General features: G+C 70.0%; 51 protein-coding genes (2 of these 51 cut by a window edge). 36 read left to right on the top strand and 15 right to left on the bottom strand.

What is annotated here, in order from left to right; all coding sequences use genetic code 11:
* The 3 genes in view from ACFY3V_RS02025 to thiE are tightly spaced (at most 50 nt apart) and all read left to right on the top strand, a layout consistent with a single transcriptional unit that may run on beyond the window.
* Positions 1–282: the final stretch of an FAD-dependent oxidoreductase gene (locus ACFY3V_RS02025; protein WP_350948024.1), read on the top strand. 897 nt of this gene lie to the left of the window's left edge; only the last 282 of its 1,179 coding nucleotides appear in the window; the start codon falls outside the window, past its left edge; its stop codon occupies positions 280–282.
* A gap of 50 nt (positions 283–332) precedes the next feature.
* Entirely contained in the window at positions 333–707 is a 375-nt protein-coding gene (locus tag ACFY3V_RS02020; protein WP_350948025.1) for an Rv2175c family DNA-binding protein, read from the top strand.
* Positions 685–1,326 carry a thiamine phosphate synthase gene (thiE, locus tag ACFY3V_RS02015; protein WP_362895577.1) on the top strand — a complete coding sequence of 214 codons (642 nt, stop codon included), beginning with the start codon at positions 685–687 and terminating at the stop codon, positions 1,324–1,326. The genes ACFY3V_RS02020 and thiE overlap by 23 nt, the downstream gene beginning before the upstream one ends.
* A 185-nt stretch (positions 1,327–1,511) precedes the next feature.
* Here thiE and ACFY3V_RS02010 read toward each other — a convergent pair whose 3' ends face one another.
* On the bottom strand, positions 1,512–2,579 hold the full coding sequence (locus tag ACFY3V_RS02010) for a polyprenyl synthetase family protein (protein ID WP_350948027.1): 1,068 nt from the start codon (positions 2,577–2,579) through the stop codon (positions 1,512–1,514).
* Positions 2,580–2,994: 415 nt separating this feature from the next.
* Between ACFY3V_RS02010 and metF the strand changes: the two genes are divergently transcribed.
* Positions 2,995–3,927 (top strand): methylenetetrahydrofolate reductase [NAD(P)H], encoded by a 933-nt coding sequence (gene metF / locus ACFY3V_RS02005; protein WP_350948028.1) that lies wholly within the window; start codon positions 2,995–2,997, stop codon positions 3,925–3,927.
* 23 nt (positions 3,928–3,950) lie between these two features.
* Here metF and ACFY3V_RS02000 read toward each other — a convergent pair whose 3' ends face one another.
* Together ACFY3V_RS02000 and ACFY3V_RS01995 are read right to left on the bottom strand one after the other, a co-directional pair.
* Entirely contained in the window at positions 3,951–4,499 is a 549-nt protein-coding gene (locus ACFY3V_RS02000) for a GNAT family N-acetyltransferase (RefSeq protein ID WP_362895575.1), read from the bottom strand.
* Positions 4,500–4,833: 334 nt separating this feature from the next.
* Positions 4,834–5,310 (bottom strand): YbaK/EbsC family protein, encoded by a 477-nt coding sequence (locus ACFY3V_RS01995; protein WP_350948030.1) that lies wholly within the window; start codon positions 5,308–5,310, stop codon positions 4,834–4,836.
* Positions 5,311–5,429: 119 nt separating this feature from the next.
* Here ACFY3V_RS01995 and ACFY3V_RS01990 point away from each other — a divergent pair, with 119 nt between their 5' ends.
* On the top strand, positions 5,430–6,239 hold the full coding sequence (locus tag ACFY3V_RS01990; RefSeq protein ID WP_362895573.1) for a L,D-transpeptidase family protein: 810 nt from the start codon (positions 5,430–5,432) through the stop codon (positions 6,237–6,239).
* Between the two features lie 376 nt (positions 6,240–6,615).
* Positions 6,616–7,062, top strand: a complete 447-nt coding sequence (locus ACFY3V_RS01985; protein WP_350948032.1) for an SAV_6107 family HEPN domain-containing protein — start codon at positions 6,616–6,618, stop codon at positions 7,060–7,062.
* A gap of 236 nt (positions 7,063–7,298) precedes the next feature.
* Here the strand turns inward: ACFY3V_RS01985 and ACFY3V_RS01980 are convergent, their stop codons facing one another.
* From ACFY3V_RS01980 to ACFY3V_RS01970, 3 genes are all read right to left on the bottom strand, one after another.
* Positions 7,299–8,492 (bottom strand): PP2C family protein-serine/threonine phosphatase, encoded by a 1,194-nt coding sequence (locus ACFY3V_RS01980; protein WP_362895571.1) that lies wholly within the window; start codon positions 8,490–8,492, stop codon positions 7,299–7,301.
* A 150-nt stretch (positions 8,493–8,642) separates the two neighbouring features.
* Complete coding sequence (locus ACFY3V_RS01975; protein ID WP_350948034.1) at positions 8,643–9,137, bottom strand: transcriptional regulator; 495 nt, start codon at positions 9,135–9,137, stop codon at positions 8,643–8,645.
* 491 nt (positions 9,138–9,628) lie between these two features.
* Positions 9,629–10,873 (bottom strand): arginine deiminase, encoded by a 1,245-nt coding sequence (locus tag ACFY3V_RS01970; protein ID WP_350948035.1) that lies wholly within the window; start codon positions 10,871–10,873, stop codon positions 9,629–9,631.
* Positions 10,874–11,173: 300 nt separating this feature from the next.
* On the opposite strand from ACFY3V_RS01970, the gene pyrR reads away from it, so the two are divergent.
* The 16 genes from pyrR to ACFY3V_RS01890 all read left to right on the top strand — a co-directional run bounded on the left by pyrR (position 11,174) and on the right by ACFY3V_RS01890 (position 27,386).
* Positions 11,174–11,755, top strand: a complete 582-nt coding sequence (gene pyrR / locus ACFY3V_RS01965) for a bifunctional pyr operon transcriptional regulator/uracil phosphoribosyltransferase PyrR (RefSeq protein WP_362895569.1) — start codon at positions 11,174–11,176, stop codon at positions 11,753–11,755.
* A complete protein-coding gene (locus tag ACFY3V_RS01960; RefSeq protein ID WP_350948037.1) occupies positions 11,752–12,681 on the top strand; it encodes an aspartate carbamoyltransferase catalytic subunit in 930 nt (309 codons plus the stop codon). Before pyrR ends, ACFY3V_RS01960 begins: the two co-directional genes overlap by 4 nt.
* The gene (locus ACFY3V_RS01955; RefSeq protein ID WP_389769031.1) at positions 12,681–14,000 is read left to right on the top strand and encodes a dihydroorotase; all 1,320 of its coding nucleotides are present in this window, start codon (positions 12,681–12,683) and stop codon (positions 13,998–14,000) included. The genes ACFY3V_RS01960 and ACFY3V_RS01955 overlap by 1 nt, the downstream gene beginning before the upstream one ends.
* Positions 14,001–14,187: 187 nt before the next feature.
* On the top strand, positions 14,188–15,444 hold the full coding sequence (gene carA / locus ACFY3V_RS01950) for a glutamine-hydrolyzing carbamoyl-phosphate synthase small subunit (protein ID WP_362922283.1): 1,257 nt from the start codon (positions 14,188–14,190) through the stop codon (positions 15,442–15,444).
* On the top strand, positions 15,437–18,733 hold the full coding sequence (carB, locus tag ACFY3V_RS01945; RefSeq protein WP_350948040.1) for a carbamoyl-phosphate synthase large subunit: 3,297 nt from the start codon (positions 15,437–15,439) through the stop codon (positions 18,731–18,733). Before carA ends, carB begins: the two co-directional genes overlap by 8 nt.
* Positions 18,734–18,758: 25 nt before the next feature.
* Positions 18,759–19,634 (top strand): dihydroorotate dehydrogenase electron transfer subunit, encoded by an 876-nt coding sequence (locus tag ACFY3V_RS01940; RefSeq protein WP_389769027.1) that lies wholly within the window; start codon positions 18,759–18,761, stop codon positions 19,632–19,634.
* Entirely contained in the window at positions 19,624–20,598 is a 975-nt protein-coding gene (locus ACFY3V_RS01935) for a dihydroorotate dehydrogenase (protein ID WP_350948042.1), read from the top strand. The genes ACFY3V_RS01940 and ACFY3V_RS01935 overlap by 11 nt, the downstream gene beginning before the upstream one ends.
* The gene (pyrF, locus tag ACFY3V_RS01930) at positions 20,595–21,308 is read left to right on the top strand and encodes an orotidine-5'-phosphate decarboxylase (RefSeq protein WP_350948043.1); all 714 of its coding nucleotides are present in this window, start codon (positions 20,595–20,597) and stop codon (positions 21,306–21,308) included. The genes ACFY3V_RS01935 and pyrF overlap by 4 nt, the downstream gene beginning before the upstream one ends.
* A 611-nt stretch (positions 21,309–21,919) precedes the next feature.
* Positions 21,920–22,243: an integration host factor, actinobacterial type gene (gene mihF / locus ACFY3V_RS01925; RefSeq protein WP_350948044.1), complete on the top strand. Its 324-nt coding sequence runs from the start codon at positions 21,920–21,922 to the stop codon at positions 22,241–22,243.
* Positions 22,244–22,437: 194 nt separating this feature from the next.
* Entirely contained in the window at positions 22,438–23,010 is a 573-nt protein-coding gene (gene gmk, locus ACFY3V_RS01920) for a guanylate kinase (RefSeq protein ID WP_350948144.1), read from the top strand.
* Positions 23,011–23,022: 12 nt separating this feature from the next.
* On the top strand, positions 23,023–23,286 hold the full coding sequence (gene rpoZ, locus ACFY3V_RS01915) for a DNA-directed RNA polymerase subunit omega (RefSeq protein ID WP_030909981.1): 264 nt from the start codon (positions 23,023–23,025) through the stop codon (positions 23,284–23,286).
* Positions 23,287–23,296: 10 nt separating this feature from the next.
* Entirely contained in the window at positions 23,297–24,529 is a 1,233-nt protein-coding gene (gene coaBC / locus ACFY3V_RS01910; RefSeq protein WP_362895562.1) for a bifunctional phosphopantothenoylcysteine decarboxylase/phosphopantothenate--cysteine ligase CoaBC, read from the top strand.
* A 113-nt stretch (positions 24,530–24,642) separates the two neighbouring features.
* The gene (locus ACFY3V_RS01905) at positions 24,643–25,038 is read left to right on the top strand and encodes a hypothetical protein (protein ID WP_362895560.1); all 396 of its coding nucleotides are present in this window, start codon (positions 24,643–24,645) and stop codon (positions 25,036–25,038) included.
* Positions 25,039–25,296: 258 nt separating this feature from the next.
* Positions 25,297–26,484, top strand: a complete 1,188-nt coding sequence (gene metK, locus ACFY3V_RS01900) for a methionine adenosyltransferase (protein ID WP_350948047.1) — start codon at positions 25,297–25,299, stop codon at positions 26,482–26,484.
* Between the two features lie 160 nt (positions 26,485–26,644).
* The gene (locus ACFY3V_RS01895; protein ID WP_350948048.1) at positions 26,645–26,935 is read left to right on the top strand and encodes a hypothetical protein; all 291 of its coding nucleotides are present in this window, start codon (positions 26,645–26,647) and stop codon (positions 26,933–26,935) included.
* Positions 26,936–26,939: 4 nt separating this feature from the next.
* Positions 26,940–27,386, top strand: coding sequence for a type II toxin-antitoxin system VapC family toxin (locus ACFY3V_RS01890; protein WP_362895556.1), 447 nt, complete (start codon positions 26,940–26,942; stop codon positions 27,384–27,386).
* Positions 27,387–27,536: 150 nt separating this feature from the next.
* On the opposite strand, the gene ACFY3V_RS01885 is transcribed toward ACFY3V_RS01890, so the two are convergent.
* Positions 27,537–28,469: a LysR family transcriptional regulator gene (locus tag ACFY3V_RS01885; protein ID WP_362895554.1), complete on the bottom strand. Its 933-nt coding sequence runs from the start codon at positions 28,467–28,469 to the stop codon at positions 27,537–27,539.
* Between the two features lie 114 nt (positions 28,470–28,583).
* Here ACFY3V_RS01885 and ACFY3V_RS01880 point away from each other — a divergent pair, with 114 nt between their 5' ends.
* Both ACFY3V_RS01880 and ACFY3V_RS01875 read left to right on the top strand, forming a co-directional pair.
* Positions 28,584–29,468: an SDR family oxidoreductase gene (locus ACFY3V_RS01880; RefSeq protein WP_389769018.1), complete on the top strand. Its 885-nt coding sequence runs from the start codon at positions 28,584–28,586 to the stop codon at positions 29,466–29,468.
* 412 nt (positions 29,469–29,880) lie between these two features.
* Complete coding sequence (locus tag ACFY3V_RS01875; protein WP_362895550.1) at positions 29,881–30,798, top strand: TIGR03619 family F420-dependent LLM class oxidoreductase; 918 nt, start codon at positions 29,881–29,883, stop codon at positions 30,796–30,798.
* A 46-nt stretch (positions 30,799–30,844) separates the two neighbouring features.
* Here ACFY3V_RS01875 and ACFY3V_RS01870 read toward each other — a convergent pair whose 3' ends face one another.
* Positions 30,845–31,321, bottom strand: a complete 477-nt coding sequence (locus ACFY3V_RS01870; protein ID WP_389769015.1) for an ATP-binding protein — start codon at positions 31,319–31,321, stop codon at positions 30,845–30,847.
* 230 nt (positions 31,322–31,551) lie between these two features.
* Between ACFY3V_RS01870 and ACFY3V_RS01865 the strand changes: the two genes are divergently transcribed.
* Positions 31,552–33,123, top strand: a complete 1,572-nt coding sequence (locus ACFY3V_RS01865; protein WP_389769012.1) for a hypothetical protein — start codon at positions 31,552–31,554, stop codon at positions 33,121–33,123.
* A gap of 115 nt (positions 33,124–33,238) precedes the next feature.
* Positions 33,239–33,661, top strand: coding sequence for a hypothetical protein (locus tag ACFY3V_RS01860; RefSeq protein WP_350948055.1), 423 nt, complete (start codon positions 33,239–33,241; stop codon positions 33,659–33,661).
* An 8-nt stretch (positions 33,662–33,669) separates the two neighbouring features.
* On the opposite strand, the gene ACFY3V_RS01855 is transcribed toward ACFY3V_RS01860, so the two are convergent.
* Together ACFY3V_RS01855 and ACFY3V_RS01850 are read right to left on the bottom strand one after the other, a co-directional pair.
* A complete protein-coding gene (locus ACFY3V_RS01855) occupies positions 33,670–35,664 on the bottom strand; it encodes a hypothetical protein (RefSeq protein WP_350948056.1) in 1,995 nt (664 codons plus the stop codon).
* Between the two features lie 199 nt (positions 35,665–35,863).
* Positions 35,864–36,343: a MarR family winged helix-turn-helix transcriptional regulator gene (locus tag ACFY3V_RS01850; protein WP_389769008.1), complete on the bottom strand. Its 480-nt coding sequence runs from the start codon at positions 36,341–36,343 to the stop codon at positions 35,864–35,866.
* Positions 36,344–36,427: 84 nt separating this feature from the next.
* On the opposite strand from ACFY3V_RS01850, the gene ACFY3V_RS01845 reads away from it, so the two are divergent.
* The 9 genes from ACFY3V_RS01845 (at position 36,428) to asnB (ending at position 49,862) form a co-directional block, all read left to right on the top strand.
* On the top strand, positions 36,428–37,315 hold the full coding sequence (locus ACFY3V_RS01845; RefSeq protein ID WP_389769005.1) for an alpha/beta fold hydrolase: 888 nt from the start codon (positions 36,428–36,430) through the stop codon (positions 37,313–37,315).
* A gap of 213 nt (positions 37,316–37,528) precedes the next feature.
* Positions 37,529–39,025: an amidohydrolase gene (locus tag ACFY3V_RS01840; protein ID WP_389769002.1), complete on the top strand. Its 1,497-nt coding sequence runs from the start codon at positions 37,529–37,531 to the stop codon at positions 39,023–39,025.
* 236 nt (positions 39,026–39,261) lie between these two features.
* Positions 39,262–41,613, top strand: a complete 2,352-nt coding sequence (locus ACFY3V_RS01835) for a primosomal protein N' (protein WP_389768999.1) — start codon at positions 39,262–39,264, stop codon at positions 41,611–41,613.
* Between the two features lie 64 nt (positions 41,614–41,677).
* The gene (locus ACFY3V_RS01830; protein WP_362922302.1) at positions 41,678–43,321 is read left to right on the top strand and encodes a hypothetical protein; all 1,644 of its coding nucleotides are present in this window, start codon (positions 41,678–41,680) and stop codon (positions 43,319–43,321) included.
* A gap of 40 nt (positions 43,322–43,361) precedes the next feature.
* Entirely contained in the window at positions 43,362–44,738 is a 1,377-nt protein-coding gene (locus tag ACFY3V_RS01825; protein WP_362895536.1) for a hypothetical protein, read from the top strand.
* 201 nt (positions 44,739–44,939) lie between these two features.
* A complete protein-coding gene (def, locus tag ACFY3V_RS01820; RefSeq protein ID WP_350948063.1) occupies positions 44,940–45,488 on the top strand; it encodes a peptide deformylase in 549 nt (182 codons plus the stop codon).
* Positions 45,489–45,493: 5 nt separating this feature from the next.
* Complete coding sequence (gene fmt / locus ACFY3V_RS01815; RefSeq protein WP_362895534.1) at positions 45,494–46,423, top strand: methionyl-tRNA formyltransferase; 930 nt, start codon at positions 45,494–45,496, stop codon at positions 46,421–46,423.
* 5 nt (positions 46,424–46,428) lie between these two features.
* Positions 46,429–47,871, top strand: coding sequence for an RsmB/NOP family class I SAM-dependent RNA methyltransferase (locus ACFY3V_RS01810; RefSeq protein WP_389768994.1), 1,443 nt, complete (start codon positions 46,429–46,431; stop codon positions 47,869–47,871).
* A 122-nt stretch (positions 47,872–47,993) separates the two neighbouring features.
* Complete coding sequence (asnB, locus tag ACFY3V_RS01805; RefSeq protein ID WP_389768991.1) at positions 47,994–49,862, top strand: asparagine synthase (glutamine-hydrolyzing); 1,869 nt, start codon at positions 47,994–47,996, stop codon at positions 49,860–49,862.
* Positions 49,863–49,880: 18 nt separating this feature from the next.
* On the opposite strand, the gene ACFY3V_RS01800 is transcribed toward asnB, so the two are convergent.
* From ACFY3V_RS01800 to ACFY3V_RS01790, 3 genes are read right to left on the bottom strand one after another with little or no spacing between them, the layout of a single operon-like run.
* Positions 49,881–52,403 (bottom strand): PQQ-binding-like beta-propeller repeat protein, encoded by a 2,523-nt coding sequence (locus ACFY3V_RS01800; protein ID WP_389768988.1) that lies wholly within the window; start codon positions 52,401–52,403, stop codon positions 49,881–49,883.
* Entirely contained in the window at positions 52,397–53,191 is a 795-nt protein-coding gene (locus ACFY3V_RS01795) for a hypothetical protein (protein ID WP_389768985.1), read from the bottom strand. Before ACFY3V_RS01795 ends, ACFY3V_RS01800 begins: the two co-directional genes overlap by 7 nt.
* Positions 53,188–54,780 (bottom strand): PQQ-binding-like beta-propeller repeat protein, encoded by a 1,593-nt coding sequence (locus ACFY3V_RS01790; protein WP_389768982.1) that lies wholly within the window; start codon positions 54,778–54,780, stop codon positions 53,188–53,190. Before ACFY3V_RS01790 ends, ACFY3V_RS01795 begins: the two co-directional genes overlap by 4 nt.
* A 324-nt stretch (positions 54,781–55,104) precedes the next feature.
* Here ACFY3V_RS01790 and rpe point away from each other — a divergent pair, with 324 nt between their 5' ends.
* Positions 55,105–55,767, top strand: coding sequence for a ribulose-phosphate 3-epimerase (gene rpe, locus ACFY3V_RS01785; protein WP_350948067.1), 663 nt, complete (start codon positions 55,105–55,107; stop codon positions 55,765–55,767).
* Positions 55,768–56,016: 249 nt separating this feature from the next.
* On the opposite strand, the gene ACFY3V_RS01780 is transcribed toward rpe, so the two are convergent.
* Positions 56,017–57,000 (bottom strand): oligopeptide/dipeptide ABC transporter ATP-binding protein, encoded by a 984-nt coding sequence (locus tag ACFY3V_RS01780; RefSeq protein WP_362895835.1) that lies wholly within the window; start codon positions 56,998–57,000, stop codon positions 56,017–56,019.
* A 71-nt stretch (positions 57,001–57,071) separates the two neighbouring features.
* Positions 57,072–57,671: the 3' portion of an ABC transporter ATP-binding protein gene (locus ACFY3V_RS01775; protein ID WP_350948068.1), read on the bottom strand. Its footprint extends 402 nt past the window's final position; 600 of the gene's 1,002 nt are visible here — the last part of the coding sequence; its start codon lies beyond the right edge, outside the window; it ends in the stop codon at positions 57,072–57,074.

The following is a 57,671-nucleotide window of genomic DNA, read 5'->3' as shown; positions in this document are numbered from 1 at the left end:
CCGGTCCCCTATTTCTGGTCCGAGCAGTTCGGCCACATGGTCCAGTACGCCGGCCACCACGACGGTGCCCGGCTCGTCCTGCGCGGCGACCCTGCGGCCGAGGGAAAGCCCAGGTGGGCGATCTGCTGGGTGACCGAGGACGACCGGCTCACCGCGGTGCTCTCGGTCAACCGCCCCCGCGATCTGGTCCAGGGGCGCCGCCTCATCGAGGGCGGCCAGCGCCTCGACGTCGATCGCCTCACCGACCCTGCGATAGCGTTGCGCGATTGTACGGTGGCGTAACCTCGCCGCCGGGTGTTTGGCGAAGGGCTCGATGTGGTAGTGGTGGATTCGTGACGCTTTCTGTTGCGCAGATCGACCGGGAAACCGACCAGCTGGTGGGCGAGTGGCTCACCCTGACCGAGGTGGCCAGAAGGCTCAACCTGAGCGCCGGTCGCGCCAAGCAACTTCTCAAGGACCGTAAGCTCATCGGAGTGCGCAGGGGCGGTGGAGAGCCACAGGTTCCCGCCGTGTTCCTCGTCGACGGAGAAGTGATCAAGGGCCTTCCCGGGACCCTCACGGTGCTCCTGGACGCCGGATACGACGACGTCGAATCCCTTCGCTGGCTTTTCACCCCCGACGACACGCTGCCGGGCTCACCGGTGGACGCGATCGTGGCGGGCCGCCACACCGAGGTGAAGAGACGTGCCCAAGCCCTCGGTTTCTGACGCCCGCCTGTATCTCTGCACGGACGGGCGCCGGGACCGGGGAGACCTCGCGGACTTCCTCGACGCCGCCCTCGCGGGCGGGGTCGACATCGTGCAGCTGCGCGAGAAGGGCCTTGAGGCGCGCGAGGAGCTCGACCTCCTCGCCGTCTTCCGCGAGGCCTGCGACCGGCACGGCGCCCTCCTGGCGGTGAACGACAGGGCCGACATCGCGTACGCGATCCGTCCCGACGTGCTCCACCTCGGCCAGGATGATCTGCCGGTGCGGGTCGCGCGCGACATGCTCGGCGACGACATCCTCATCGGGCGTTCCACTCACGCCCCCGAGGAGGCGTCCGCCGCGGCCGTCGAGCCCGGAGTCGACTACTTCTGCTGCGGCCCGATCTGGCCGACCCCCACCAAACCGGGAAGGTCCGCCCCGGGCCCCGGCCTGCTCAGGCACGCCGCGGCCCTGGAGACCGACCGGCCATGGTTCGGCATCGGCGGCATCGACCTCGCCAACCTGGAGGAGGTCATGTCGTACGGCGTGCGCAGGGTCGTGGTCGTCCGGGCGATCACCGAGGCCGACGACCCCAAGGCGGCGGCGGCGGAGTTCAGGCGGAGGCTGGACGCCCCCACCTGAGGTTTCCGCCGCCCCGGTGGCTCGCCCGGCGGGCCCGTGCCCACGGCCGGGCGGATCGCCTTGATCGTCGGCCCGGTCCTGTTCGCCGCCCGTCGGGAGCCGCCTCTGCCGGAAGTCGCTCCGTCGTGGGCGACCACGCCGCGGGCCGTCCCGTCGTGAGCCGTTCCGCCATGTGCCGGGTACGGTCAGGTCCGCCGGGAGGTGGCGGCCACCGCGAGGTCGGCCAGGGCCGCGCGGGCCTCGGGGAGGATCGGTGCGCCTTCCAGCGAACCGAGGGCGTTCTCCAGATACCCCTTGATCAGGTCCTCGCACGCCACGAGAGCCCCCGTCTCCTCGATGATCTGGCGCAGCCGGTCGATCCCCGTCTCGTCCAGGCCCGGGTCGCCGAGCGTGGTGCGCACCACCTGGGCCTGGGACTCCGAGGCCACGGCGAGCGTGCGGGCGATGAGCATCGTCCGCTTGCCCTCGCGAAGATCGTCGCCGGCCGGTTTGCCGGTCTCGTCCGGGTCGCCGAACACGCCGAGGATGTCGTCGCGCAGCTGGAAGGCGATGCCCACCGACTGCCCGTACTCCTCGCAGAGCCGGTCGATCCAGGGCTCCCTGCCCCGGGCCGCCAGCACCAGACCGAGCCTGAGCGGCTGCTCCACGGAATACTTGCCGCTCTTGAAGAGGGCGACCCGCAGCGCGCTTTCGAAGGTGCCCTCGCCGTGCGCCTGCTCCAGCAGGTCGAAGTACTGACCGCACATCAGCTCGGTGCGCATGTCGTCGTGGACCTTCTGCGCCGCCGCGAGAGAGGCGGCCGGCAGGCCGCTGTTGCGCCACATCTCACCGGACCAGATGAGCATCAGGTTGCCCAGCAGGATGGCGGCCCCCTCGCCGAACTGCTCGGCCGAACCGTGCCAGCGGGCCTTCCTGTGCAGGTCCTCGAACCTGCGGTGCGCCGAGGGCATGCCCCGGCGCAGATCGCTGGCGTCCATCACGTCGTCGTGCACCAGAGCGCTGGCCTGGAGCAGCTCAAGCGAGGCCGCGGCGGAGAAGATGGCGGGCTCCTCGCCCCCGCCCGCACCGTGCCAGCCCCAGTAGCAGAAGGCGGGGCGCAGCCGCTTGCCGCCCGCGAGGAAATCCTCGGCCGCCGAGATGAGCGGCGCCAGCTCCGGAGCGCTGACCTGTGGGCGCTGTTGTTCGACGAATCGCCGAAGAGAACGATCCACCTCGGACCGGATCATGTCCAACGCGGCTGCAGAAGTGATCATCGAATACCTCCAGTGTGGAGACCCTGGGCTTCAGCTCTGGGGGGAAAACGCGGTACGGCGCCGTGCATCCCGGCGTCGTGACCGGCGGTGATGACACCCCGACCACCGTACGCATGATGGACAAGATCCTCTCCGCCGGTCCGGCGGAGAGGTGGAACGCCTGTGGAGCCGGTGTGGGGCACGACACCTCCGGGTTCCTTGCGACTGAGGATGAGGCAGGGAACCCAATCTATGAAAATTGGAATCCCCCGGCTTTGACGGCGTGAGGAGGTCAGGTAATGAGATTAACGGTCCAAGGGGACATTTCGATCTAGAGGGGTGGTGGTTTACGTGCTAATTGTGACAAGTTCGCGCCATGTCCGGCGGAGATGATCTGATCGGGCGGCCGAGCGGCCGGGCAAGTATCCTTGACCCCATGGCTCTGGGTCGCGCGTCTGTCCTTCCTGATCGTGTCGCCACCGTCCGCGAACTCCTCGCTGCCGGTGCCCGCTCGTTCTCCTTCGAGTTCTCCCCCCCGAAGACCGACGAGGGGGAGCGTCAGCTCTGGCGCGCCGTCCGTGAGCTGGAGTCGCTGCACCCCACCTTCGTGTCCGTCACCTACGGCGCCGGCGGCAGCACCCGAGACCGCACGGTCGACATCGTCGAGCGGATCGCCCACGAGACCACGCTCACCCCGGTCGCCCACTTCACCGCCGTCAACCACTCCGTCCGCGAGCTGCGCCATCTGATCGGCCGCTTCGCGGGAGCGGGCGTGCGCAACATCCTCGCCGTGCGGGGCGACCCGCCCGGCGACGTGACGGGCGAATGGGTGCGCCACCCCGAGGGCGTCCTGTACGCCGAGGAGCTGGTCCGGCTCATCCGGCAGTCCGGCGACTTCTGCGTGGGCGTGGCCGCCTTCCCGTACAAGCACCCCAGGTCGGCCTCGATCGAGTCCGACACCGACTACTTCGTGCGCAAGTGCCGTGCGGGCGCCGACTACGCGATCACTCAGATGTTCTTTCGTGCCGAGGACTACCTGCGGTTGCGTGACCGGGTGGCCGCCGCCGGCTGTGACACGCCGATCATCCCCGGCATCATGCCCGTCACGCAGATGAGCACCATCGCCAGGTCCGAGCAGCTCTCCGGCGCGCCGTTCCCGCCGGAGGTGGCCGAGAGGTTCGCGGCCGTCGCCGACGACCCGGCCGCGGTGCGCAGCCTCGGCATCGAACACGCCGCCGAGCTCTGCCAGACCCTGCTCGACGAGGGCGCGCCGGGCATCCACTTCATCACCTTCAACCGCTCGAGCGCGACCCGGGAGGTCTTCCAGGCGCTCGACCACACGCCGGAGATCGCCCCGCTGCCGACCTGAGACCGCGGATCCTTCGGGACGGCTCAGCCGCCCAGCGGCAGGGGAGTCCCGAGGATCGCGTAGCGCTCGTGCCCACCGGGGAAGACGAACTGCGTGAGCAGGTCCACGAAGCCGATACTGCGATAGAGGTGGCGTGCCGCGGTGGGCCGGTCGCGGGTCGACAGCACGGCGGTGCGCTCCAGGCGGCCCGCGCACATCCCCGTGATCATCGCCCGGCCGATGCCCTTGCCCTGGTAGTCGGGGTGGACGTGGATCTCGGCGAGCTCCAGCGCGTCGCCCAGCCAGTCGTGGGCGCCGCCCTCTCCGTACTCGTCCGCGAGGGCTCGCCTGACCACGTCGTGCCACCACTGCCCGGGAACCCCGTGGAAGCCGTAGGCGATGCCCACAGGAGTGCCGTCGGGGAGCTCGGCGAACAGGCAGGTGAAGGCGGGATGGGTGGCGTGGTTTCCCATGATGAGCCTGCGGCCGGCGATCTGGTCGGCCGGAGGGTTCATCGCCTCGGTGTAGACGCCGAGGACCGCGTCCAGCCGGAGCGTGAACTCGTCGGGGCCGATCCGTCGCAGTCCGATCACGCGTCGCACCCTAGCAGGGTGGCCGTGGCACGGGTCACCGTGTGGCGAGGGAGGGTCATCCGGCGCTCACCAGGGAGTTTCCCGGCCTTTCCCACCCGCCTGTCGGCCCGGTCACGAAGGGCCTGACCGGCTTCTCGCGACCGCGCCCGGAGCCGTGCGGCTCCCGGGCGCGGTCGCGAGCGTCGTGCGCACGAAGCGCCGGCGTGCTCGCCCGCGGTCCGTTCGGTGTGGGACCGGTCGTGTCGCGCGTACGAGCCCGCCGGGTCGCGGGCGCGCAGGCCCGGCGGTGGGCACGGAGCCCGTGGGCACCGAGTTCGAAAGCCGCGCGAAGCCGTTATTCGACCTCGACGGGCACCCCGCCGGTGATGCGGACGAGCTCGTCGAAGGAGGTCGGGAAGACGGTGTGCGGGTGGCCGGCCGCGGCCCAGACGACCTCGTGCTTGGCCAGCCAGGTGTCGACCAGGGTTCTGACCGGGGCGGGGTGGCCGATCGGGGCGACGCCGCCGATGACCTGGCCGGTGGCCGCCCGCACGAAGGCGGGGGCGGCGCGCTTCACCTTCGCCGCTCCGGCCGTCCTGGCGATCAGGTCGGTGTCGACGCGGTGGGCGCCGCTGGTCAGCACCAGGAGCGGCTCACCGTCGGCGTCGAATATCAGGCTGTTGGCGATGGCGCCGACCTCGCAGCCCAGCTGCGCGGCCGCGGTGGCGGCGGTGGGGGTGGCCTCCGCGAAGATGACGATCTCGCCGGGGACGCCGTGCTCGCGCAGGACGGCGGCGACCTTCTCGATGTTCGGATGCAACTTTTCTGGCACGCGGCCACTCTAAACAGATTGACCGTTGATTGCCGTTTCATGACCGGCTGTCTGCACAGGGAAACCGTGCGCTATGGTCCCTTGACCCGATCCATAGTGATATGAGGAGTTGATCGAAAGTGGGGGTTGGACTGCGGCCGGGAGTGGCCGCGCTGATGACGGCGGGGGCCGTGCTCCTCTCTTCCGTGTCTTTCGTGGGCGTCGCCCTTCCCGCCGGCGCCGCGGCGGCGGGGACGTCGGGTTCCCCGGCCGTCACGGCGGGGGTGACGGGCGTGTCCTCGTTCGTCGCGCCCGGCAAAACGCTCAAGCTCGGTGCGAAGGGCGCCGCGGTGAAGGTGCTCCAGACCCGGCTGGCCGAGCTCGGCTACGCCCCGGGCAGGATCGACGGCCGCTACGGCGGGGCGACCCTGACGGCGATCTGGGCCTTCCAGAAGGTGAACGGCATCTCGCCGACCAGCACCGTGGCACGCAGGACCTGGGACGCTCTGGAGGCACCCCAGGCGCCGAAGGTGCTCGTCCCCAACGGCAAGCCGACCCGGGTGGAGGTCAACCTCGCCAAGCAGGTGATGGTCCTCTACGTGAACGGCACGGTGAAGCTGATCAGCCACACCTCCTCCGGCAGCGGGATCGCCTACTGCGAGACGGCCACCTGGGAGGGCAGGACCCAGCGGTTCTGCGGCGACGCGCGCACGCCGACCGGCGACTACAAGACCACCTGGCGCAGGGACGGCTGGCACAAGTCCTACCTGGGCCAGCTCTACAACCCGATCTTCTTCAACGGGGGCATCGCCTTCCACGGCGCGCTGTCGGTGCCGCTGGCGCCCGCCTCCCACGGTTGCGTACGACTGCCGATGCACGTGGCGGAGGTCCTTCCCGGGCTGCTCGGTACGGGAGTGCCGGTGCACGTCCGAGGCAGGTTCGTCCGCTAGGGGCGAGCCGGCGGAACGCGAGCCGCCGGTCGCGCCCGCGCCGGTCGAGAGCAGGGGCCCCGGGAGACGGTGATCTCCCGGGGCCCTTTCGCGTGCTCCAGAGACCCGAAGATCGAACCTTTGTTCGTCGTTTTACTTGACAGTATTAGTGATCGAATTTATGTTCGATGTGATGACACGGGGCTCGCGGCTCGTGTTCCAAGAGCGGCCGATCGGGTCCATGTCGTCGGCGGAGACGATCGGACCAGGTCAGGGCGGACGGGGAGAGGGGAAGCTCCTCGTCCGGCCGTCCGGCGGATTTGTCGGTGGGGTCTGCGAATGTGATACCACCGGCGAAAACGCCGGAGCCGCTTGCGACCAAGGAGGCTGAAGCGCTATGACCCCTCGGCTCGGCGATTCCGGTGGGCCCCGGCTGTCCCCCACGGTGCGGGCACACCTCTCAGACGCGCGCGACTGCCTCGAAGAGGCCGCCGCCGCCCGGACCTCCGCCGCGCGTTACGTCGCGGCCCATCTCGCCGCGCTCAGGGCGGCAGCCGCCGTCCTGGCGGCCCGTCCCCGTCCGATGCAGGGGCGCAGGCGCAGGCTGCGCAGCGCCTGGGAGCTGCTGCCCGAGGCCGAGCCCCGCCTGGCCGAGTGGGCACCCTATTTCGAGACGAGCGCGGCCAAGCGGGCCGCCGCCGAGGCGGGCCTGACCCGCACGGTGTCCTCGCGAGACGCCGAGGAGCTCATCTCCGAGGCTGAGCGGTTCGTCAGCACCGTGGAGAAGCTGCTCGGTGTCCCGAGCCAGCCCATGCTCCCGGGCCGGATCCCGCTAGCCGGTTAGAGCGGGAGCGGCCCTCCACCCGGAGCGGGCCGCCCGAGCTCATCGGCGCCGTCCCCGTGCGTCTCGCCTCCGCCGGTCCCGCCGGCGGGCGCAGGGCGTACGGGGACGTTCTCGTGCCGTCGTCCCCTCGCGCCTCGTTGTTCTCCCAGGCTTTTCTCGCGCCGGTGTTCTCTCACGCCGCCGTGAAGCCGGTTTCGCGCAGCCGTTCCCGCTCGGGGTCCTGCCGGCGCTCTTTCTCACGCCGCCGTGGAGTTCTGGCGGGCGGCGCGCTGGCGCAGCAGGAGCATCGCGGCGTCGTCGCTCAGCGGCCTGCCCACGTGGCCGAGCAGGTCGGCGCGCAGGGCGTCCAGCGAGCCCTGGGGGTCGTCGCCCTCCAGCAGGTGCGCCCGCTCCAGCAGCGGATAGAACTCGCCCGCGTCGTCGCGTGCCTCGATGACCCCGTCGGTGTAGAAGAGGACCTGGTCGCCGGGCTCGAAGGGGATGTGGTGCGGCCGCGGCTCGACGGCCTTGAGAGCGCTCATGCCCAGCGGGAGCGCCTCGTCCGGGGGGTCGGCGAACCAGATCCCGCCGTCGGCGTCGAGCACCAGGGGCGCCGGGTGGCCGCAGTTGATGACGGTGATGGTGGAGTCGCCGCTGATCTCGGCCAGCACGGCGGTCACGAACTGCTCGCCGGACAGCTCGCGGGTCAGGGCGTTCTCCAGGCGGCCCACGACGCCCTGGAGCGTCCTCTCGTCGTGGGCCGCCTCACGGAAGGCCCCGAGCGCGACCGCGGCCGTCTCCACGGCCTCCAGGCCCTTGCCCTGGACGTCTCCCACGATGATCCGCACCCCGTGCGGGGTGGTGACGACCTCGTACAGGTCGCCGCCGATCCTGGCCTCCGCCGTGGCGGAGGTGTACGAGACGGCCACGCCGATGCCCGGTCCCGCGCGGCGGGGCACCGGGCGCAGCAACACCCGCTGGGCGGCCTCGGCCACCGAGCGCACGTCGGCGAGCTGGCGTTCGTGGCGCAGCCGTCCGGCGCTGGCCAGCACACTGGCCACGGTGACGCCGAGGATGGCGATGAGGGTGATGTTGATGCGGGACGAGAGGATGTCGTTGTAGAGGCCGAGCGCGAAGCACAGCGCCAGGGCGACGACGCCGACCACCGTGGTGCGGGTCAGGTCGCAGGCCACGCTGGCGAAGGCCGGGCCGAGGGCGAGCAGCGGCAGCAGGCCGGACGTGGGGCCGGTGCCGAAGTCGATCGCGGCCACCACGGCCATCACGACGAACGGCAGCAGCTTCAGGGTGCTCTGGGTGCGGTTGGTGCCGATCGAGCTCAGCAGCCGCGGAAAGGCACGCCTCCTGGTCGATCGCGGCTGCGCCGGGGCGGTGCGGAGACGGGTCTCGGAGGTCGATCGAGAGTGATCGATCCGATCATCTCCCCTGGCCATGTCCACCACACCTCGCTAAATGCGTGTCTGCCTTTTCCTACCACAACGGCTGTAGCCCGGGGCGGAACTAAGGACAGGTTCTGCTGAGAACGAGGAGCTCTGCGGGGTGGGTACGCCGGTTGCGGCGCACCCACGACCGGTCAGGGGTCGTCAGAAGGCTTCGACGGCTCGGCGGGCCTCCGGGTCCAGGACACCCCAGCCGATGAGCTCCTCGGTGAGCTCACTGGGGGACTTGTCATAGATCACGGCGAGGGAGCGGAGATCCTCCTGGCGGATGGACAGCACCTTGCCGTTGTAGTCGCCACGCTGGCTCTGGATGGTGGCCGCGTAACGGGCGAGCGCGCCCGCCTTCTCCTTGGGGAGCTGGGCGAGACGCTCAAGGTCGATCACAAGCTTCGGTGTCGGGCCAAGAGGGCTCGGAGCCGAACCCCCCGGCAGCAACTCCGAGACCGGCACCCCGTAGAAATCAGCCAGTTCGGCAAGCTTCTGCACGGTGACGGCACGGTCGCCACGCTCGTAGGAGCCCACGACGACCGCCTTCCAGCGTCCCCGGGACTTCTCTTCGACTCCGTGCAGGGACAGGCCCTGCTGGGTGCGAATGGCACGGAGTCTTGCACCCAGTGACTTGGCGTACTCAGACGGCATGGTGTGGCCCCCCGGCTCTGTTATGTAGTGCTCTCAACTTGATTGTGCTACCTCGCAACTTATGCCCCGTTCACCGGGTTGGCGCCTGAGGCTGGCACCTTCGGTGACCGGTGCGTCAGGGTTCACCCGATAACGCCACGAGGTGTGGTTACGGACAGTGACGGTAAAGCTGTGGGCGCCTAAGGTCAAGCTGATTGGAAAAAAGATGTCGAATCCGATCCGGTGGGGTCCGCGTCAAACGCCGCACTTGTCCTACCCGACATGACGGAAACTTCGACTTTTTCGGTACTTTCGCTTGATTCCCGCGTCTTCTGGATGGCTTGCGGCAGCGGCGTCGCGAGGGGCGGCGACGGGCGTATGATCTTGAACGACGCTCCCTCCGGGGAATACCCGGTGCGACGGTCCCGTCCGCCGGAGACGGCGGCCCGTGGCGTGCCCGCGTGCCGGTCGCGGGCCCGCGAGCGCCGTCCCGGCTTCCCACGAGGGAGGGTTCAGATGCCCTCGCGTTCGAGCGGGCAGCTCATGCAGCGCGGGCCGCCCCGGCCCCGGCCGAGCTCGCTGCCCCGGATCGTGATGACCTCGATCCCGTTCTCGCGCAGGTGGTTGTTGGTGGTGGTGTTGCGCTCGTAGGCCACCACCACGCCGGGACGCAGGGCGAGCACGTTGCAGCCGTCGTCCCACTGCTCCCGCTCGGAGGAGTACACGTCCTGCGTCGCGCTGAGGACCTTGATGTCGTCCAGCCCGATCGCCCGGGCGATGGCCCGGTGCATGTCCTCGGGGGGATGATCGGTGATCTTGAGTTCCTTCTCGTTGTCGCCGGGTTCGACCGTGTAGGAGGGCAGCATGCCCAGTCCCGCGAACTTGGTGAAGACGCCGACGTCCACGTTGGTCATGACCGTGTCCAGGTGCATGAAGGCCCGTGCCTTCGGCATGTCCAGCGCGACGATTCTCGTCGCGGCACCTCGCCTGAACAGGCTTCGCGCGAGCATCTCGACCGCCTGGGGCTGCGTACGCTCGCTGATCCCCACCAGCACCGCGCCCCGGCCGATGACGAGCACGTCGCCGCCCTCGATGGTGGCGGGAGCCGCGGGGGTACCCGGCATCCAGACGTTGTAGCCGCCCTCCTCCGGACGGTCGTAGCCGGACGCGAAGGCCGGGTGGTAGCGGTAGATCGCCTCCATGTTGAGGGTCTCGCGGCGGCGTGCCTTCTTCCTCATCGCGTTGATCGAGACGCCGTCGTAGATCCAGCAGGAGGTGTCGCGGGTGAACAGGTGATTGGGCAGCGGGGGCAGGACGAAGTCGTCCGGCCTGAGCGTGTGGAAGGCGAGGCTCTTGGGGTCGGTGCCCAGCTCCACCAGCTCGCGCTTGGTGATGCCCCCGGTGAGATAGCGCTTGAGCGTGACGGAGTCCATCGAGTCGAGCGCGTTGCGGATGGCGTCGACGGCCATCGGGCCGAAGTAACGCTCGTCGGCGATGCCGTCCAGGATGTGCTTGCGCGCCTCGGGGATCTCGACCGTCTCGTGGAGCAGGTCGGAGAGCATGTGGACGGTGACGCCCTGGTCGACCAGAAGCCTCTGCCACTCCTCGTGCTCCTCCACGGCGCGCTGCACCCACAGCACGTCGTCGAAGAGGAAGTCGTCCTTGTTCGACGGCGTGAGCCGTTTCAGGGCGAGTTCCGGCCTGTGCAGCAGGACCTGGTGGAGCCGGCCGACCTCGGAGTCGACGTGAAAGGTCATTTCTCTTCCTTAGCGGCTGGTTGACGGGAGTGGCCGGGGGCGGGCACGCCGGGACGGCCGCGTCAGGGAGGTGGCCGTCATGCTTCGCCTTGGTGCGGATGTAAAGCGCATACCCGGAAGACCAAGGGGAAGTCAGCGAAGATCGTGATATTTATTCACTTTTGAGAAGATTGTCGAGCCGGACCCGAGCTGTTCGCGAAGCGGACCCCTGTTCGGGCGAACCGTCACCGAGCTGGTACCTTGAGGTCGTTGACTTCCTTTAAGACCCGTCCCGTGAGGCGGGAAAGGTGGTGTTCCTCCTTGGCAGAGGCCATTTCGCGTGCGCTGTCGCACGCACAGGGCGGTGCCCGCGCCGTCCTCGAACAGCCCGACATCAACCGGGCCCTCATCCGCATCTCCCACGAGATCCTTGAGCGGACCAAGGGCGGTGAGAACGTCGTCCTGCTGGGCATTCCCACCCGCGGCGTCCACCTGGCCCGCCGGCTGGCCGCCCACATCAAGCAGTTCGAGGGCCGCTCGGTCCCGGTGGGCTCCCTCGACGTCACGATGTACCGCGACGACCTCCGGCTGCGGCCCGCCCGCGCGCTCGGCCGCACCGAGCTGCCCGCCGACGGCATCGACGGCAGGGTGGTCGTCCTCGTCGACGACGTCCTCTACTCGGGCCGCACCGTCCGCGCCGCACTCGACGCGCTCAACGACCTGGGCCGCCCGCAGGCCGTGCAACTCGCCGCCCTGGTCGACCGGGGTCATCGCGAGCTGCCCATCCGCCCCGACTACGTGGGCAAGAACCTGCCGACGTCGAAGTCCGAGATCGTCAAGGTCTACCTGGAGGAGAACGACGGCAGCGACGCGGTCCTGCTGCTGAAGGGGGACGAGCGATGAAACGCCACCTGATCTCCGCGGCCGACCTGACCCGCGACGACGCCCTGCTCATCCTGGACACCGCCGACGAGCTGGCGAAGATCTCGGAACGTTCCATCAAGAAGCTCCCCACCCTGCGGGGACGCACGGTGGTGAACCTCTTCTTCGAGGACTCCACCCGGACCAGGATCTCCTTCGAGGCCGCTGCCAAGCGACTGTCGGCCGACGTCATCAACTTCTCCGCCAAGGGCTCCAGCGTCTCCAAGGGCGAGTCGCTCAAGGACACCGCGCTCACCCTGGAGGCGATGGGCGCCGACGCCGTGGTCATCCGCCACGGCGCCTCGGGCGCGCCGCACCGGCTGGCCGGCTGGGTGCGCGGCAGCGTCGTCAACGCCGGAGACGGCACCCACGAGCACCCCACCCAGGCCCTGCTCGACGCCTTCACCATGCGCCGCCGCCTGGGCCCGCTGGACGGCAGGAGGGTCACCATCGTCGGCGACGTGCTGCACAGCAGGGTGGCCCGCTCCAACGTGCTGCTGCTGGCCACGCTCGGCGCCGAGGTGACCCTGGTCGCACCGCCGACCCTGTTCCCGGTCCAGGTCGGCTCCTGGCCGTGCGAGGTCTCCTACGACCTCGACGCGGTGCTGCCCAAGTCCGACGTGGTGATGATGCTGCGCGTGCAGCGCGAGCGCATGAACGCGGCGTTCTTCCCCACCGAGCGGGAGTACAGCCGCCGCTACGGGCTCGACCGCGACCGCGTCGCCAAGATGCCCGAACACGCCATCGTGATGCACCCCGGCCCGATGAACCGGGGCATGGAGATCGCGGCCGAGGTGGCCGACTCGCCGCGCTCGACGATCGTCGAGCAGGTCGCCAACGGTGTGACCGCACGCATGGCCGTCCTGTACCTGCTGCTTGGCGGCGCCGACCTCCGAGGAGAGATCTGATGAACGACCGCATCGGGGCCACGCGTGACGGCATCGTCATCAGGGGCGCCAGGATCCTCGGCGGTGAGCCGGTCGACATCCTGGTCCGCGACGGCCTGCTGGTGGAGATCGGCCGGGGACTGTCCGGCGGCGAGGTCGTGGAGGCCGAAGGGCTGATCGCCCTGCCCGGCCTGGTCGACCTGCACACCCACCTGCGCGAGCCGGGCCGCGAGGACGCGGAGACCGTCGACACCGGCACCCGCGCAGCCGCCCTCGGCGGCTACACCGCCGTACACGCCATGGCCAACACCGAGCCGGTCGCCGACACGGCCGGCGTCGTCGAGCAGGTCTGGCGCCTGGGCCAGGAGGCGGGCCACTGCGACGTGCACCCCGTCGGCGCCGTCACCGTCGGCCTGGGCGGCGAGCGCCTCGCCGAGCTCGGCGCGATGGCCGACTCCACCGCGCGGGTCAGGGTCTTCTCCGACGACGGCAAGTGCGTCTCCGACGCGGTGCTCATGCGCCGCGCCCTGGAGTACGTCAAGGCGTTCGACGGCGTCGTCGCCCAGCACGCCCAGGAGCCGCGCCTGACCGCGGGCGCGCAGATGAACGAGGGCGCGGTCTCGGGGCGGCTCGGCCTCACCGGGTGGCCCGCGGTCGCCGAGGAGGCGATCATCGCCCGCGACTGCCTGCTCGCCGCCCATGTCGGCTCGCGCCTGCACATCTGCCACGTCTCCACGGCCGGTTCCGTGGAGATCATCCGCTGGGCCAAGTCCAAGGGCTGGGACGTCACCGCCGAGGTGACCCCGCACCACCTGCTGCTCACCGACGACCTCGTCGAGGACTCCCCGGTCGGTTCCTACAACCCGATCTACAAGGTGAACCCGCCGCTGCGTACGCGCGAGGACGTCGAGGCGCTGCGCGAGGCCCTGGCCGACGGCACGATCGACTGCGTGGCCACCGACCACGCCCCGCACCCGGTCGAGGACAAGGAGACCGAGTGGGCCGCCGCGGCGATGGGCATGATCGGCCTGGAGACGGCGCTGGCGGTGGTTCAGGAGGCGATGGTGGACACGGGGCTGCTCGACTGGGCGGGTGTCGCCGAGCGCATGTCCGTCGCCCCCGCCAGGATCGGCAGGCTCCAGGGCCAGGGGCGGCCGATCGAGGTCGGGGCCCCGGCCAACATCACCCTCTACGACCCGTCGGTGCGCGCCGCGGTCGACCCCGGGGGCTACGCTTCAAAAAGTCGTAACACGCCCTACGAGGGCCTCACCCTGCCGGGCCGTGTCGTGGCGACCCTCCTGCGCGGCAGGCCGACCGTCCTGGACGGAAAGCTCACGTGAGGGGCCTCGTCCGCCGAGCCCGGACCGTCGCGGGCGCCGCCCCCGACGGCTTCTCCTCTCCCTCGCCGAGGCGTGGGGGTTCCTCCCGAGGACACGAGGGTGTCCCGTCCGGCGGCGGGGCGGCGACCCAACGTGCCGGATATTTCATACTTTGCGGAGCTGTAACCGAGATGATCGGGGTGTGTGAGTGACCGCAGTGCTAGTCCTGGAAGACGGGCGCGTCTTCCACGGGACCCCCTACGGCGCCGAGGGCGAGACCTTCGGCGAGATGGTCTTCAACACGGGGATGACCGGCTACCAGGAGACGCTGACCGACCCGTCGTACCACCGCCAGATCGTCGCGATGACCGCGCCCCACATCGGGAACACCGGGGTCAACGACGAGGACCCGGAGTCGTCGAGGGTGTGGGTGGCCGGATACGTGGTCCGCGAGCCCGCCCGGGTGGCCTCCAACTGGCGCTCCAACCGTTCCCTGGACGACTACCTCAAGGAGCAGGGCGTCGTCGGCATCGCCATCACCGGCACCCGCGCCCTCACCCGCCACCTGCGGGAGCGGGGGGCGATGCGGGCCGGGGTCTTCTCCGGCAAGGCCCTGGCGCCGGTCGAGGAGCTGCTGGAGCGGGTGCTGGGCAGCCCCGCGATGGAGGGCGCCGACCTGGCGGGCGAGGTCTCCACCCCGAAGCCGTACGTCGTGCCCGCGATCGGTCCCAAGCGGTTCACCGTGGCCGCCGTCGACCTCGGCATCAAGGCGATGACGCCGCACCGGATGGCCGAGCGCGGCTGCGAGGTGCACGTGCTGCCCGCCTCCGTCACCGCCGAGGAGATCCTCGCGATCGGCCCCGACGGGGTGTTCTTCTCCAACGGTCCCGGCGACCCCGCCACCGCCGACGGCCAGGTCGAGGCGCTTCGCGGCGTCCTCGACGCGGGCGTGCCGTTCTTCGGCATCTGCTTCGGCAACCAGCTCTTCGGACGGGCGCTCGGGCTGGGCACCTACAAGCTGCGCTACGGCCACCGGGGCGTCAACCAGCCGGTGCAGCACCGGGGCACCGGCAAGGTCGAGATCTCCGCGCACAACCACGGCTTCGCGGTACGCGCACCGCTGGAGGGCGTGTTCGACACGCCGTACGGGCCGGCGGAGGTCAGCCACGTCAACCTCAACGACGACTGCGTCGAGGGGCTGCGGCTGCTCGACCGCCCGGCGTTCAGCGTCCAGTACCACCCCGAGGCGGCGGCGGGCCCGCACGACTCGGCCGGCCTGTTCGACGACTTCTGCGCGTTGATGGCGGGCGGACGGCGAACGGCCGGCGAGGAGCCGAGCGCGACCATGAGTGCGGAGCGGTCGAGGGGACGAGCGGGCGGAGTGGCCGGCGAGGGACGAGGCGTCCGCGGAGCCGGCGAGGAGCCGAGCGCGACCATGAGTACGGAGGGAAGCAAGGGTGCCTAAGCGTACGGACATCCAGTCGATCATGGTGATCGGCTCAGGGCCGATCGTGATCGGCCAGGCCTGCGAGTTCGACTATTCGGGCACCCAGGCCTGCCGAGTGCTGCGCGCCGAGGGCTTCCGCGTGATCCTCGTCAACAGCAACCCGGCGACGATCATGACCGACCCCGAGTTCGCCGACGCCACCTACGTCGAGCCCATCACCCCCGACATCGTCGAGAAGATCATCGCGAAGGAGCGGCCCGACGCGCTGCTGCCCACTCTGGGCGGGCAGACCGCGCTGAACGCCGCGATCTCCCTGTACGAGGCCGGGATCCTGGACCGCTACGACGTCGAGCTGATCGGGGCCGACGTCGACGCCATCCAGGCGGGCGAGAACCGCGAGCTCTTCAAGGGCATCGTGGCCAAGGTCGCCGCCGAGCGCGGCCTCAACGCCGAGTCGGCGCGCTCGTTCGTCTGCCACACCATGAACGAGTGCCTGGCCGCCGCGCACGAGCTGGGCTACCCGCTGGTGGTGCGGCCCTCCTTCACCATGGGCGGGGTGGGTTCCGGCTTCGCCCACGACGAGGAGGAGCTGCGCCGCATCGCCGGGGCGGGCCTCGACGCCTCGCCGACCACCGAGGTGCTCCTTGAGGAGTCCATCCTCGGCTGGAAGGAGTACGAGCTGGAGGTCATGCGCGACCGGGCCGACAACGTGGTGATCGTCTGCTCGATCGAGAACATCGATCCGATGGGCGTGCACACCGGTGACAGCGTCACCGTCGCCCCCGCGCTCACGCTGACCGACCGCGAGTACCAGAACATGCGCGACGTGGCCATCGCGGTCATCCGCGAGGTCGGCGTCGACACCGGCGGCTGCAACATCCAGTTCGCCGTCGACCCGCGCACCGGCCGCATGGTCGTCATCGAGATGAACCCCCGCGTCTCGCGCTCCTCGGCGCTGGCGTCCAAGGCCACCGGCTTCCCGATCGCGAAGATCGCCGCCAAGCTCGCCATCGGCTACACCCTGGACGAGATCCCCAACGACATCACGAAGGAGACCCCCGCGTCGTTCGAGCCCTCGCTCGACTACGTCGTGGTCAAGGTGCCGAGGTTCGCGTTCGAGAAGTTCACCGGCGCAGACCGGACCCTCACCACCCACATGAAGTCGGTGGGCGAGGCGATGGCGATCGGCAGGTCCTTCCCCGAGGCCCTGCAGAAGGCGCTGCGCTCGCTGGAGAAGAAGGGCGCCTCCTTCACCTGGGCGGGGGAGCCCGGCCCCAAGGACGAGCTCCTGGCCGCCTGCCGCGTCCCGCACGACGGGCGCCTGTTCACCATGCAGCAGGCCATCCGCGCCGGGGCCACGATCGAGGAGCTGTCGGAGGCGACCTCCGTCGACCCCTGGTTCCTGGACCAGCTCTTCGCGATCGACGCGATGGCCGCCGAGTTGCGCGAGGCGCCACAGCTCACCGCCGAGGTGCTGACCGGGGCCAAGCGGTACGGGTTCAGCGACGTGCAGATCGCCGAGCTGTGCGACATGACCGAGCCGCGGGTGCGCGACCTGCGCCACGCGCTCGGCGTCCGCCCGGTCTACAACACCGTCGACACCTGCGCCGCCGAGTTCGCCGCCCAGACCCCCTACCTGTACTCCACCTACGACGAGGAGACCGAGGTCCCCTACGGGGAGCGTCCCAAGGTCCTCATCCTCGGCTCTGGACCCAACAGGATCGGCCAGGGCATCGAGTTCGACTACGCGTGCGTGCACGCCTCCTTCGAGCTGTCGTCGGCCGGATACGAGACCGTCATGGTCAACTGCAACCCCGAGACGGTCTCCACCGACTACGACACCTCCGACCGCCTCTACTTCGAGCCGCTCACCCTGGAGGACGTCCTGGAGGTCGTCCACGCCGAGCAGCAGACCGGTCCGGTGGTGGGCGTCATCGTCCAGCTCGGCGGCCAGACCCCGCTCGGCCTGGCCCAGGCGCTCAAGGACGCCGGGGTCCCGATCGTCGGCACCTCGCCCGAGTCGATCCACCTCGCCGAGGAGCGCGGCGCGTTCGGCAGGGTGCTGGCCGAGGCGGGCCTGCCCGCGCCCAAGCACGGCGTCGCGGTGACGGAGGAGGAGGCGCTGGCCATCGCCGCGGAGATCGGCTACCCGGTGCTGGTGCGGCCCTCCTACGTGCTGGGCGGCGCCGGTATGGCCATCGTCTACGACGACGACACCCTGACCTCCTACATGGCCAAGGCCGGCGCGGCGAGCGACCATCCGGTGCTGGTGGACAAGTTCCTCGACGAGGCCGTGGAGATCGACGTCGACGCCCTGTTCGACGGCGAGGAGCTCTACCTCGGCGGCGTGATGGAGCACATCGAGGAGGCGGGCATCCACTCCGGCGACTCGGCGTGCTCGCTGCCGCCGATGACGCTGGGCGGCTACGACATCAAGCGCATCCGCGCCGCCACCGAGGCGATCGCCCGGGGAGTGGGCGTGCGCGGCCTGCTCAACGTGCAGTACGCCATGTCCGCCAACATCCTGTACGTGCTGGAGGCGAACCCCCGCGCGAGCCGCACCGTCCCGTTCGTCTCCAAGGCCACGGCGGTGCCGCTGGCCAAGGCGGCGGCCAGGGTGATGATGGGCGCCACGGTGGCCGAGCTGCGCGCCGAGGGCCTGCTGCCCGCGACCGGCGACGGCGGCACCATGCCGCTGGACGCGCCCATCGCGGTCAAGGAGGCCGTGCTGCCGTTCAACCGCTTCCGCGGCGTGGACATCGTGCTCAGCCCCGAGATGCGCTCCACCGGCGAGGTGATGGGCATCGACGAGTTCTTCGGCACCGCCTACGCCAAGTCGCAGGCCGCCGCGTACGGCTCGCTGCCCACCAAGGGACGGGCGTTCGTCTCGGTGGCCAACCGCGACAAACGCGCCATGATCTTCCCGGTCAAGGCGCTCGCCGACCTCGGGTTCGAGATCCTCGCCACCGAGGGCACCGCCGAAGTGCTGCGCCGCAACGGTGTCCATGCCAAGATCGTGCGCAAGCACAGCGAGGGGACGGGCCCCGAAGGCGAGCAGACGATCGTCCGGCGCATCCTGGACGGGGAGGTGGACCTCATCGTCAACACCCCCTTCGGCAGTCCCGGCCAGGCGGGGCCGCGCCTGGACGGCTACGAGATCCGCACCGCCGCGGTGCTGCGCGCCATCCCCTGCATCACCACCGTCCAGGGGCTCGCCGCGGCCGTACAGGGCATCCAGGCGATCGTCCGTGGCGACATCGGCGTACGGTCACTCCAGGAGCACGCGAAGCGTTTGCGGAGCGGCTGAGGAGCGGGCCGGTGCCTTAGCGGAGGTGAGGGAGACGCCTGTTACCCCGGTACAGGTGACCGGCACGGTGCTGACGACGCGCCGCGTCGACGCCTACCATGCGCTGACCGTGGTGGCGCCCGGCATCGCCGAGCGCTTCCGGCCCGGCCACTTCGTCGGGGTGGCCGTCGGCGGTGCCCGGACGTCGATGCTGACGCGCCGCGCCTTCTTCGTCCACGACGTCAAGCCCGACTACGGGGGTACGGTCGAGTTCGTCTTCTCCGTGCGCGGCCCCGGCACGGCCTGGCTCGCCGAGCGCCGTGCCCGCGACACCCTCGACCTGGTGGGCCCGCTCGGCCGCCCGTTCCCGCTCCCCAGGGACCCGGTGACCTGCGTCCTGGTCGGTGCCGAGCACGGTGCGGCGACGCTGTTCACCGTGGCCGACGCCCTCCAGGGGCGCGGCTGCCGCGTCGACTTCGTCCTCGGCGCGGTCTCCGCCGACCGGGTCTTCGGCGCCCTGCGAGCCAGGAGGATGGGGGAGACCACCACGCTCACCACCGAGGACGGCTCCCTGGGCATGCGCGGCCGGGTGACCGACGTGCTGCCGGGGGTGATCGCCGACGTGCGGGCCGACGCCGTCTACGCCTGCGGCCCGATGCCGGTGCTGCGCGGCGTCACCGCGGTGGCGGTCGAGTTCGACATCCCCGTCCAGGTGGCCGTCGAGGAGGGTATGGCGTGCGGGATCGGCGTGTGCATGACGTGCGTGCTGCCGGTGATCGGGGACGACGGGGTAACCCGGATGGTGCGCTCGTGCGTCGAAGGACCGGTCTTCAGGGGCGAGCGCGTCCGCTTCGACGACGTCGGCACGATCCCGTTCGACGCGCTGGGAGCACCCGGTGGGGGAACGCGGCATGCCGGTTGACATGCGGACGTACCTGGGGCACGTGGAGCTGGTCAACCCCGTCACCACGGCCGCCGGGTGCGCGGCGTCCGGCTCCGAGCTCGCCCAGTTCTTCGACCTGGCCAGGATCGGCGCGCTGACCACCCGGTCGATCACGATGGCCCCCAGGGCGGGCCGCCCGACCCCGAGGATGGCCGAGACGCCCTCGGGCATGCTCAACGCCGTCGGGCTCCAGGGACCGGGCGTGGACGCCTTCCTGGAGCGTGAGCTGCCCTGGCTGTCGCAGCGGGGCGTACGGACCGTGGTGTCCATCGGCGGCGGCACCGTGGCCGAGTACACCGCGCTGGCCCGCAGGCTCACCGACGCGCCCGGCGTCACCGCCGTGGAGGTCAACCTGTCGTGCCCCAACATCGAGGACCGCGGCCGGGTCTTCGCCCGCGACGGCGCCGCCTCCGCCGAGGTGATCGCCTCGGTGCGCTCGGTGATGCGGTACGACGTGCCCGTGGTGGCCAAGCTCTCCCCGGACGTCATGGACATCGTGAGCGTCGCTCGCGCGTGCGTGGACGGCGGGGCCGACGCGCTCTCGATGATCAACAACCCGCTCGGCATGAGCATCGACACCGAGGCGATGCGCCCCACGCTCGCGGCGGTCACCGGTGGTCTGTCGGGACCGGCCATCCGTCCGCTGGCCGTACGCTGCGTGTGGCAGGTCCACGCGGCCCTGCCCAGCGTGCCCATCATCGGCATGGGTGGCGTGCTCACCGGCAGGGACGCCTTCGAGCTCATCCTCGCCGGCGCCTGTGTCGTCGCCGTGGGGACGGCGCTGTTCCACGACCCCTACGCCTGCCTGCGCATCCTCCGCGAGCTGGAGGAGCTTCTGGCGGCCCGGGGGTTCCACCGGCTGGCCGACGCGGTCGGGCTGGCCCACCGCCCGCCGGGGGCGTCCACCCGGCACCGAATTGATCTTGAGGAGAGTTCCCTGTGACGCCCGCACCCATCGCCGTCGCCCTGGACGCGCCAGATCTCGAGACCGCGGCCCACTGGGCGAGCATGGTGACCCCGCACGTCACCACCGTCAAGGTCGGTCTGGAACTCTATCTCCGCTACGGCCCCGACGTGATCGCCTCCGTCCGTGGGGCGAGCGGAGTGCGGGTCTTCCTCGACCTGAAGCTCCACGACATCCCCAACACCGTCGCGGGCGCCGCGAGGGCCGTCGCCAGGCTCAAGCCCGCCATCCTGACCGTCCACGCCGCCGGCGGCCCCGCGATGATCCGGGCGGCTGTGGAGGCGATGCCCCACACCCAGATCGCGGCGGTGACGCTGCTCACCTCGCTCTCGGAGGCCGACCTGGACCTGATGGGTGTCAGGGGCCCCTCAGAGGACGCGGTGCGCCGCCTGTCGGCGCTGGCCGTCGCCGCGGGCGCCCAGGCCCTCGTCTGCTCGCCGCGCGAGGTCGCCGCGGTGCGCGCCGAGGTCGGACCCGACATCACCCTCATCACCCCCGGCGTCCGCCCCGCGGGCGCCGCGAGCCAGGACCAGGCGAGAGTGGCCACTCCCGAGCAGGCTCTGGCAGACGGGGCCGACCTCCTCGTGATCGGCCGCCCGATCACCGGCTCCGCCGACCCGGGCGCGACGGCCGCGGGCATCGCCGCCGCCCTGCGGCGGGTTTCGGCCGCCACGGGGCAGCGCGCCTGAGGACGGCCGGGATACGGCCGGGATTCCGTCGGGCGCTCGTGGGTCTCGTGGGTCTCGTGGGTGAGGACGGCCCGGGATCCGTCGGGCGTTCGCGGCTGGGGGGCGGCCCGGATTCCGTCGGGCGTTCGCGGCTGGGGGGCGGCTCGGGATCCGTCGGGCGTTCGGGGGTGAGGTGGTTCGGAAGGCCGGCCGGGGTCGCGGTCGGGTTCGAGGAGCGCCGGGCGTCGCGGATGAAGGTTTGGAAGCCGTCGGGTGTCGCGGGTGGTTTTTGAGACCGCCGGGCGTCGCGGACGGGGGTCCGCGGACCCCGGGCGTCGCGGGTGGGGTAACGCCGGAAACCACCCGGCTCCGCGCGCGAGGCGATGCGGGAAACCAGCCGGTTTCGCGTGTCGGGAGGCGTGGGAGACCGTCGGGCGTCGCGGGTGAGACAACCCCTGAAAACTCGGCGATGAGAGCAGTTTTGTCGACGGAAAGCGACATGGCGCGCACACAAAGTCACGAAGTAGATTTTCTAGGGGGATAAAGTGGCCTTGACGTTGCTTGAAGCGCCATGACCAGCTAGTTTCCCATCCCGTCCGAGTACATCGACAGGAAATTCGAGGTGACCCGGCGTGGCTCTTCCTCCCCTTACCCCTGAGCAGCGCGCCGCAGCCCTAGAGAAGGCTGCCAAGGCCCGCCGAGAGCGTGCCGAGGTGAAGAACCGCCTGAAGCACGGTGCGGTCTCTCTGGCTGAGGTGCTCAAAGACGGGCAGGCCGACGACGTCATCGGCAAGATGAAGGTTTCGGCTCTTCTGGAGTCGCTTCCCGGCGTGGGCAAGGTCCGCGCCAAGCAGCTCATGGAAAAGCTCGGCATCGCAGAGTCCCGCCGTGTGCGGGGTCTGGGTACGAACCAGCGAGCTTCGCTCGAGCGTGAGTTCGGCGGGGCCGAGAGCTAATCTCGGTTCATACGACCACGCTCGCCCCGCATGGGGGACGGCATCACGGGGGGTTTGGAGTGACCGCAACGTCGTGGTCCGACGAGAGTCGGACTCCGGAGGCAACCGCCGAGGGCGGGGCCGGTCGCTCCACATCCCCGGCCGTAGGTCCGGAGAGGGCGCGAGCCTTCCCCGGGCTCCCGGCAGGTAAGCGCCTGACGGTCCTGTCCGGGCCGTCGGGCGTCGGCAAGTCCACGGTCGTCGCCGAGCTTCGGCGGGCACACCCACAGGTGTGGCTGTCGGTCTCGGTGACCACCAGGAAGCCCCGTCCGGGGGAGACCCACGGCGTCGAATACTTCTTCGCCGACGACGAGGAGTTCGACCGCCTCGCCGCCTCGGGCGAGCTGCTGGAATGGGCCGAGTTCGCCGGTAACCGGTACGGAACCCCGCGCGGCCCCGTGATCGAGAAGCTTGAGGCCGGGGTGCCCACGCTGCTGGAGATCGACCTCCAGGGCGCCAGGCAGGTCCGCGCGACCATGCCCGAGGCCCTGCTCGTCTTCCTGGCCCCCCCGACGTGGGGCGAGCTGGAGAAGCGCCTGCGTGGCAGGGGCACCGAGCCCGAGGACGTCATCGCCCGCCGCCTGGCGGCCGGCCGGATCGAGATGGCCGCGGAGCAGGAATTCGACCTGACACTCGTCAACACGTCCGTCCAGGACGTATGCCATCGGCTGATAGCCTTGTTGGCTGATGCTCCCGAGGATTCGCACCTCGGACGTTCACCTAGCTAGGGGAAATCACACGTGGCAACCAGCGCCGCCTACTCCGAAGGCATCACCAACCCGTCGATCGACGCCCTGCTCGACATCGTCGACAGCAAGTACAGTCTCGTGATCTTCGGCTCCAAGCGGGCGCGTCAGATCAACGCCTACTACTCACAGCTCGGCGAGGGCCTGCTCGAGTACGTCGGCCCGCTCGTCGAGACCCACGCGCAGGAGAAGCCGCTGTCCATCGCGCTGCGCGAGGTCAGCGAGGGCCTGCTCACCTCCGAGCCGATCGAGGGCTGAAGCCACCTCGATGCGGACCCCCGAAGAAGCCGGGTCTCCTGACAGGCCCAGGGTCGTCCTCGGCGTGAGCGCGGGCATCGCCGCCTACAAGGCGTGTGAGCTGCTGCGCCTGTTCACCGAGTCGGGCCACGACGTGCGTGTCGTCCCGACCAGGGAGGCTCTCCGCTTCGTCGGCGAGCCGACCTGGGCCGCGCTGTCCGGCAACCCGGTCACGACCGATGTCTGGGAGTCCGTGCACGAGGTTCCGCACGTCCGCATCGGGCAGGGCGCCGACCTGGTGGTCGTCGCGCCGGCCACCGCCGACGTGCTCGCCAAGGCCGCCCACGGGCTGGCCGGCGACCTGCTGACCAACACCCTGCTCACCGCGCGCTGCCCGGTGGTGTTCGCCCCCGCGATGCACACCGAGATGTGGGAGCACCCCGCGACCCGCGCCAACGTGGCCACGCTTCGCGAGCGCGGCTCGATCGTCGTCGATCCCGCCGTGGGTCGCCTGACCGGCGCCGACACCGGCCCCGGCCGGCTGCCGGACCCGAAGGAGATCTTCGAGGTCTGCCGCCGCGTCATCGCCGGGCGTCCGGCCGACCTCGCCGGTCGCCGTCTGGTGATCTCCGCCGGGGGCACCCGCGAGGCGATCGACCCGGTCCGTTTCATCGGCAACCGCTCCTCGGGCCTGCAGGGTTACGCGCTGGCCCGCACGGCCGTCGCCCGGGGGGCCGAGGTCACCCTGGTGGCCGCCAACGTCGCCCTGCCCGATCCGGCGGGAGCCAGGGTCGTCCGGGTCGAGTCGGCCCTGGAGTTGCGTGACGCCGTGCTGGAGGCGGTGGAGGGAGCCGACGCCGTGGTGATGGCCGCCGCCGTCGCCGACTTCCGGCCTTCGGCGCGGAGCGGATCGAAGATCAAGAAGACCGCCGACGAGCCTGATGCCATCCATCTCGTGAAAAATCCGGACATCCTGGCGGAGCTGGGGGAGCGGCGCCGCGAGGGTCTCAAGCCGTACCCGCAGGTGATCGTGGGATTCGCGGCCGAGACCGACGACGTCCTCGCCAACGGGCGGGCCAAGCTCGCCCGTAAGGGCTGCGATCTCCTCGTCGTCAACCAGGTCGGCGACGGCCTCGCCTTCGGCACGCCCGACAACGCGGCCGTGGTCCTGGCCGCGGACGGGGGGCGGGTCGACATCCCGCGCGGGCCCAAGGAGTCCCTCGCCGACACGGTCTGGGATCTCGTCGCCGCACGCCTGGCCTGATCCGCGCCTCGGACGCGGACCGAGACCGGGCGGGCATCTTGTCACCGCGCGCCTGGCCTGACCCCTTGCCGTAGGCCACCTCCCGGCGGATACTTCGTCCGAGATGACCTGCGATGTCGCGCCTGGGAGGGGTTTCGATCATGCCGGTCGCCGCCGCCGTGAGGGCTCGATGCCGGGCGTTGCTTCCCCCGGGTGAGGAGATCCACTACGTCCTGCCGGCGCTGTCGGTGGGAAATCCGTGCATGGCGACCTTCCTCATCGTGGTCACCGATCGCACCATCTGCGTGATCTCCACCAAGTTCTTCGATCGTGACGCGCCGACCTCGGTGTACGCCACTCACTCCCGTCGCACCCGGCTCGGCCCGCTGGAGCTCTCCATGGGCGCGGCGATCGAACTCGGCGGGATGGTGTTCGAGATCGACGAGGAGTACGCCGCGGTGATCGCCGCCGCCGACGCCGAGGTCTTCGCCCCCGAGACGCTCCCTCCCGATCCGTTGCCCGATTTATGAGTAAGGGCGGGCTTTGGGGTACTTCGTCGCTGTGTTGCGGTCGAGCGCATCCCATGTGCCGGTCGCGGACCTTTCGATCCCGGCTCCGCACGGGACGGGGCTCTTTCCCGTATGCGAGCCGAGACTTTAAGGTGACACGATCTGAGACGATTTCGCGGCTCCACATCGGGTGGGGCTAGAATTCGCCGGAGCGCTACTGGTGTCCGCCGACGCCAGAGCCCCCAAACGCCAGCAGCCGCTGCATGAGGAGCCACTGACTTGTCCCGTCGCCTTTTCACCTCCGAGTCGGTCACAGAAGGCCACCCGGACAAGATCGCCGACCAGATCAGTGACGCGATTCTCGACGCCATGCTCAAGGGTGACCCCAAGAGCCGTGTCGCGGTCGAGACGCTGATCACCACCGGTCAGGTCCACGTCGCCGGAGAGGTGACGACGGAGACCTACGTCGACATCCCCGGCCTCATCCGGGAGAAGATCCTCGAGATCGGTTACGACGCCTCGCACAAGGGCTTCGACGGCGCCTCCTGTGGCGTGTCGGTGTCCATCGGCGCGCAGTCGCCCGACATCGCGCAGGGCGTCGACGACGCCTACGAGAACCGTGAGGGCGAGGCCGGCGACGACCTCGACCGCCAGGGTGCCGGTGACCAGGGGCTCATGTTCGGCTACGCCTGCCGCGAGACCCCCGAGCTGATGCCGCTGCCGATCCTGCTGGCGCACCGTCTCGCCGAGCGTCTGTCGCAGGTCCGCAAGGACGGCACGGTGCCCTACCTGCGCCCCGACGGCAAGACCCAGGTCACCGTCGAGTACGAGGGCGACACGCCCGTCCGGCTCGACACCGTGGTGGTCTCCACCCAGCACGCGGCCGAGATCGACCTCAAGGAGATGCTCGCTCCCGACATCAAGGAGCACGTGGTCGACCCGGTCCTCGCCGGCCTGGAGATCGCCACCGAGGGTTACCGCCTCCTGGTCAACCCGACCGGCCGCTTCGAGATCGGCGGCCCCATGGGCGACGCCGGCCTGACCGGCCGCAAGATCATCGTTGACACCTACGGCGGCATGTCCCGCCACGGTGGCGGCGCCTTCTCCGGCAAGGACCCGTCCAAGGTCGACCGCTCGGCCGCCTACGCCATGCGCTGGGTCGCGAAGAACATCGTGGCCGCCGGTCTCGCCGACCGCGCCGAGGTCCAGGTCGCCTACGCCATCGGCAAGGCACACCCGGTCGGCGTGTTCATCGAGACCTTCGGCACCGAGAAGACCGACGTCGAGAAGATCCAGCAGGCCGTGCTCGAGGTCTTCGACCTGCGTCCGGCCGCGATCATCCGCGACCTCGACCTGCTCCGCCCGATCTACTCGGGCACCTCCGCGTACGGTCACTTCGGCCGCGAGGGCTTCTCCTGGGAGTCCACCGACCGCGCCGACGCCCTGCGCTCCGCCGCCGGTCTCTGACCCGCACGTTCCAAGACGGCCCCCGCGAACTCCTTCGCGGGGGCCGTTCGTGTTCCCGGCCGCTGTCCCGCCCGGCGGGATACCGGATCACGACCGCGAAAGCGCGTCCCTCGACGGCGAGTGATATCACTTTCAAGGCTTCGATTGATATCATCGATGAATGAAGCAACTCCTTCTCCGCATCGATGACGATCTTCATCGTCGCATAACGCGAAGGGCCCGCCGCACCGGCCGATCCATCAACGCGACCGCCGGGGAGATCCTCGCCCACGGCGTCTCCGACGAGGCGCTGGACGCCCGGGCGGAGCTTCGCGCCCGAGCGCGAAGGCTCGGAGTGCTCGCCGAGCGACCCCCCTCCCCTCCCGTGACCGAAGCCGACCGGGAGCGCGCGCTCGCGGCCACCGAGGGCGCGGGACCGGTCCTCGACGACCTCTGGGCGGAAGGCCGCTGACCTCGTGCTCACCTACGTCGATTCCTCGGTTCTGGCCTGCGCCTACCTCCGCGACGAACCCGGTCACGACCGGGCCAGGGACCTCCTCGAAGACCCCGAACACCTCCTCGTCACGAGCACCTTGACCGTGGTGGAGGTGACCGGGCTGCTGGTCCGCGCCTCTCGCGCCAGGCGGCTGCTGGAACTGGACACCAGGCTTGCCGTACTGGCGGCGGACCTTGGAGAGGACGGCCCGGTCACGTTGCTGAGCGCTTCCCGTGACGCCGTGGAACGCCGGGCGGTGGAGATCGTCTACACCCATGCCCTTCGTGCGCTCGACGCCATGCATCTCGCCACCGCGGAGCTGGCGGCCGTGCCGCTTCTGGAGGAGCCGGGGGACAAGCTCGGCTTCGCCAGTCGTGACACCGCGCAGAGCGAGGCCGCCGCGGCGCTTGGTTTCACCTCTGTCTAGTACTCCGGTGACACTTCGGGATCATGGTTGGGATCTGCGCCGTTAGTGGCAGCGGTGGTCGATCAGCTCGACAAAGGCTTGCCGGTCCTGCTCGGAGAGGCTTCGAGAAGGTGTGGCTGCGCAGCACCGGCAGCGGCGGCGTGACGTACGTCATTCACCCGCCGGACCACCCGCCGCCTCCGACGACCTCAGGGGTGCCCGCGAACCGGTGAGCAGCGCCCTGGCGGATTTGCGGAACGCCGACACCAGGCGGTTGCGGTCGCCGGCCCGGGTCGCCAGCACGACGTGGCTCGGCTCGACGCCCTCCAGAGGGATCGAGGTGATGTCCGGGCGGAGGTTGACAAGGGGCGGGCCGCCTATGATGGCCACCACCTCCCCGGCGGCGATCAGCTCGGACTTGTCCTCGATGTCGGTGACGACGGGGCCGTCGGGGGCCGGGCGGCCGTCGGGCCTGGGATCGATGCGCCAGTACGCCTCCCAGGCCGGGTCCGGGTCGGCCAGTCGGGGCAACGGCTCGTCGGCGATGTCGGCGAGCGTCACGGATCCCCTGCCCGCCAGGCGGTGGTCGCGCGAGAGCAGCAGCACGCGCGGCTCGCCGTAGAGGATCGTCACGTCGAGCCCGTCGGTCGCCAACGGCAGCCGGGTCACCACCGCGTCCACACGGTAGTCGAGCAGAGCGGGGCGCGGCTCGTTCCAGGCCACGTGTGAGGTGCGTACGTCGGCATCCGGATGCAGGCGGCGCAGTTCGCGCACGGCCGGCGTGACGATGAGGCCCATCGTGTACCCGATGGTGATCCGGCTGGGCCGAGCGGCGGCGCGGGCCTGCGCCGCCGCCTGGGCGGCCGCGTGCAGCAGTGTCTTCGCGCGGGGCAGGAAGACCTCGCCGGCCTCGGTGAGTCGCGTGCCCTGCGGGGTTCGGTCGAGCAGGAGGGCGCCCAGTTGCCGCTCAAGGGCGCGGATCTGCCGGCTCAGCGACGGCTGGGTGATGTGCAGGGCCTCGGCGGCGCGGCCGAAGTGCCGGTGCTCGGCGACGGCCGTGAAGTAGCGCACGAGCCGCAGATCGAGATCGGGCGACTGGGGCATGCCCGCAGCCTACTGCGGTGATGCCTGAAACGTATCGCCCGATGAGCGACAGGCCTTGGACGCCGCACGGCACCGGCTCCGACGATGGGAACACCGCTGAAGAAGGAGATCATCATGCGTGTTTTCGTCACCGGCGCCACGGGTTTCGTGGGGTCCGCCGTCGTACGTGAGCTCATCGAGGCCGGGCATCAGGTGACCGGTCTGGCCCGTACGGATGAGGCCGCCGCAGCGTTGAGGGCCGCCGGAGCCGAGCCCCACCCCGGCTCGCTCGACGACCTCGCCGGCCTGCGCGACGGGGCCGCCGCCGCCGACGGCGTCATCCACCTGGCCTTCGTGCACGACTTCGCGAACTTCGAAGCCGCCAACCAGACCGACCGGCGAGCCATCGCGGCGCTCGGCGAGGCGTTGGCGGGGTCCGGCCGGCCGCTCGTGGTCACCTCGGGCACCGGCCTGCTCCCGCCCGGCCACGTCGGCACCGAGAAGGACGAGCCGGGGACGCATTCGCCCCGAGGGGCGGCCGAGCAGGTGGCGCTGTCGTTCGCGGAGCGCGAAGTGCGGGTCTCGGTAGTGCGGCTGCCGCTGGTGCATGGAGAGGGTGACCCGGGGTTCGTCGCGGCCGCGATCGGCATCGCCCGCGCGAAGGGTGTTTCCGCGTACGTGAGCGACGGCGACCCCCGGTGGCCGAGCGTGCACCGGCTGGACGCCGCTCACCTGTACCGGCTGGCCCTGGAGGAGGCTCCCGCGGGCGCGCGGCTGCACGCCGTCGCCGAGGAGGGTGTGCCGGTACGCGACGTCGCCGGCGTCATCGGGCACCGGCTCGGCGTGCCGGTGACCGCGATCCCCGCGCGGGAGGCGGGCGAGCACTTCGGCTGGCTGGCCTCCTTCGTCACGCTGGACATGCCGGCCTCCTCCGCCCTGACCCAGAAGCTGCTGGACTGGCGTCCCGGCCTACCTGGGCTCATCGCCGATCTGAACGCGGGACACTACTTCAAGAGCTGAGCCCGCAGCTTCGCCGGTCATTCCTGCTCGGTCCTGACCGGCCGGCAGCAGAACGCGGCGATCGGTACCTACGTGCGCCGGCGCAACGCCCGAGCCCAGCCCAAGACGAACTTCGCCGTCGGCTCACCCATCCGCAGCTGGACCGGTTACCCAACCAAGGTTGCGTGACGGGCCACCAGAAGGCCAAGGAACGCCCCGGTCGTGCTGCCCCGAGGGGACGTCACATCAAGGTCTTAAGTGGGCTTTTAGGGCCCGGAGGCCAGACTCCAACCCGATCGCAAATCATGTCCAAGGGGTGTCGCCTAACGTCTCCCTGGACGTTAGACCGGGAGCGTCCGGGTATCGAGACGCGTACGCAATATGCGCCTCAGTTCCTCCCGGCTTTCCATGGCGAAGTATCAAGGAGCAGCTCATGCAGATCGGATATACAGTCCCGCAGTACGGCGCCTTCGCCGACCCGGATTTCATCCGGCAGGCCAGCGCGGATCTGGAGGCCATGGGTTACAGCAGCCTGTGGGCGGGTGATCGGATCATGGTGCCGCTCGAACCCAGCGACCCCTACCCGGGAGGAGACGGCGAGATCCCTCCGGCCTTCGCGACGTTCTTCGACCCGCTGACCGCGTTGACACTCGCCGCCGTCAGCACTCGGGAGGTCAGGCTGGGAACCAGCACGCTCAACGCGCTGTGGCAACCGCCGGTCCTGCTCGCCCGCATGCTGACCTCGCTCGACCTGCTCAGCCACGGACGGCTGGACGTCGGCATCGGTCTCGGATGGCTGCGTGACGAATACACCGCGACCGGGGTGCCCTGGCAGGGGAGGGGAGCCCGGCTCGAAGAAACGCTCGACGTGATGGAGGCCGCCTGGAGCAGTGAGGTCGTCGAGCACAAGGGTGCGCTGTGGACCGTGCCGCCGTCGCACATCGACCTCAAGCCCTTCCAGCGGCCGCGCCCCCCGATCCTGCTCGCCGGTTACACGCCCTCGTCCATGGAGAGGATCGGCAGGCGAGCCGACGGCTGGCTGAGCGCGGCGATACCCATGCCCTATCTGACCTCCCTGTGGGATATGGCGCTGCAGACCGCGGCACGCGTCGACCGGGACCCGTCGGCCCTGCGAATGGTGGTGCGCGTCAATCCGAAGATCACCGATTCTCCCGCGCCCGACGACCAGGTACCGCACGTCGGAACCGTGCGGCAGATCGGTGACTACCTGCTGACCCTCGCCCAGGCCGGTGCCCACGAGGCGTTCGTCGACCTGCAGACGACGACGTCCTCACGCGATCAGTTCATGGACGTCGCGCATGAGCTCATCACCAGGCTGAACGCCGGCTGAGAATTCGAACTCCGAGCAGGCCCCAGTGCTCATGACGGCCCGCTCGTCATGAGCACTCGGGGGATGCGGGGTGCCTCTCGCCGGTGAACTGGGCCCAGACGGCGTGGCCGTGGGACCGGGTGCCCTGGCAGCCGACCCGGGAGGCGAGGGCGACGACCAGGGGAAGACCTCGGCCGCCCTCGCGGAGAAGGGTGGGGTGGAGGAGAGTGGGGACGGCGCCCTGGCCGGAGTCGTAGACCGTCACGCGGGTGACCTCGGGCCTGCGGACGACCTCGACGACGAACGTGCCGTACGGTCGCCCGCTCGCGGTGTGGCGGATCGCGTTGGCGGCGAGCTCGGCGACGACCTGCTCCGCGTCCTGGCCGAACGGGGAGTCGACCAGGAGAAACCGGACGAAGCGTCGAGCCTCGGGAACCTGACAGAGATGACCGGGGAAGGTCCGCCGCCAGGTCATGCCGCCCGGGCTGAGCCGTACCATCGCCTCGATGAGTTCCGGGGCCACGCCGTCGTGGGCAGTGGTCATGCGCGCTCTCCTGCTCTCCTGGTCAGGGGAAAATCGTTGGCAGAACAGTGGCCCGGCGCTCCCGTGCGGTAGCCCTCCGGGACGCCGTCGATCGGATACTCCGCGTACAGCAGTTCTGACCTGCGAGAACGCCGCGTCCAGCGGTCGAGGATCCCCACTTCCCCCACGGACTGTCATTCTCCGTAACCGTGGGCATACGATCCGTGTGTGTTCGGGGAAGGGAGTCGAGGATGCCCGGAGAGGGATACCGGATCCTGCTGGGATGCAGGCGGCGCAGCGAGGCGCTGAGGGCCTGCCGCCTCACGTTCGACCAGATCGCCGGGGTGTTCGCCCTCGATCACCAGGTCAGCCCGTTGCGCCTGTACCGCTACGCCCACGGTCGCACCGCGGGCGACGTGGTGGCCGCCTACAACGACCTCGACCCCGCGGGCACCGCGACCCTGCGCGCCGCGCGCTTCTACGACTACGAGGCATGGCCGCAGGCCGGGCGACGTCCCGGTGCCGGGGCGATCGCCATCTTCGCGCGCATCTACCAGACCACCGCCCGCCGCCTGGTCACCGACGAGGTCTACGCCTCCTACGGGGTACGCGACCGCGACCTGATCGACCAGACGGATCACCGTCACCTCGACGCGCACTACCGCCGTGAGGTGTCCGCGCCGGCCATCCCGGGAACCAAGGGAACGAAGGCACTTCCCCCACTCGTTCCCGCGCCCACCCTCTGCGCCGACCTGCTGCGCGCGGTCGGCGCAGAGGAGGCCGACGTGAAACGCCGCGAACTGCTCTTCGAACTCGCCCTGCTCCTGGGCGGAACCCCGGCCCTGGGCCTGCTGCGCCACCTCACCCCACCGGAACGGGAACGCCTGGCAGCGGCCGCCCGCCACCAGCACCCGATCGACGCGGCCACCATCGACGTGCTGGAGCGACTCACGGCCCGGCTGTGGGCCATGGACGAGGCATCCGGCCCCCAGCGGGTCCTGCCGATAGCCGAGGCCAAGCGCGTCATGGTCGACGACCTGCTGAAACGGGGCTCTCTCACCTCACCTCTGCGTGAGCGGCTGCTGCGCCTTTACTGGAGCCTGAGCCACATGACGGGCTGGTGTCACTTTGATTTGAGGGACTACGCCGTTGCTGCTCGTCGGTATGCCGAAGGGCTGACAGCGGCCCACGAACTGCGTGCTCCTGCCCTCCTTGCTCATCTGCACGGGCTGGCGGCCTACATGGCGCTTTATGAAAAGAAGCCCACGGTGGCCATGGACCACGTCTTCGCCGCTGAAGGCTGGGCCAGAGAGAGCGGCAACCCCCTACAGCAGGCGGCGACCTCCATCCAGGTGGCTCGGGTGATCTCCAGCACCAGGCGAGACCACGGCGGGCTCCGACTCCTCGATCGCGCCACCGACCTGGCGGGCGCGAAGCCAAATGATCCGAACCTCCGTCACCTGTTCTGGCTCACCCAGGATCGCGTCGCTTCCTACGGTGTGTTCTGTCTCCTTGAACTCAAGCAACCAGACCGGGCGATAACCGAAGCCGAGCGGCGGCTCGCCAGGATGGGGGCCGACTCTGTTCGGGAACGGGGCATCCTGCAACTGGAATACGCAACCGCCTTGATCCAGAAGCGCGAGATTCCCGAGGCTGTCGCGGTGATCGGTCAGGCCACGAACATCATCACGACTCACAGCTCCGAGAGGCTCGCGAAGTCCGTCCGACAGGTGCGCGCCCGGCTTCAGCCATGGGCGGAGAGCAGACATGTTCGAGATCTGGACGAGCGACTACGTTCTCTGGCCATCGTGAGTGACGTTTAAGGAATTCTGCCTGGAAATTTCATAACTCTCGGACATCATGGGAGCTAAGTGATGTCGGCCGACGTGGACGGTGAGATTCGTGGCGCATCCTGCATTCGCTCGTATCGGGTCAGCTATGGTCGCTGCCCTGGGAGTGCTGGCCCTGGGGGCGTGCTCCTCCGATCCTCCAGGGCCGACGGCGGCGCAGGCCGAGATGACACTGAAGGCGGACATCGACTGGTTGATGAATCTGATTCAAGCGGAAGATGTCAAAGTGACAAATGAAGGTGGCAGGAACATTCCTTGCGGGGAAGGTAAGTCCAAGCGGACGTATGGAATTACTGGAGTGAGCACATCCAGTGTGGATGATCCGGTAGGTACGCTCAATCTGTTGGCCGGCGGCCTGATCAAGCGAGGCTATAAAGTCGCTTCTGCTGATCCGGTGGCGCCGCGTGACGAGCTGGTCAAGAAAGAGTCGTACGTTAAAGTGGTGACCACTTCGCCCAAAGAAAAAAACTTCGTTCTCTCCGGGGAAACCGAGTGTCTAAGAACCTCTTGATGCTGTCGTCACCCCCATGGTGCGGGGTTATCCCTGGTTTTTCCCTTTGCGCCGGTGAAGAGGAGGTCGATTTCTGCTGCGGCTTCTCCGGCTGTGCTTTTGTCTCCACTTCCCGAGCCGTTGCTGATCAGCCAGTTGGCAAGGTTCTTCAGTGCCTTCGGATCCTTTGCCAGCGTGCCGAAGGGGAGGAGGTTCCCATTGGCTCCGGTGATGGGTGGATCGCTGAAGGCGGGGTCGCTGGGAGGTACCTTGTACGAGAACCCGTAGCGCTTCAGCTCGTGAAATATCCAGTATTCGCTGCCCAAGGTGGCCAGGCGGTTGCTCTCCTTGAGCTTGTCCAGGCGGGTTCCTTCGATGTCCTTGTGCGAGTCGATGGTCTCGCTCGCGGTCTTGCTGATCATCAACCAGATCAGCTCGTCGGCCCCGTCCATCTCGACGAGAGGACCCGAGAGGTCAAACAACGCGGCACCCCCCTCCCCGATGCCGAACCCTACGAGGTCGACGCCCAGGCCCAAGAGGAAGAAGATTCGGTCCCGCACCTTCTGGTCGTACTCATCCATTTTCCCCTGGACTTCGTTCGCGGCGGCGATCTGCATTCCTGCCAAATAGCCCAATCCCATGAAAGCGCGCCCCATGTATTCAGTGTTCTTTCCCTGGTCCTTTGCTGCGGCCGAGTCCATGAGATGTCTGGAGAACTTCCCCATCCCCTCCGTGAATGGCTTCATCCGCTCTACGGAGTCGGCAAATGTCTTCATGAACCGATAAGTGTCGCCTGGACTGAGAACGAACTTCGGTTTGAGTCCCAGAATGAGCGTGTCTGTCTTGTCGAAAACGCTGTCCTTGGTTCGGTTGGCGTCCCGAAAGCTGGCGCCCTCGATCATTTCGGCGGGGTAGGCGCCCGCGAGCATCGACATGAAGATTCTCGCGCCCTTCGCCACCTCCATCGGCTGCCCCTCCGGATTGCGGAAGTCCGCTTCCGTCCGGAGATTGCCCATGGTCGTCATGGCGTTGAAGGCGAATCGCACCGCCTCGGGGCCAGGGGAGCGCTTCTCGAAGACACCGGCTCCGGCGGCGAGCATCCGGCCGAACTCCGCCTCCGGGGCGAAGGCGATCTCGTCGTGCTCGTTGGTGTAGAGGGCGACCTCCCGGTTGAGTGCGGAGAACAGGTCCTTGCGATCTTCGGGAGACATGCCGTTGAACAATGCCCTGGCCGTTTCCGGATTGTTGGCCAGAGCGGACAGGAAGTGGCTCAGGTCGGCGGCCTGGCGGGTGAAGGCCCCGGCGCCGGGGGATCTCTGGGTGAGGGGACGGATCACCTTAGCGAGCCACGTGAAGGGGAACCTGCCATGGCCGAGCACCAGGCCCAGGTTGCCCGCCTGTATCTTCCTGAGGTTCTCCGGCTCCCAGGACGGGCCGAGCGTTTTCGGGCGCCGGGCCACCGCCGTGGCGAGGGCCTCTCCCATGGTCTTCCAGTGCTTCTTGGCGGATTCTCCGTGGTAGTCGTTCAGTTTCCTGAGCGCGGCGGCCGCGCCCTTCGGGCCGAGGGTGGCGAAGAATCCCGCGGTGAAGTCGGGGTCCTGCCGCCTCTCGGCGAGTTGGCCGAAGATCCCGTCATAGAGTTTCTTGGAGGAATAGGGAGTCGGGTGCCCCTGGGCGGCGAGGGTCTCCGCGAGCTGCCTGCCCTCGTTGGTGGCGAGAGCGGATCTGGCCAGGGTCTTCTCGTCGAAGGCGATGAGTCCTTCGCGCCCCGGTCCCGGCGTGAGGCCCGGCAGACCAGGACCGGTCAGGCTTGGGGCCCAGTTCGTCAGGAGGTCGGGCTCCTGGATCAGCTGGTTTCGTCTGCGCAATCGCGGGATCTCCTGGTCCAGCCAGCCTTCGATCTCGCGGATCGGCAACGCCGCGGACCGGTCGGCGTCCACCGAGGAAAGCAGCCGGAGGATCGCCGGGAGCTGCTCACCTATCACCTTTCGCGCATGCTCCAGTGAGGCGATGAATTGTTCCATGAGCTCTGGGTTGATTCCAGAGTATTCATCCGGAGATGACCCGTTTTCCGATGGAGCAGGCGAGCTCGGTCCCATATCGAAAGTCTCCCGCCGAAGGCAATCCCCGATTTTACTTTAGGCGTCCGGATCGCAGCCGGATAGGAATTTGATTGTTCGGGAGCCTTGGGAGTAGCGGTCTCGGTGGGGGTGCCTTCGTCGTCTAGATCGACTCGCCGAGGTCTTGGGCAATCCAGCCGGGGGTGTCGAAGCGTATGGGCATGGCGCCCACGAGGGCGGTCAGGTGTGTCTCAAGGGCCGCGAGCTCGGTGGCGCCGATCTGCTGTTCCCACTGATCGCGCAGTTCGTCGAAGATCGCTTCACCTTGTCGCAGCACGTCGAAGCCGAGCGCGGTGACCTCAAGGCGTTTGCGGCGGGCGTCGAGGGGGTCCGTGTCGCGTGTCACGTATCCGCGTTCCTGCAACACCGAGATGGTCCTCGCCGCCGACTGCTTGGAGATCGACAGGCGGCGACCCAGTTCTGAGGCGCTGTCGGCTCCCGCGGCGATGGCCCGCATGGCGAAGTCATGGATGGGACGTACGTCCTCGTAGCCGCGCCGGGCCAGCTCGGCGATCGCCGCGTCGACGAGTGTGCGGAAGCCTCCGAGCAGTAGCAGTGCCAAATCGGCGCCAGAGCGGGACATGGGAGCAGGCTACCGCAGCGTTTGGACAAACGACAGTCTGGGTGTCTATTATTCGACACCCAGACTGTCGAATCAGGGAGAGACATGCCCGTCACACCAGTTGGTCTCACCGCCCCGGAGATCACCCACCACCGCGTCGCGGTCAACGGAACCACCCTGCACTACGTGGCCGCGGGAACCGGTGGATCGCCGATCCTGCTGGTCCACGGCTTCCCCGAGACCTGGTGGGCCTTCCGGAAGCTCATCCCGCTGCTCGCGGTCGACCACCGCGTTTTCGCCGTCGACCTGCGCGGCTTCGGCGACTCGGACAACGGGCCGGGCAAGTACGACAGCAGGACCTCGGCAGAGGATCTGCACCTGCTGATCGCACAACTCGGCGTCGGACCGGTCCACCTCACCGGACAGGACATCAGCGGGGCGACGGTCTTCCGCCTGGCCACCACCCATCCGGAAGATGTGCTCAGCTTCACCGCCATCGAGATGGGGCTGCCTGGGTTCGGCCTTGAAATGCTGGCCGACGTCACTCACGGCGGCGCCTGGCACATCGGTGTTCTCGCCGCGCCGGGCATTCCCGAGATGCTGCTCGTCGGCCGTGAACGCGAGTTTCTCGGCCAGTACGCATTCCCCGGCATGAGCGCGACCCCGGGCGCGATCACCGACGCCGACATCGACGAGTTCGTCCGCACCTATGCACGCCCTCACGGCTGGCGCGGAGCGATCGGTCTCTACCAGTCGATGCTGAGGGACGGCCCTGAGATCAAGGCCCTCGCGGAGAGCCCTGGGCTGAGTGTGCCCGTGCTCGCGGTCGGCGCGGGCGGAGGCCCGTTCACCGCCGACACCATGTCCCGGGCCGCGTCCACCGAGGTCAGCTCGGTGTCACTCGACGGCGTCGGTCACTACGCCGCGATGGAAGCCCCCGAAGAGCTGGCGAAGGTCATCCATGACTTCGCCGCAGGTGTCGACGCCGCCTGACCATCGTGCCTGGACGGTCGCCTGTATCGAGCCCTCGGGGGAATAAGCAGGGGAAAGTTTGTCCCTGAGTCCCCGATTTCGCCGTTCTGGTATTGAAGATTTCTGCTCCGCTGAGCTGTCGACGCCGCTGCACGGCAACCACCACACCGGCGGAGTCGGTACCCGTGATGAACGAGAAGAAGGACCGGCCGACCGTCCGCCTAAAGTCGGTCCATGTCCTCTTCTTCCTCCCCCCGCCTGCTGCTGCGCGACGTACGGATCGGTCCCGGAGGGCCACTCCGCCATGTCCTGATCGTCGGCGGCCGGGTCGCGGAGGTGGCCGCGGAGCCGCCCCCCTGCGACGAGTCGGTCGACGTCGGGGGCGGCACCCTCCTGCCGGGGCTGTGGGACGCGCACGTGCACTCCGTACAGTGGGCGCAGGCCCGGCGCAGGATCGACCTCACCTCGGCGCGGTCGGCACGGGAGGCGGTCGATCTCGTCGTCTCGCGGGCGGACACATCCGGTGCGCCTGTCGCGTTCGGCGGGTTCGGTGCGTCCGGGTTCACGGTCGGTTACGGCTTTCGCGATGGCCTGTGGCCGGACACGCCGCACAAGTCGCTGCTGCAGGCGGCGGCACCCGACCGCCCGATCGTCCTGGTCAGCAATGATCTGCACACCGCCTGGTTCAGCCCGGCCGCGCTGGCGGTGGTCGGCAGGGGCGAGCACCCGACGGGGGTGCTGCGCGAGCGCGACTGCTACGACGCGATGGCCGAGATGCCCCCGCCGCCGCAGGACGAGCTGGATCGCTGGGTGGCCGAGGCCACCACCGCGGCCGCGGCGAGGGGGGTCGTAGGCGTGCTGGACTTCGAGTTCGCCGACAACGTCACCGACTGGACCCGGCGGGTGGGGTCGCGGCGGATCGACGTCCGGGTCGGCTGTTCGATCCCGGTGAACCGGCTGGAGGAGGCGATCGGCCGCGGGCTGCGTACCGGCGATCCCGTCGCCGGTGCGGAGGGTCTGCTGGAGGTCGGGCCGGTCAAGACGTTCGTGGACGGGTCGCTGAACACCAGGACCGCCTACTGCGAGGACCCGTACCCCGGCGGCGAGGCGCGCGGGCTGCTGGAGACGGCGCCCGAGGAGTTGTACGGCGTGATGGCCCTGGCGGCCGGGCACGGGATCGACCCGGCGGTGCACGCGATCGGCGATCTGGCGGTGGGCATCGCGCTGGACGCCTTCGAGCGGGTCGGCTGCCCGGGGCGGATCGAGCACGCGCAGCTCGTCCGCCCCGAGGACTTCGGGAGGTTCGCCAGGCCGGGGCTGGTCGCGGGCGTGCAGCCCGCCCACGCGCCGGACGATCGCGACGTGGCCGACCTGCACTGGCGGGGACGGACCGGCAGGGCCTTCGCCTACGCCGACCTGCTGGCGGCCGGAGCGGTCGTCGAGCTGGGCTCCGACGCCCCGGTGGCGCCGCTCGACCCGTGGGACGGGATCGCCTCCGCCGTGGCCAGGACCGACGACGAGCGGCCGCCGTGGCACCCGGAGCAGGCGATCCCGCTTCCGGCGGCGCTCGCGGCGGCGGCCAGGGGACGTACGGGTGTGCGTCCGGGAGACCCCGCCGACCTGGTGATCACCGAGTACGATCCGGCCGGGCTGGACGGGGACGGCCTGCGCCGCATGCCGATCCTCGGCACCCTGCTCGGTGGCCGCTGGACCCACCGCCGCTCCATCTGACCGGACTCGCGGGCGATCGCGCCGCGTCCGCTCCATCTGATCGGCTCAGCGGACGATTGCGACAGGGCCGCTCCATTCGACCGGCCCTGCGGGCGATCGCGCCGGGGTCGCCTCTCGCCGTCAACGGCACGAGACCGGGCTGTCACAGGTACGGAGACCTGCCGTCAGAGGCACGGGACCGGCCCGTCCTCCCGCCGTCGTCTGGAGGGGGTGCCCGGGTCTGGTAGGACAGGTGGGTGACCCACGCCAGCCCTTCGCCGGACGACGACGCCCTGCTGCCGCTCGACGCGGTCCGTGAGCGGCACGTGCCGGGCGGTCCCACGAGGACGCGGGGTGGCCGCGCCGGGGCCGTGAGGGCCGCCAGGGTGGTCAGGGCCGCTGGGACGGCCAAAGCCTCCACGGTGGCCGAGCCGGTGAGAGGGGTGCCGGAGCCGGCCGCCGAGCTGCCGGTCGCGCGGGTCCTCGTCGACACGCCGCTGCCGCACCTCGACCGGTTGTTCGACTATCTCGTCCCCGCTCCCCTGGCCGCCGCCGCCGTGCCGGGGACCCGGGTCCGCATCCGGTTCGCGGGCAAGCTCGTCGACGGGTTCCTGCTGGAGCGGGCCGAGACCACCGAGCACGAGGGCAAGCTGACCCGCCTGGAGAGGGTCGTCTCCGCCGAGCCCGTGCTCACCCCGGAGATCGCCGCGCTGGCCCGTGCCGTCGCCGACCACTACGCCGGGACCATGGCCGACGTCCTGCGCCTCGCCATCCCGCCCCGCCACGCGAGGGTCGAGGCCGAGAGCCCCACCCCGGCCGTCTCAAGTCCGGCCTCACCGGCTCAGGCCGCTCCGAGTCCGGTCCCGCCGGCCCAGACCACCTCGGTCCCGCCGGCCCAGACCACCTCGGTCCCGCCGGCTCAGGGCGCCCCGACCCCGGCCGACTCGACCTCGGTCACCCCGGTCCTGACCGTGTCGACCTCGGCCGTCCCGGCCCAGAGCGCACCGGCCCGAGCCGCCCAGGATCCGGTGCGGAGAGAGGGGCCCGGGCCGTGGGCGGACTACTCGGAGGGGGAGGCGTTCCTGGCGGCCCTGGCGAAGGGGGACGCCCCCCGCGCGGTGTGGACGGCCCTGCCGGGCATCGGGGAGAGCGGGCCCGCGTGGCCGGAGGCGGTCGCGGTTGCCGCACGGGAGACCCTGCGTGGGGGCAGGGGAGCCCTCGTGGTGCTTCCCGACGGTAAGGACGTGGGTCTGCTCGACGCGGCCCTGAGCGCCGTTCTGGAGCCCGGCGCGCACGTGGCGCTCACCGCCGACCTCGGGCCCGCCGAGCGCTACCGCCGATGGCTGCGGGTGTCCAGGGGGCAGGTGCGGGTCGCGGTCGGGACGAGGGGGGCGGCGTTCGCCCCGGTCAGGGATCTCGGGCTCGCGGTCATCTGGGACGACGGCGACGACCTGCACTCCGAGCGGCTCGCCCCCTACCCGCACGCCAGGGAGGTTCTCGCCCTGCGCGCCCACCGGGCGCGGGCGGGCCTGCTCATCGGGGGATACGCCCGTACGGCGGAGGCGACCAGGCTCATCGCGGCGGGCTGGGCGGGGCCCATCGTCGCGGCCCGCGCGACGGTGAGGGCGAGGGCGCCGAGGGTCCGTCCGGCGGGAGAGGACTCGGAGCTGGCCAGGGACGAGGCGGCGAGGGCCGCCCGGCTGCCCAGCCTCGCCTGGCGGGCCCTGCGTGCCGGGCTGGAGAGCGGTCCCGTGCTGGTGCAGGTCCCCCGCCGGGGCTACCTGCCCGCGCTGGCCTGCCAGAGCTGCCGGGCGACCGCCCGCTGCGGGCACTGCGGCGGCCCGTTCGCGCTGCGCGGCGGTCACGTGGCCCCGTACTGCCGCTGGTGCGGCCGGATCGCGGGTGACTGGCGCTGCACGTCCTGCGGCGGCGCCCGGGTGCGGGCCCTGGTGATCGGTGCCCGCCGCACGGCCGAGGAGCTGGGGAGGGCCTTCCCCTCGGTGAAGGTCAAGACGTCGGGCAGGGACGGGGTGCTCGCCACGGTCGGCGCGGGCCGCGCCCTGGTGGTGGCGACCCCGGGCGCCGAGCCGGTGCCCGAGGGGGGGTACGCGGCGGCGGTGCTGCTGGACGGCTGGGCGCTGCTCGGCAGGCCCGATCTGCGCGCCGCGGAGGAGACATTGCGCCGGTGGATGAACGCGGCGGCCCTGCTGCGGACCTCGGCCGAACTGGTCGTGCTGGCCGATTCCTCACTCGCCGCCGTACAGGCTCTGCTGCGCTGGGATCCGGTGAACCACGCCGAGAGAGAACTGGCCGACAGGACAGAACTCGGTTTCCCTCCGGCGGTGAAAATGGCGACGCTCACCGGATCTCCGGCGGCGGTGCGGGAAATGATCGGCGAGATGACCCTGCCCCCGGGGGCGCAGGTGCTCGGCCCCGTCCCGGTGGCCTCTCCCAAGGGGGATCAAGTGCGGGAACGTGCCATGGTCCGGATCGCGCAGGGCTCGGGACCGGCGCTGGCCGCGGCGTTGAAAGGGGCCGCCGGAGTACGCTCCGCGCGCAAGGCGGCGGAGGTGGTCAAGGTGTGCATAGACCCCCTAGATGTGATTTGAGTTGTTTCCCCGATTCGCGGTGCTGGCAGTAAGCCGTTAATTTTCCCCTGTGTCGATCGAATGGGTGAATCGGGCCGTAGACGACCTGCGCGCGTGGGGGCGTGCGCACAGCCTTGACGTTGACGTGGACGAGGTGCGGCTGCTCTGCGACTACGCGAGTGACTATCTGGACGTGAACGAGCTGGGTGACTTCACCCCTGTCACCTTCGAGGAACTGCTGCTCAACATCTACCCGCGCAAGGTCATCGCCCCCCCGGAGAGCGCCCCGGAGACCGTCGCCGCCGCCCGCACCCTGGTCGACTTCCTGCTCGCCACCGAGGAGATCGGCGGCAAGATGGCCGTCCGGATGAGGACCGTCCTCGACCGGATCGAACCCGAGATGCCCATCGCCCTCGCCGACACCTCCCGGTTCGGCATGGCCAAGAGCCTCTTCAGCGCGATCGGCGCCGACTCGCTGGAGCAGGACGCCGGGAGCGCGATCCTCTCCGTCTCCGCGGTGCGCGAGGAGCCCGCCGTCGAGCACTGCGACTGTCCCGGCTGCTCGCCCCTTCCCCCCGTGCGTCTGGCGCCCCGCGAGACACTCGTCCAGAGCGCCCTGCGGGTGCCGCTGGTCACCGACGCGCGCAGGCTGGTCCAGTGGATGCTCGCCGGAGGCCGCACCCCGACCCTCAAGGGCCGCCTGCGGGTCCGCGACGCCGGCGAGGCGGCCGCCCAGCTCTCGGTGGCCGACCCGGGGCTGCTGTGGGAGCTCGCGGTCCACACCGGCCTGGTCCAGGTCGAGGGCAGCGCGATCTTCGACGGCGAGGACTTCGATCCGCTCGAGATCTGGGCCGCCACGGTCGAGTTCGTCGTCGAGAAGGACACCGGCGGCGCCGTGACGGGCGACGTCTCCCTCGACGAGGAGCTCTACGGTCTGTGCGACATGCTCTACCGCCTCCAGGCGCCCGTGCCGATCCCCCTCGTCAGGGACTATCTGGAGGAGATCGGCCTGGTCGAGGGCGGCGAGATCGACGTTCCCGAGGCCGTCAGGCGACTCGCCTACTGCGGGATGGCCGAGCCGGGTGAGGAGCTGCTCGAACTCACCCCGCTGGCCCTGTGGGGACTGCGTGAGCTCTACACCGACCTGGGCGTCGAGGCGCCCGAGGCGGCCGATCTGACCACCGCCGACGCGCCCGAGCTCATCGAGGGGCTGCTTTCCGGAATGCCCGCCGAGATGGCCGAGGCCGACATCGGGGGCTGGCTGGAGAACAGGACACCGGAGCAGGCGGTCACCGAGTTGTTCGGTTCGGTCTCCGGCGCGCCGTCGGTCGCGAGGGGCATCGCGGTGACGATCGTCGACCGCCTCGGCCCCGACGCCGAAGAGGCGGTGCGCGCCTTCCTCGAGGAGCCCGAGCTGCGCCCGCACGCCATCCACTGGCTGAGTTCGCGCGGCCTGGCGGCTCCCACGCTCACCCAGGAGGAGATGCTCTGGATGAGCGTGGACATGCTCGCCCTGGCCATGCCCGCCGCCGAGGAGGATCCGGAGACGTTCGCCGAGAACATGTCCGCCTCGGGTCCTCCGCCACACGTGATCGAGGAGATGTGGAGGGTCGACCATCCGGAGGTCGTCGACGTCCTTGAGCTGCTCGGACGCTCCCTCAGAGATCACGGAGCGGCCAAGGCCGCCCGCAAGGCGGCTTTCAAGGCGCGTTCCCGCGCCATCGGCTGAGCCGTGTATGCGTGAGGCGCGAGTGCAGTAAGTTTCACGAGTGGCAAAGAGCGGGAACAGTGGGAACGTCTTCGACATCGGCGAACTGCGCAGGCTGGTCGACGAGCTGGGAACGGCACCACGCGAGCTGCGGGCGGCCGTTCTCGAGGAGTCCGTCACCACCACGGGCCGAGGTCGCCCCCCGCGCGGCGACGCGCTGAGCTTTCCCCCGGTCGACCTCGCCACGGACGAGGAGCTGGCCGCGCACGTCCCGCAGGTGCCGCTGGTGATCGACGCCCAGCGTGTTGCCGTCTGGACCGGCACCCGCCGGGTGACCCCCGAGGGGCTGTTGCCCGACCCGTTCACGCCGTGCGCCGAGCTCGGACTGCCGGGCCCCGCGCGGCTGCACCTGCTCTGGGTGGTCGCCGTCAACACCGGCATGCTCCGCATCGTTCGCGGCGAGGTGACGCCCGGCCCGCTCGTGCTCTCCGCCGACCTGCCGCCCCGGGCGCTGCTGGGATTCTGGGACGGCGTGGTCATGGACGTCCTCGACCGTGCCGACGACGACCTGACCGGTTCCCCGGTGATCGACGACCATCTGGCCGAGATGCTCGCCACGCTGTACGCCGTGCGCGAGGGGCTGTCCACCGCGACCCTGGTGAAGGGCATCCTGCAGTCGCACGAGGTGGCCTGCGGTGCCCGCCAGGCGGAGATGCGGGTGCTGACGGGCGCGCTTCCCGCCCAGCTGGAGTCGGCCCTGTCGCTGCTGAGCTACTGCGGGCTGGTCGAGACCTCGCGGTCAGGGCGGCCGAGGCTGACCCCGCTGGGCATGTGGGCCGTCCGCCAGGACCTGATGCGGGAGGGCCACGACGCGCCGACGGGCGCGGAGGTCGCCGTCTTCACCGACCTGGGCGCGGCGGAGCTGGTCGAGGCGATCATGAAGGGTTCCGCCGCGCCCAGCGCCGTCACCGTGTGGCTGGAGTCCCGCCACCCCGAGGCCGCCGCCCGCGAGCTGGTCAAGGTCGCCGCCTCGGGTACGGCCGGCCGCCGTGGCGCCGTGGGCACGATCCTGGAGGAGCTCGGCCCCGAGGCCGAGGCCCCGCTCAGGGAGGCCCTCTCCGAGCCCGCCATGTGGCGCTACGCCGCCTCCTGGCTGCACATCCGCCACCTGCCCGCGCCCGCCCTCACGCCCGCCGACAACACCTGGCTCGCGGTCGACTCGCTCGCCTCGCTGCTCGAGCGCGGCGACGCCTCGGAGGCGATCTGCGAGTTCGACACCCTCGAACCCGGTGAGGACCTGGTCCGGGTGATCGAGGAGATGGCTCTGGTGGACCACCCGGACACCTTCGCCGTCCTGGATCTGCTGGGTTCTCGCCACGGTGACGCGGCGGTGGCCAAGTCCGCCCGCAAGGCGGCGATGAAGGCCCGCTCCCGCTGATCCCGGCACTCCCGGTCCCCGGCGACGGCTCGCCCGGATACGTCCGTGTCCCCGGGGACGGACGTGCCCGGGTGAACGCCCGTCCTTCCGCGGCGACGGCTCGTCCGGCCGGTCCCCGTGCCCGGTCCTGAAGAGGGCCCGGGGGAGGCGGCCGCCGCCCTTAGACTGGGCGGCATCCCATGAAGTGTGAGGAGACCCCTGTTGTCCATTCAGCCGATCCGTCTTTTCGGCGATCCGGTGCTGCGCACTCCCGCCGACCCGGTCAAGGACTTCGACAAGGAGCTGCGCAAGCTCGTCAAGGACCTCACCGACACGATGATGGACGCGCCGGGAGCCGGGCTGGCCGCGCCGCAGATCGGGGTCGGCCTGCGGGTCTTCACCTACTACGTGGACGACCAGCTCGGGCATCTGATCAACCCCAACCTCGACCTGTCGGAGGACAAGGACGAGGAGGGTGAGGAGGGCTGCCTGTCGTTCCCGGGCCTGTCCTTCCCCACGCCCAGGTCGATACGGGCCGTGGCGACCGGTTTCAACATGCACGGCGAGCCGGTGACCCTTGAGGGCACCGACCTGATGGCCCGCTGCTTCCAGCATGAGACCGATCACCTGGACGGCGTGCTGTTCATCGACCGGATGGACGCCAAGCAGCGCAAGCTCGCGATGAAGGCGATCCGCGAGGCCGACTGGAGCGGGCTGTCGGCCCCCACGTTCAAGTTCTCCCCGCACGCCACCCAAGGGAAGGCTCTGTAGGAACCTTGCGACTGGTCTTCGCCGGAACCCCGGACACCGCCCTGCCCTCGCTGCGGGCACTGATCGACTCGCCTCGCCACGACGTCGTCGCCGTCGTCACGCGCCCGGACGCCCAGTCGGGCAGGGGCCGCAAGGTCCATCCGAGCCCCGTCGCCGAGCTCGCCGAGGAGGCGGGCATCGAGGTGCTCAGGCCGCCCAAGGCGGGCGACCCGGAGTTTCTCGACCGGCTCACCGAGCTCGCCCCCGACTGCTGTCCGGTGGTCGCCTACGGCGCGCTGCTGCCGCAGGCCACCCTGGACATCCCTCGGTACGGCTGGGTCAACCTGCACTTCTCGCTGCTGCCGGCCTGGCGCGGCGCGGCGCCGGTGCAGCACGCCGTGCTCCACGGCGACGAGATCACCGGCGCGGCCACCTTCCGGATCGTCAAGGAGCTGGACGCGGGTCCGGTCTACGGCGTGGTGACCGAGGAGATCCGCCCCACCGACACCAGCGGGGAGCTGCTCGCCCGGCTCGCCGAGTCCGGGGCGGGGCTGCTGGCGGCCACCCTCGACGGGATCGAGGACGGCAAGCTGGAGGCCGTGCCGCAGCCCGCGGAGGGGGTGAGCCTCGCCCCGAAGATCAGCGTCGACGACGCGAGGGTTGACTGGTCCGCGCCCGCGATGCGGGTCGATCGCCTGGTCCGCGCCTGTACCCCCGCCCCGGGCGCGTGGACCGAGTTCCGCGGCGGGCGGATCAAGCTGGGTCCCGTGCGGCCGGTTCCCGACGCCTCCGGCCTGGCCCCCGGCCAGATCGCGGCGTCCAAGAACTCCGTCCTGGTCGGCACCGCCACCTACCCGGTCGAGCTGGGCGAGGTGCAGCCGCAGGGCAAGCGCCTGATGGGCGCGGGGGAGTGGGCCCGCGGCGTGCGGCCCACCGACGAGGATCGGCTGGCCTGAAGATCATGAGCAGTGGTAACGGCCGTAACGTCCCGCGCGGCGGGGGTCACGGCCCGGCGGGCGGTTCACGCGGCGCCGGAGGCAGGGGCAGAGGTGGGCGCCCGCCCAAGCCGGTCCGCGACGAGGCGCGCAACGCGGCGTACGACCTGATGCGCGCCGTCGACGAGCGGGACGCCTACGCCAACCTGCTGATGCCCGCGCTGCTGCGCGAGCGCCGCCTTTCCGGGCGCGACGCGGGCCTGGCCACCGAGCTGGCCTACGGCACCCTGCGCGGCCTCGGCACCTACGACGAGGTCATCGCGGCCTGCAGCGACCGGGCGCCCGAGGACGTCGACCCGCCGCTGCTCGACGCCGTCCGCCTGGGCGTGCACCAGCTGCTCAAAACGCGGGTGCCCCCGCACGCCGCCGTCGGCACCACGGTCGACCTGGTGCGGCTGCGCGTGGGCATCGGCGCGTCGAAGTACGCCAACGCCGTGCTGCGCAAGGTCTCCACCCGCTCCCTGGAGCAGTGGATCCCGATCGTGGCGCCCGACCAGGCCGAGGACCCGGTGGGTCACCTGGCGGTGGCCCACAGCCACCCGAGGTGGATCGTCGACGCCCTGCGCGACGCGGTGGGCGGCGACTTCGACGAGACGGCCGCCCTGCTCGCGGCCGACAACGAGCGTCCGAAGGTGACCCTCGTCGCGCGCCCGGGCCGCTCCTCGGTCGCCGAGCTTCTGGAGGCGGGCGCGGACCCCGCCAGATACTCCCCGTACGCGGCCTATCTGGCCGAGGGCGACCCCGGTGCGATCCTCGCCGTGGCCGAGTCGCGCGCGGCCGTGCAGGACGAGGCGAGCCAGCTCGTCGCGCTCGCCCTGACGCGGGTGCCGCTGGAGGGCTCCGACTCCCGCTGGCTCGACCTGTGCGCGGGTCCCGGTGGCAAGGCGGGCCTGCTCGACGCCCTCGCGACCCAGCGGGGCGAGGCGCGCCTGCTCGCCGCCGAGCTGCAGTACCACCGGGCGCGGCTGGTGTGGCAGACCACCCGGCAGGCCGCGGTGATCACCGCGGACGGCACCGCGCCGGCCTGGCGGCCGGGGGTCTTCGACCGGGTCATGCTCGACGCCCCCTGCACCGGCCTGGGCGCGCTGCGCCGCCGTCCCGAGGCCCGCTGGCGCCGCGACCCCCGGAGCCTTCCCGAGCTGGGCAGGATCCAGCGCGCCCTGCTCGACTCGGCGATCGACGCGGTACGTCCCGGTGGCGTCGTCGCGTACGTGACCTGTTCGCCGCACCTGGCGGAGACCGTCGCCGTGGTCGGCGACGTCCTGGGGCGCCGCGACGATGTCGAGGTGCTGGACGCCCGCGATCCGCTTCCCGAGGTCGAAGGGCTGGGCGAGGGGCCGTACGCGCGGTTCTGGCCGCACCGGCACGGCACCGACGCGATGTTCCTCGCCCTGCTGCGCCGCCGCTGAGCGAACGCCGCCCTCCTGGCGAAGGAGGGCGGATGAGATCATCACCGCAGGTCAGAGGGCATTATTTGGGCATATATCGACACCTAGGGCTGTTCGCCTGAATGTAACTGCTTCCGAGCAGGATGCGGGGTGGCGAAATGTGTGGAATCTGCGGATGGGTGGACTTCGAGCGCGATCTTCGACAGTCGCGGGCCATCGCGCAGGCCATGACCGACACCATGGCCTGCCGCGGACCCGACGACGAGGGGCTGTGGCTCGCCCCGCACGCCGCGATAGGCCATCGGCGTCTCGCCGTCATCGACATCGAGGGCGGGCGCCAGCCGATGATCGCCGATGAGGACGGGCAGACACTCGCCGTCCTCACCTACAGCGGCGAGATCTACAACTTCGTCGAGCTGCGCGCGGAACTGATCGCCCACGGCCACCGTTTTTCCACCCGGAGCGACACCGAGGTCCTCCTGCGGGCCTACCTCGAATGGGGTGAGGGCTTCCCCGAACGGCTGAACGGCATGTTCGCCTTCGCGATCTGGGACGTCCGCCGCGAGGAGCTGCTGCTCGTCCGGGACAGGATGGGCATCAAGCCGCTGTACTACCACCCGCTCCCGAACGGTGTGCTGTTCGGCTCCGAGCCCAAGGCGATCATGGCCAACCCTCTGATCGGGACGCCCGCCGTCGACGCCGACGGCCTGCGCGAGCTGATCGCCTTCGTGAAGAACCCGGAACACGCCGTCTACCGGGGCATGTACGAGGTGCGCCCCGGCCACACCGTCCGGGTGACCCGCGACTTCCTGTGCCGGCGCCCCTACTGGCACCTGGAGGCCCACGAGCACCCCGACGACCTCACCACCACCGTCGGGACCGTGCGCGAACTGCTGAACGACATCGTCACCCGTCAGCTCATCTCCGACGTGCCGCTGTGCACCCTGCTCTCCGGGGGCCTCGACTCCAGCACCATCACCGCGCTCGCCGCGCTCGGGCTGGAGGGGCAGGGAGGAGGGAAGATCAGGTCGTTCTCCGTCGACTTCACCGGATACAGCGAGAACTTCACGCCCGACGAGATGCGCGACACCCCCGACACACCGTACGTGCACGACGTCGTACGGCACATCGGCTCCGAGCACGCCGACATCGTCCTGGACTCCGCCGATCTCATGGACCCCGCGGTGCGCGCCGCGGTCCTGAGGGCGCGTGACCTGCCGATCGGCATCGGGGACATGGACACCTCCCTCCACCTGCTGTTCCGCGCCATCCGGGGTCACTCCACGGTGGCGCTGTCGGGTGAGTCCGCCGACGAGGTCTTCGGCGGCTACCGGTGGTTCTTCGACCCCGAGGCGGTCTTCTCCGACACCTTCCCGTGGCTGGCGTCCCCGGGGTTCGGACGGTTCGCGGGGGTGGGGGCGCTCCTCGACGAGGACCTGATGCGCAAGCTGGACATCCCCGGCTACCGCGCCGACAGCTACCGGCGGGCGCTCGACGAGGTGCCCCGGCTACCGGGCGAGGAGGGCCTGGAACGGCGCATGCGGGAGATCTCCTACCTGCACCTCACCCGGTTCGTGCAGATCCTGCTGGACCGCAAGGACCGGATGAGCATGGCCGTCGGGCTGGAGGTCCGGGTGCCGTTCTGCGACCACCGGCTGGTGGAGTACGTCTTCAACGCCCCCTGGGCGATGAAGACGTACGACGGGCAGGAGAAGAGCCTGCTGCGCGCCGCCGCCGCGGACGTCCTGCCGCCCTCGGTCGTCGGACGCCGCAAGAGCCCCTACCCCTCGACGCAGGACCCCGCCTACGAGCAGGCCGTCCGCGCGGAGGCTGCCCGGCTGCTCGGCGGCGGCCACTTCGCCGCCGCGCCGTTCGTCGACAGGGAGAAGGTACGGGCCGTGATCGACCGGCCGGAGGCGGGCGGCGGCCCGGGGGGAGGCCGGGCGTCCCTGGAAGGACTCCTCCAGTTCAACGCCTGGCTGGAGAGATACCGCGTCCGGGTCGACGTCTAATCCGAGCCCTCCATCCTTTCAGCGCCGCCGAGGCACGTAGAAGAGCTTCACCCCCTCCTGACCCGTCGCGGAGCTCCAGGCCAGATCAGTCGAGATCACACCGTAAAGGTCCATCACGCTCGCGGCGTAGCCGGCCCCGTAGCGGCGCCAGACCAGCAGATGATCCTCGTCGTACCACCGGATCGGGTACCGCAGGTCCGCCTCGATCTGGGCGAGCGGGGCACCGGTGGCGGTGTCGTGCACGCAGAGGTCCCGCGGACGGTCCGCACACCACCCCACCAGCCGTCGCCTGCTGGGGGAGTACGGATCGAGGATTGCGCTGTCGGGCCGGCTCTGTCGCGGCCAGGTGGACAGGGCGGTGCCGTCGGCGTCGAACGCGCGCAGCGCGTAGGAGTCGTAGACCTCCTCGTCATCTCCCTCATAGGAGGCGTAGTCGCCGATGCCGAAGCGGGTGCTCACCCCGAACTCGTCGGCGCTCCACAGGTACGGGTGCTCGTAGATCTCATCGTCCTTCTCGGTGGAGGTGATCGTGAACGTTCCCCGTTCCGGATCCACGATGACGAACCCGATCGAGACGTGGTCGTCGTCATTGTCGCGCCACAGGGTGAGCAGCAGGCGGCCGTCAGAGGACCATACGGGGGTGTTGTTCAGCAAGGGGGGCTTCACCGTGAAGATACGCCGGATCTTCCCGCTGCGCCGGTCGAGGAGGACGACGCCGTCACGACCGTCGATGTAGTCCTTGAAGTCGCCCGCCGCCCACCGGCCGTCCGGGGAGATCGCTTTCATGCGTTCGCGTCCCCGGATGAATCCCGCGCCGTCCCGGAGATAGGTCGGGCTCCGCTCGTCGGCGTTGTATGCGGAGAGCATAATGGGAGCTTCGGGGTCGTCACGGATCTGGAACCGTGTTCCCGGCAGCCGGATCGTCCGGCCGGACGACGGTCCGTCGTGCGGCGTCGCGAGGGACCAGCTCGTCGGCACCGCCCATCTCAGTGAGCCGAGCCGTTCGGTCACGGCGCGGGCGACGGGGAGCAGTCTGTTGCCCGCTTCGAGGTACGGTGATCTGATTCTGACCAGGTCACGACCGGCGCGCACGATGATCGCCCGCCCGTGCAGCCCCACCGTCAGGGCCTCGTCACCCACGCCGGAGACGGGATCGCTCTCGCCGTCCGCGCCGAGTTCGGCCAGCACGCGGGCGGCCCCCGCCTCGGTGGGCAGGCGCCAGAACTCGGCGCTCATCGGCTCTTTGCCCACTTCGCCGAACTCGCACGTGGTGAACGGTGGGGACGCCCGCCCGAGGTCGGGCGCCCGGTCGAGCACGGTGAATCCGGCGGCGCGGAGCAGGTCGCACAGATCGGCTCCGGGCGTCGCGACGGGCTCGGCCGCCGGAGCGGCGCCGCCGAGCCAGTCGGGGACGCGCAGCGCGGTGACGCGCAGACGAGAGGGGCCGGCGGCCGATCGCACCGTCTGGAAGACATAGAGCCGGTCACCGTCGGCACCGAACAGGCGGCCCGTCGTCGGGATCGGAATCCGCCGCAGTTCTCCCGTCGAGGGCTGGATCACGTCCAGGACCCGGCCCAGAGCGTCGCCGGACGGCATGGCGTAGACCGTCGCCTGGACTCCGGCGAGCCAGCCGTAGCGCGGGCCGTTCCGCTGGACCCTTCTCCAGGCGACCGAGCCGTCGGCGGGGTCGATCCCCTCGACGGTCGAGGTGCCGTCCTGGGCGTGGGTCACCATTATCCGTCCGCCGACGTGAACGACGGCGCAGTCGTTTGTGCACCCCTCGCGCTCGACGATCACCCGCCCCGTCACGGCGTCGTGGACCAGCAGGTTCTCGGGACGGTAGACGATCACGACCCCCTCTTGGACGTGAAGGCCGGAGAAGGAGGTGAGTGCCGTACTCCACCGCTCCATGCCGTGCTCAGGGTCGAGGACGATGACCCGGATGTCCTTCTGACAGAGGGCGACGATCGCCGTGGCCCGCGCGTCCGAACTCGCCGTGTGGATCCGTCCGCAGGACGGGGGGAGCTGGAAGGTCCACCGGGTCTGTCCGGTCTCGGGAGTCACGCCGAGCAAGGATCGGGAATCCGCGTTCCAGGCGAGGCCGACGGGAGGAATCACCTCCGCGCCGGTCGAAATGGACATCGGTCCGCCCAGGTCGAGTCCTTTCCTGTGCCAGAGCACCGTGCCGGTTTCACGAGAGATGCCGGTCAGGGCGATGACATCGCCGGAAGGCGAGGGGCGGAGCGTCTTGACGATCACTGTGGATCCCGCGGGCGACCATTCCCGCACGGAGGCCCCGGCCGGGGCGTATCGCCATCGCTCGGCGCCGGTGGCGGAATCGTGGATCCGCAGCGCCGTACGGGTGCGCACGAAGACGTTCCCGTCGAGCAGTCGCACCGTGAAGTCGTCCAGCGGGATGTGCGCCTGCGTACTCCAGACCTCGGAGAACTCCGCTCCCGCCGCCTCGAGGCCGGGAGAGGCCGAGCGGGGCAGGGCGATGAGCGGAAGGAGGAGGGCGAGAATCGCCGCTCGCCTCAGCATTTCTTGATCTTTCTGCCGGTTTCGCGGAAGTAGCCGATCCTGTCCTCGTAGCCGATGGCGTATCTGCGCGCGGGGCCGGTGAGCCGGAAGGGCTGTCCGCTCTCGGTGGTGAAATACGCGCGCTGAATCTGCTCCGAGTCGCCGTAGGCGTAGGAGACCTCGATGTCCCACTCGTAGCGGCGCTTTCGTGCCGTCACGGTCAACTCCACCGACGCTCTTTCCTTGTACACGAGGTCGATGTTCTTCTCCAGGAGTCGGCCGCCTCGCCTGTTCGCCGAGGCGAGCCGGTCGAGGTCGGCCTTCACCGGGAACACGGCCGCCTCACCGGCGCTGGGAAGGAGGAGGCAGGTGCCGGCCGCGATGGGACCGGAGGACAGGATCCGGGGACGGACGTCCAGGATGCGGATCGGGTCGTTGCGCTGGCCCTGCAGTACGAGAAGGACCTTCATCTCGCCGATCTGTGACCCCCGTGACGTGACCAGCGGTCCGTAGTCGCCGTTGAGCAGGGAGCGCCGATCGGCTCCCGAGGTGATGGCGTCGGGGAAGGCGATCGATATTCCCGACTTCTCAGGGGAGTAGGCGATCGCGCTGATCCGGGGCTCTTGATGGAAGTCGCGCCACTGGTCCTGGACCCACGACCAGCCGGTTACCACGGCGCCCGCGATGATCGTCGCGAGCCCTCCGGCCACGGTGACCCCGACCCACTTGAACGGCCGGGCCGCTTTCGCCAGGGGGGTCTCCTCGGTGCTCTCCCGGGCCGGCTGCTCGGGAGAGGTCTGCGCTGTCATGGGTTCCCCTCCCGCAGGTGCTCTCTCGTGATCCGCAGGGCGTGCCTGAGAAGGGCGCGGTCGCCGAAGGCCTCCACCTTGACGACGACACGGCCCTCTCTGACGACGACCATGTCCTCGGCGTCGTTGAAGTAGCTGATGCGTCTCGCCGCTGCCGGGGAGTCTTCTCCGCCCGTCATCTGCTTCATCTTCTCCGCGGCCTTCTTGACCGACGGATAGACCCAGATGACGGAGACGGTGACGACGACCCCCTCTTCTTCGGTGGCGAACTCGCAGGCGACAGGCGTGGTCAGGCCCAGTTTCGCGGGCGCGGGGAGCGGGGTGACCGCGTATCCGCCCGTGCCGGAGCGCGAGGCGAGCTCCGCGGCGGGCAATAGGGCGCAGGGGTCCGGCCAGTCGGCCGCGGGCACCCCTCCCCGGTCGCCCCAGCCCGGTGGGGCGGCGAGGGCGGCTTTGATGTCTTTCACGGTCAGTGGCTCCGAGAGCGTGACGAGCGTGTGACCGTCGGCCGGATCGAGGACGGTCAGCGTGTCCCAGGACCGCACGTAGATCTTTCCCGCGGCCCTGCCGACCTCGCCCCCCAGGTCGGGCCGGGACCACTTGATCCGTCCCGACGATCTGCTGATCGATCTGACTCCCATTCCCACATCCCCCCAACCCCCGTCCGAGACGGTCACGGTTCCGGCCGTGATCACCCATGAGGGGGAGTGGTAGACGAGGTCGTCGACGAGGAGTGCGCCGTTCTTGTCGATGACGGTGAGGGCGTTGCGGGAGGTGAGGACGGAGACCCCCTCCTTCAGGATCAGCTCGGGGAGAACGGAGAGAGGAAACCGTCTCTCCCAGCGGACGCGTCCCGTGACGGGATCGATGCCGGTGAGTGAGATGTGACGGTTCGCGCAGCGGGTCATGGCGACCGCCAGATTTTTGTCCGCCAGAGAGGAGGTCAGGACGGGGTCGTCCTCACCGGCCTGCGGATCGACGGAGGGCAGGGCGGCGCTCATGCAGTCGTCGGGCAGCTCTGTCTCCCACACGACCGTTCCGTGCAGAGGATCAAGCGCGCGAATCGCGCGAAGTGCGGGCACGTCAATGATGATCTTTCCTGCCGCCGCGCCCATGAGATAGAAGAACGGCCGTGCGCGGCCGTCGCCGGGGTAGCCAGACAGGATGCTCCAGGTCGGCAGGCCGGTCAGGGCGTCGATCACGGTGATGCGCCGCCGCTGGTCGTGCGGGTGGTTCGGGTTACCGGACTCGATCTGGGTCTCGACCGCGAGGTAGCGGCCGGTGGAGGCATCTCGCCCTCCGTCTGAAATATCATCCGATGCCTCATGCGGAGTCTCGGGTTCGTTCATTGACGAGCTTGCTTCGTCCAATAGGTCGCCTGCTTGGGCGCTTTTCCAGATCACTCGATCGGTGTTGGAGATTTTTGCGGTGACGACCCCTTCGTCGCCGGAAATGTAGATTCCCGTGATCGGTGAAGATCCGGTGGAGAGAGGGCGGGGGGCCGGGGCCGCGGCGGGAACGACGAGGAGGGTGGCGAGGGGGATGAGCGGTAGGAGAACCGCACGCAGGGAGCGAGGACGAAGGGGCATCGCTATCCGATTCCGATGAAGACCGAGAAGTCATACGGAGCGGAGTCGTCGAACCTCGCGCACCGTCTCATTCGATAATCCAGATGATTCAGGAAAAAAATTACTCCGGCAATCTCTGTGCGTCAGAGGAGTTATGATTTCGCATCCTTCGGCATTCCTTGGGGCGCCGAGTTCGGTGCGGAAGGCTCGATAGATAAGAGCGATATAACCGTTATGTGTGATATGTCATGCTTCGTGTGATGCGAGTCTGACGCCGGATGAGGCGTGGCGCGGTGGACGGCGGGTGACGGAGGGCAGGACGCCGCCTCATAGAATCAGCCAATTATGGCCGTACAGATCTCGCCCAGCATCCTGTCCGCCGACTTCGCCCGCCTCGCCGAGGCGGCCGCGGCGGTACCCAACGCCGACTGGCTGCACGTGGACGTCATGGACAACCACTTCGTGCCCAACCTCACCCTCGGGCTGCCGGTCGTCGAGTCTCTGCTCAAGGCGACCTCGACGCCACTCGACTGCCATCTCATGATCGAAGACCCGGATCGCTGGGCACCCGGCTACGCCGAGGCCGGTGCCGGGAGCGTGACCATCCACGTGGAGGCGGCCAAGGCCCCGGTGCGTACGCTGCGCCAGATCCGCCAGGCGGGCGCCCGCGCGGGCCTGGCGCTGAACCCGGCCACCCCCGTCGAGCCGTACGAGGACCTGCTCGGCGAGATCGACATGCTGCTGGTGATGACCGTCGATCCCGGTTTCGGCGGGCAGAGGTTCCTCGACATCGTGCTGCCCAAGATCCGCAGGGCCCGCGAGCTCATCGGCCGGCACGGCGGGCAGGTCTGGCTCCAGGTGGACGGCGGCGTCTCCGACACGACGATCGAGCGCTGCGCGGAGGCGGGGGCCGACGTCTTCGTGGCGGGCAACGCCGTCTACGGCGCGGAGGACCCGGCCCGCGCGGTCGACGGCCTGCGCGCCCTCGCCACCTCCGCCGAGTCGTGAGCGGCCGGCCGCCGAGCCGCTGACCACCGGATCAGCAGGCCGCTGAGCCGCTGACCACCGGATCACCCGGCGCTGGACCGCCGGCCGTCGATTCACCCCGCGGGCGGCCGTTGAGCCGCCGAGCCGACGTCACCGGCCGCCGAGGTGGCGGCCGGTGCCGGAAAACGGCGAGGATCGGGGGAAACGCCGCCATCGGACCGCCGGGCCCGCGACTGCGGGCCAGGCGTCCCGGGGGAAGACGCGGGACCGTCAGGTCTGCAGCGCCGGGTCCAGCACCACGTCCTCGCCGTGCACGGTCGGCTCCTCGGGGAAGTGGCAGGCTGTCAGGTGACCTTCCCTGTTGCCCTCCAGCCTGAGCAGCGGGGGCTCCTCGGTCGCGCACTTCTCCTGGGCCTTCCAGCAGCGGGTGCGGAAGCGGCAGCCGGACGGCGGGTTGATCGGGGAGGGCACGTCCCCGGCCAGGCGGATCCGCTCGCGCGGCGCCTCGTCCTCCAGCACCTCGGGCACCGCCGACAGCAGCGCGTGCGTGTAGGGGTGACGGGGGCGCTCGTACAGGGAGGCACGGTCGGCGACCTCGACGATCTTGCCGAGATACATGACCGCGACCCGCTGGGAGAAGTGCCGCACGATCGCCAGGTCGTGCGCGATGAACAGGAACGCGATGCCCAGGTCCCGCTGAAGCTGCTGGAGCAGGTTGACGACCTGCGCCTGGATGGAGACGTCGAGGGCGGAGACCGGCTCGTCCGCGATGATCAGCTTGGGATTGAGGGAGAGCGCGCGGGCCACCCCGATGCGCTGCCGCTGGCCGCCGGAGAACTCGTGCGGGAAGCGGTTGAAGTGCTCGGGGTTGAGCCCGACGATCTCCAGGAGCTCCCGGACCCGTTTCTCCCTGCCGCCGGGGGGATTGATGCCGTTGATCTCCATCGGGCCGCCGATGATGCTGCCCACCGTGTGCCGGGGGTTCAGCGACGAGTACGGGTCCTGGAAGATCATCTGGATCTCGGCCCGGATCGGCTTCAGCTCCTTGCGCGTGGCGTGGCCGATCTCCCGCCCGGCGTACCTGATGCTGCCCGCCGTGGGCTCCAGCAGCCGGGACGCCAGCCGCCCGGCGGTGGACTTGCCGCAGCCGGACTCGCCGACCAGGCCGAGCGTCTCACCGGCGTGCACCGTCAGGTCGATGCCGTCCACCGCGTGGACCTTGCCCACCTGGCGTTTGAAGACGAGACCGCCCATCACCGGGAAGTGCTTCTTCAGGCCGGACAGCTCCAGCAGCGCCTCGCCGCGGGGTTCACCGGTTGTCTCGCTCACTTTTGGATCTCCCTCTTCTGGGCGAGGGTCAGGTAGCACGCGTCGCCGTGGCCGCGGTGCGGGGACAGTTCCGGCCGCTCGGAGCGGCACAGCTCGGGGCCGGCCAGCTCCATGTAGTCGCACCGGGGGTGGAAGGGGCAGCCGGAGGGAACGTTGATCAGGCTCGGCGGGGTGCCGCGGACCGGCCGCAGAGGCACGTCCACGGGAGCGCTCAGGCGGGGCATGGAGGCGAGCAGGCCCCAGGTGTAGGGGTGCCGGGGCTCGCGGAGGACCTCTCTCACGGTCCCGCGCTCCACCGCCCGCCCGGCGTACATCACCAGCACGTCGTGCGCGGTGTTGGCGACCACGCCGAGGTCGTGGGTGATCAGGATGATCGAGGCGCCCGTCTGGTCCTGGAGCTCCTTGAGCAGGTCCAGGATCTGGGCCTGCACGGTCACGTCCAGGGCGGTGGTGGGCTCGTCGGCGATCAGCAGGTCCGGGTCGCACACCAGGGCCATCGCGATCATCGCGCGCTGCCGCATGCCGCCGGAGAACTGGTGGGGATAGTCGTCCACCCTGGTCTTCGGCTGGGGGATGCCGACCCGGGTCAGCATCTC

This window comes from Streptosporangium sp. NPDC000095, from assembly GCF_042899335.1.
In the GTDB taxonomy this organism is placed as follows: Bacteria; Actinomycetota; Actinomycetes; order Streptosporangiales; family Streptosporangiaceae; genus Streptosporangium.
This window is presented reverse-complemented; position numbering and strand designations above follow the sequence as displayed.

Excerpts from the sequence above, each read along its gene's own strand:
- ACFY3V_RS01875 (WP_362895550.1), top strand. The coding sequence starts at position 29,881 with ATGCAGATCGGATATACAGTCCCGCAGTACGGCGCCTTCGCCGACCCG.
- ACFY3V_RS01960 (WP_350948037.1), top strand. The coding sequence starts at position 11,752 with ATGAAACGCCACCTGATCTCCGCGGCCGACCTGACCCGCGACGACGCC.
- metF (WP_350948028.1), top strand. The coding sequence starts at position 2,995 with ATGGCTCTGGGTCGCGCGTCTGTCCTTCCTGATCGTGTCGCCACCGTC.
- ACFY3V_RS01800 (WP_389768988.1), bottom strand. The coding sequence starts at position 52,403 with ATGCTGAGGCGAGCGGCGATTCTCGCCCTCCTCCTTCCGCTCATCGCC.
- ACFY3V_RS02010 (WP_350948027.1), bottom strand. The coding sequence starts at position 2,579 with ATGATCACTTCTGCAGCCGCGTTGGACATGATCCGGTCCGAGGTGGAT.
- ACFY3V_RS01980 (WP_362895571.1), bottom strand. The coding sequence starts at position 8,492 with ATGGCCAGGGGAGATGATCGGATCGATCACTCTCGATCGACCTCCGAG.
- ACFY3V_RS01855 (WP_350948056.1), bottom strand. The coding sequence starts at position 35,664 with ATGGAACAATTCATCGCCTCACTGGAGCATGCGCGAAAGGTGATAGGT.
- ACFY3V_RS01790 (WP_389768982.1), bottom strand. The coding sequence starts at position 54,780 with ATGCCCCTTCGTCCTCGCTCCCTGCGTGCGGTTCTCCTACCGCTCATC.
- ACFY3V_RS01780 (WP_362895835.1), bottom strand. The coding sequence starts at position 57,000 with ATGGGCGGTCTCGTCTTCAAACGCCAGGTGGGCAAGGTCCACGCGGTG.
- ACFY3V_RS01865 (WP_389769012.1), top strand. The coding sequence starts at position 31,552 with ATGCCCGGAGAGGGATACCGGATCCTGCTGGGATGCAGGCGGCGCAGC.
- ACFY3V_RS01845 (WP_389769005.1), top strand. The coding sequence starts at position 36,428 with ATGCCCGTCACACCAGTTGGTCTCACCGCCCCGGAGATCACCCACCAC.
- ACFY3V_RS01935 (WP_350948042.1), top strand. The coding sequence starts at position 19,624 with ATGCCGGTTGACATGCGGACGTACCTGGGGCACGTGGAGCTGGTCAAC.
- ACFY3V_RS01880 (WP_389769018.1), top strand. The coding sequence starts at position 28,584 with ATGCGTGTTTTCGTCACCGGCGCCACGGGTTTCGTGGGGTCCGCCGTC.
- ACFY3V_RS01810 (WP_389768994.1), top strand. The coding sequence starts at position 46,429 with ATGAGCAGTGGTAACGGCCGTAACGTCCCGCGCGGCGGGGGTCACGGC.
- ACFY3V_RS01840 (WP_389769002.1), top strand. The coding sequence starts at position 37,529 with ATGTCCTCTTCTTCCTCCCCCCGCCTGCTGCTGCGCGACGTACGGATC.
- ACFY3V_RS01870 (WP_389769015.1), bottom strand. The coding sequence starts at position 31,321 with ATGACCACTGCCCACGACGGCGTGGCCCCGGAACTCATCGAGGCGATG.
- ACFY3V_RS01885 (WP_362895554.1), bottom strand. The coding sequence starts at position 28,469 with ATGCCCCAGTCGCCCGATCTCGATCTGCGGCTCGTGCGCTACTTCACG.
- ACFY3V_RS01895 (WP_350948048.1), top strand. The coding sequence starts at position 26,645 with ATGAAGCAACTCCTTCTCCGCATCGATGACGATCTTCATCGTCGCATA.
- coaBC (WP_362895562.1), top strand. The coding sequence starts at position 23,297 with ATGCGGACCCCCGAAGAAGCCGGGTCTCCTGACAGGCCCAGGGTCGTC.
- ACFY3V_RS01905 (WP_362895560.1), top strand. The coding sequence starts at position 24,643 with ATGTCGCGCCTGGGAGGGGTTTCGATCATGCCGGTCGCCGCCGCCGTG.
- asnB (WP_389768991.1), top strand. The coding sequence starts at position 47,994 with ATGCGGGGTGGCGAAATGTGTGGAATCTGCGGATGGGTGGACTTCGAG.
- ACFY3V_RS01850 (WP_389769008.1), bottom strand. The coding sequence starts at position 36,343 with ATGTCCCGCTCTGGCGCCGATTTGGCACTGCTACTGCTCGGAGGCTTC.
- ACFY3V_RS01985 (WP_350948032.1), top strand. The coding sequence starts at position 6,616 with ATGACCCCTCGGCTCGGCGATTCCGGTGGGCCCCGGCTGTCCCCCACG.
- ACFY3V_RS01860 (WP_350948055.1), top strand. The coding sequence starts at position 33,239 with ATGGTCGCTGCCCTGGGAGTGCTGGCCCTGGGGGCGTGCTCCTCCGAT.
- ACFY3V_RS01795 (WP_389768985.1), bottom strand. The coding sequence starts at position 53,191 with ATGACAGCGCAGACCTCTCCCGAGCAGCCGGCCCGGGAGAGCACCGAG.
- ACFY3V_RS01955 (WP_389769031.1), top strand. The coding sequence starts at position 12,681 with ATGAACGACCGCATCGGGGCCACGCGTGACGGCATCGTCATCAGGGGC.
- ACFY3V_RS01975 (WP_350948034.1), bottom strand. The coding sequence starts at position 9,137 with ATGCCGTCTGAGTACGCCAAGTCACTGGGTGCAAGACTCCGTGCCATT.
- ACFY3V_RS01970 (WP_350948035.1), bottom strand. The coding sequence starts at position 10,873 with ATGACCTTTCACGTCGACTCCGAGGTCGGCCGGCTCCACCAGGTCCTG.
- rpe (WP_350948067.1), top strand. The coding sequence starts at position 55,105 with ATGGCCGTACAGATCTCGCCCAGCATCCTGTCCGCCGACTTCGCCCGC.